The following is a 46,188-nucleotide window of genomic DNA, read 5'->3' on the forward strand; positions in this document are numbered from 1 at the left end:
TTGTGTTTTGTATTGTTGCTATAAGAGCAATTGCTTTGAGTTATAGAAGGATAATGGGCTGCCGCCCAAACCCCGCGTTCTTGCTTTCAGCTTTCTTTGTGTTTTGTATTGTTGCTATAAGAGCAATTGCTTTGAGTTATAGAAGGATAATGGGCTGCCGCCCAAACCCCGCGTAGGATTACATTTTTATTGGTTTGAATTCTTTTCTTTTTCCGGTCTTTTTGACCTTTTTGGCGTATTTTTTGTATTGTTCTTCAAAATATATCTGACTGCTTATTGCAATTTCTCCGGTAACTTGAGCTCTTGTGTAGGTTCCATCCATATTTAATATTCTTGCCTTCGCATTATCATTTAGGTATACATTAAGCTGTTCTTTTATCCTATTAACTAGTTTACTGCTTTCAACAGGAAATAATACTTCTACTCTTCTATCGAGATTTCTGTTCATCCAATCAGCACTAGACAGATATAAAGCTTCATTTTCATCGCTTCTAAAGTAAAAAACTCTACTATGCTCAAGAAATCTACCAACTATACTTCTAACTGTTATATTTTCACTTACTCCTTTTATTCCCGGTCTTAAACAGCATATTCCTCTGACAATAAGATTTATTTTAACTCCTGCCTCAGAAGCATCATACAGTTTTTCGATAATTTCTTTATCAACCAATGAATTTACCTTTGCAACAATAAGTGATTTTTTCCCATCTTTAGCATTTTCAATTTGCCTTTTAATTAATAACAAAAATTTTTTTCTTAAATTTATAGGAGCAATATAAAGCTTATTCATTTCGCTTATTTGAGAATATCCTGAAAGCATGTTAAATAACGAAGATGCATCTGATGCTATTAAATTATTTGAAGTAAACAATCCCAAATCCGTGTAAAAATTTGCCGTTACATCATTATAATTTCCTGTAGCAAGATGAACATACCTTTTGATTCCCTCCTTTTCATTACGCACTATAAGGAGAACCTTTCCATGTATCTTAAGACCTAAAAGTCCATATATCACATGACAGCCTGCTTTTTCAAGTTTTTTTGCCCATACTATGTTATTCTCCTCGTCAAATCTAGCCTTTAACTCAACGAGTACAGTAACCTGCTTTCCATTTTCTGCAGCCTCCATAAGTGCATTTACTATTGGAGAGTTGCCACTTACCCTATATAAAGTTTGTTTAATTGCAAGTACTCTTGGATCTTTAGCCGCTTTTTTTACTAAATCTACAACATACTCAAAAGATTGATATGGGTGAAATGCAAGTACATCCTGCTTTGAAACCACATCAAACATATCCTTATCCTTGCCATAAAATTCTGGTATAGGTTGAGGCTCAAATTTAGGATACCTAAGCCATTCATATCCCTGAAGAGAAGCTAATTTACTTAAAAAAGTTAAATCAATTGGTCCATCTATTTTATATATATCAGCTTCATCAGCTTCAACTTCTTCTTTTAATTTATTTATAAGTTTTAAATTCATCCCATTTTCTACTTCTATTCTTACTACTTCTCCCCATTTTCTTCTTTTAACTGACTGTTCAATAGTTTCAAGTAAATCCTCTGCTCCCTCTTCATCTATGGTGAGGTCTGCATTTCTCGTTATTCTATAATCTCCCATAGCAATTACCTTGTGTCCTTTAAATAAATCTTGAGCAAACATTTTGATTAAATCCTCAAGCAAAATACATGTTACTTCCTTACTGTTCGATGGGATTTTAACTATCCTCCCTATAACTGAAGGCACCTGAACAGTTCCAAACATTATAGAATCATCTTTTCCTTCTATAAATAAGGCTATATTAAGACTTCTGTTTAGTATAAGCGGAAACGGCCTGCTGCTGTCCATAACCATTGGAGTAAGAATAGGAAAGACAGTGTCATAATAGTACTCCGTTATATACTTTTTCTGATTTTCATTTAATTCTTGCGGTTTAATTATATATATCTTCTGCTCTCTAAGTTCCTCTGAAAGTTTTCTATAGCATACATATTGATCTTCAATCATTTTTCTAACTCTAAGTCTTATCTGAGTAAGCTGACCTTCTGGTGTAAAACCTGCTATATCAGGTATAGTAAATCCAGCATGAATTTGTTCTATTATAGATGCAACTCTTACCATAAAAAACTCATCTAAATTAGAACTTGTTATAGAACAAAATTTAAGCTTTTCAAAAAGTGGATTATTTTCATCTAATGCTTCTTCTAAGACTCTATTATTAAATTCTAACCAACTTAACTCTCTATTTATAAAATTATCACAACTCCATTTTCCCATGTTTACATCACCCTCTTATAATACTAATAGTAGGTTTTATTCCCATTATTTCTTCGAAGAACTCTTTGTTTTTATTAAAAGTCCACTTTTCCAGAGTACAATCATTTTCAGAATACGCCTTAAACCTAACACTTTCATCGCCTACTTCAATATCAAACTTTTTTATCTTTCCTTTTCCAGAAGCATCAAAAGATTCTGCAATTTTAAGTATTGCCGATAGCTTAGACACTATAATTTTGTCCTCATGGTTTAACTTAGCATAATTTTTATGATTTAAAGATGGAATAAGTTCTTCATGATACATAACGACATTAGCTATTATTTCCAAATCCCTATCTGAAAAACCTATAATTTGTTCTTCATGAATAATACTATAGCTATAAATAGAATGTTTATTTAAATTTACATAATGCCCTATATCATGAAGTATGGCCGCTATCTCCAGAAATAACTTTTCTCTTTCTGAAAGTAAATGAACACCTGCTAAGCTATTAAAAATTTTTATAGCTGCTGCTCTAACATTCCTAGCATGACTTAAATTTACTGCATACTTTTTTCCTATGAATAAAGCACAATTTACTATGTCCGCTCTAAACATATTTTTATAATTTTTATTGGATCTTTTGTGAATTATATCTACAATAATTCCATCTCTAAGGCATACATTAGAAGCATATATGTTTTTAGCCTTCGTAAGTTTTAAAAATTGATAAATTATAATCACATTAGGAAGAACCATTTTGGCTTGAGATAATGGAATCTCATATTTATCAGATATATTTTGAATAGATGCATTCTTTATATTATTGTAAAAGTCAGAAAGCCAGTTTCCAGCTATAAAATTCTGTGGTTTATTTTCATTTATCGAAACCATAAGCTTAATTTCTCCACCAATAACTATAAAACTACTTATTTTAAGATTTAACAGGTACCTTTTTAAACCTGCAATTTTACTATTCACATACTCCTCTAAAACATTTGCAAAGTTTAAGCTGTTACTTTGAAGCTCAGCAAAGGTTTCTACAATTCTTAGAACGCCTATATTTATATATGTAGTATATTTTAATTTTGCATTCTCAAAAATATAAAATTCTATGCCACCAGAGCCTATATTAAGAACTGCAGTTCCTCCATCAAATAAATTATTACTTCTTTCAATTTTATTTTTCACAGCTTTTAACATCAAAAATCTTTCTTCTGCGTTATTTATAATTTTTACTTTAAGACCTGTTTTAATCCTTATTTGCTCTATAACATATTCTTTATTTTCAGCATCCCTTATGCCACTTGTAGATACTGCTATGTAGGATTTTATAGAGTAATCCTTCATTATATAAAAAAATCCTTTTAATATGCTGCATATTTCTTTTACAGACTCAGGCTTTATTCTCTTAAAGTTAAAAGTATCCTTACCAATATTTGTATTTTTCTGAAGATTGTCTACTATCTCAACATCTCCGTTCTGCTTTATAACAGCTATAGTCATTCTGACAAAGTTTGCCCCTATATCTATAGCTGCAACATTTTCATTTGATTGCCCCATAATTTTCTCCCTCATATTTTTACATTTACTTGCCTATATTATAGCATAATTAACTTAGATACTCTTACATTTAACCTAAACTTTACATAAGCTAATATCTAATTATGTAAGACCCACTTTAACTAATAAATATGATATAATAATAAAATATTTTATATAAAGAAAAATTGGAAGGTGATAATTTGAAACATATTGGTGTAATAGATATAGGTTCTAACTCTGTAAGACTCCTCTTAACTGAAATAACAGACAAACATTCATTTAAAATTATCACAGAACTAAAGGAATACGTTCGTCTTGGTGAAGGATTCGATAATAATGGAAAACTTAAAGAAGAAAAAATACAAGAAACTATAAAAGTACTTAAACTTTATAAAAACTTTTGTGATGCTTTTCCAGAAACCATGATAATAACTACTGCTACAGAGGCTGTAAGAAAAACAAAAAATCAATCCTATTTAATAGGTAGAATAAAATCTGAAACTGGTTTAGATGTAGAGATTCTTTCTGGTGAAAAAGAAGCCTATTACGATTATTTTGCTTCCATAAATACACTCAATGTTAAAAATGCCCTTATATTAGATATAGGTGGTGCAAGTACAGAAATAATACTTGTAAATAATAGAAATTTAAAAGAGTGTATAAGTTTACCCTTTGGTGCTATAACTCTAACCCGAAAATTTAACCTTCAAGATTCAATATCAAGTGCAGAGGAAAAAAACCTTAAGAGCTTTCTTTTTGACAGTTTTTCAAGCATAACCTGGCTTAAGGATTTAAAAATAGATACCCTTATCGGCATAGGTGGCAGTATAAGAAATATAGCAAAGATAAGTAAAAAAAGAACAAATTATCCACTAAATTTAATACACAATTATACATTAGATAGTAATGAAGTTTTAGATATATATAATGAAGTAAAATCAAAATCTACTGAACAAAGGAAAAAAATTAAAGGTCTCTCCAAGGATAGGGCAGATATATTTGTTGGTGCAGTATGTGCAGTTAATACTTTAATAAATATGCTTAAAATAAAGCACCTAATAATAAGTAGAAATGGACTTCGTGAAGGTGTGCTTTTAGGTACACTTTTCAATAAAGAAAAAGTTGAAGATATTCTTGGTTTCTCTATAAATAATATTTTGGCAAATAATAATATAAATCCTAAACACAGCAGTCATGTTTATAAACTTACACTTGCTCTATTTAATGAATTAAAACCACTTCATAGATTAGATGATTACCTTATAAATGTAATTAGAACTTCAAGTATGCTTCATGATATTGGAAATAATATTTCCTATTATTATCACCACAAACATTCTACCTATATAATACTTAATTCTATTATATATGGCTTAACTCCAAGAGAACGTGTTATGAGCGCTTTTGCTGCTTCTTATCATAGAAGTGATAATATACCTGCAGATTTTGATAAATATAAATCTTTGCTTGATAAGGTAGATATATTCTCAATAAAAGTAATAGGGCTTTTAATTAGAATTGCTGAAAATCTGGATAAGGATTTATCTAATTCTATAATGGATGTAAAATGCACTATGCAAGATGATATGGTAATAATAAAAACTGTTTCAAATGCTCATTCTGATTTTCTTGTAAATCAAGCCCAAGCAGTTTCAGATTCATTTAAAGAACTTTTAGGAAAAAAACTATATGTAGTATGATAAAGTTAAACTTTAAAATACAAAGGTAGATTTACCTTTCGTTTCTCTCAGGTAAATCTTAGAACTTAATAGTGTTAGCTGCGCTGAGCACTGTGTTTTGTGCCACGCGCAGTCATTAAGTTTAAGATTTTTCGAGGCACAGCAAAGAAAAATCATCCTTCACTGTACTCCCTACTCCCTACTCTGCTTTTCAAATTCCAGTTTGTATGGATAAATGAGGTTTATCTATATATTATTCTCTAGAATCACATAAACCTGCACAGGGTTTGGGCTTCAGCCCATTATCCTTCTAGAACATAATTTTAGTCATTTATAAACTACGCCCAAACCCCAGATTTTAAACAGTGCCTTTATCATGTTCTAGAATCACATGGGCTGACGCCCAAACCCCAGTGGATTATATTCTAGTTCTTTGATGTTTGCGTAAAGTTTTTCATTTGTTTCTAAATCTTTAACTAAAATCTTACCATCCTGGTCTGTTCCAATTCCCTCCAAGTATACAGGTTTATTTCTATATTTTACTTCTATAAATCCTTTCGAATTAAGTATTGCTTTTACTTCTTCTTTTTCCATGATGTCGCCTCCAATCACTTTTATGATTATTATCTATACTTTTAAAAATTTTATGCCAACAAATTTAAAACAATAACCTCTATCATACACACTTCATATTATGAATTAAGTAATTATATTGTGGAGGTCATTCATGAAAAAAAAGCGCTTAAAAATATTATCTATTATAACTTCTGCTTTAGTCATAGCAACTTTATGCTCATCCTGTGGCAGCAAAAAAAGTTCAACTTCATTAACTAAGGTCAGACTAAATGAAGTCACTCGTTCTGTATTCTATGCACCAATGTATGCTGCTATAAGCAAAGGATATTTTAAAGACAATGGAATTAATCTTGAAATTTCTACAGGTCAAGGTGCAGATAAAACCATGCAGGAAGTTTTAAGCAAAAATGCTGATATAGGTTTTTGTGGTCCTGAGCAGGTAATATATATTTATGATCAACATAGACAAGATTATCCAATACTATTTGCACAACTTACGCAAAAAGATGGTTCTTTTCTTGTTGGTAGAAAAGAAGAGACAGATTTTAACTGGTCTTCCTTAAAGGGAAAAACGATAATTGGAGGTAGGCCTGGTGGAGTTCCAGAAATGGCATTAGAATATGTACTAAAAAATAAAAAACTTAAGATAAATAAAGACGTTAATGTAATAACAAATATAGATTTCAAAGCAGTCGGTGGTGCCTTTAAAGGTGGTACTGGTGATTATGCAACACTTTTTGAACCTACTGGAAGTTTGCTTAATCAAAGTAAATCTGGTTATATTGTTTCTTCTGTTGGTGCTGAAGCTGGAACGCTTCCATATACCTGCTTTTTCTCCACTAAATCATACATGAGCAAAAACAAAGCCGTAATTCAAAAATTCACAAATTCACTGTATAAAGGTCAATTATGGGTAAAAAACCATTCAGATAAAGAGGTTGCTTCAGTTATAAAATCATTTTTTCCTGGTACCAATGAAAGTTTAATTGAAAATTCAGTAAAAAATTATAGGAAAATAGGAGCATTTGCTGAAACCCCTGCTTTAAGTGAAAAAGATTTAACAAGGCTTATGGATATAATTCAAAGTTATAAAGCTTCTCTTATAAAAGAAAGACCTTCCTTTAATACTATAGTAAATAATAGTTTTGCAAAGGAGGCAGTTCAAAAAATTAAATAATTTAGAAGGTGATAATAAAATGGATAAAGTTAATGTTAAAAATATTTCTGTTAATTATCATTCCTTAAAAGCAGAAACAAAAGCACTAAAGAATATTTCCTTTTCAATAAAGGAGGGAGAATTTGTAAGTATAGTTGGACCTTCTGGATGCGGAAAATCTACTCTTTTAAATATAATTGCTGGGCTTTTAAAGCCTTCTAGCGGTGAAGTATATTTAGATGGAACATTAATAAAAGGTGTTTCCTCAAAAATAGGCTATATGTTTCAAAAGGATAATCTTTTTGAATGGCTTACAGTAAAAGATAATATATCTCTTGGCCTTAAAATACAAAAAAAATATACACATGAAGTTAAAGATAAAATAGATGATTTTTTAATTAAATATGATTTAAAAGATTTTAAAAATCATTATCCAAATGAACTATCTGGAGGTATGAGACAGAGAGTTGCTCTAATTAGAACTTTAATCTTAGATCCTGATGTACTACTTTTAGATGAACCTTTTTCAGCTTTGGATTATCAAACCAGGCTTAATGTTGGAAGTGAAATTTGCGGCATAATAAAGAAAGAAGGAAGAACCGCAATTATGGTAACACATGATATTGCAGAAGCAGTTTCAATATCTGAAAGAATACTAGTACTTTCTAAACGTCCTGCATATATAAAAAAGGATGTAACAATAGACTTAAAGGAAGAAACTCCAATCAAAAGACGTGAAGATGAAAACTTTAGGATTTACTTTGATATCATATGGAAGGAGATGGACAAAAGTGAATGAAACCTTAGAACAGCAAGAATATATATCAGGTTTAAAAAAAGAAAAAATTAAAATTAGAATCACTAGAATTTCCATACTTATAGCTATCTTTGCACTCTGGGAAATAGCTGGTGATTTAAATTGGGTAGACCCTTTTCTCATAAGTACTCCCTCCAGAATGATTAAAAGCCTTATAACAATATATAGTGAAGGAACTCTACTTACTCATATATGGGTGACCTGTTTTGAAACCATAATAGGCTTTATATCTGGAACAATTTTAGGAACCATTATTGCTGTACTCCTTTGGTGGTCCAAATTTGCATCAAAAGTATTAGATCCTTATTTAGTTGTGCTCAATGCACTTCCTAAGATAGCTTTAGCACCAATAATAATATTTTGGGTAGGAAATGGAATGAAAGCAATTATTATAGTAGCTCTTTTAATCTCAATTGTAACAACCATAATAAGTGTATTAAATGGTTTTAATGCAATTGATCAAGATAAAATAAAGCTTCTTCAAACACTTGGTGCAAATAAACTTCAAATACTTCTTCACCTAATAATTCCTGCTTCTATCCCAACTCTAATTTCCGCCTTAAAAATAAATGTAGGCCTATCCTGGGTTGGAGTTATAATGGGTGAATTCCTTGTTGCAAAGGAAGGTCTTGGCTTTTTAATTGTTTATGGAGGCCAGATTTCCCAACTTGATATGGTAATGATGAGTATCGTAATACTCTCCGCTCTAGCCTATATAATGTATCTAATTGTTGATTTACTTGAAAAAAGATTAAATGCCAAGTATTAGCTTTAATTCTAGTCTTCTTTATGATATTATCAATATTATTATAATATTGAAAGGTGGTAACTATTATAAAAAAGACTAAGCAAAAAGCTATTGAAACTAAAAATATAATCTTTGATTCTGCTTTGAAAGTATTTGAAAAAAAAGGATTTTCTTCAACTACCTTAGAGGATATTGCTAAAGAAGCCGGAATTTCTAGAGGTGCAATTTATTGGAATTTTAAAAACAAGCAAGATCTCTATGTATGTTTACTCAAAGAATACTTTAATGATAACTTTTATGAAAATTTAAAATATAATGATAAATCTAATAAAGATCCTGTAGCTGCCATTAGAGAATATATGTATAATTACTTCAAAATTTTAATTAATAATGAGGAAACAAGAAAATACATGGAAATTTTAAGATATAAAACAGAAGTTAAAACAGATATCGGCGAAGTACTAAGGGTAGAGCAAGAAATAGATTTAAAAATAAAGGAAGAACTTTCAAAGTTGATACGGCTTGGCATTGAAGCTGGTAAAATACGAAATGATATTGCTGAAGGTGTTATTTCAATGTCGGCTCTTAGTTATTTAAACGGCATTGAGGATAGTTGGCTTATAAACCCAGAAGCATTTGCTCTTGAAGCATATTTAGATAATTTAATTGATATATTTATTGATGGTATTGTAAAGAATAATAAACCATCTTCAAAACTAAAATGAAGCTGTTGCACTAAAAAATTAGTGTGACAGCTTTTTTGTTACTTTTATGTTTTTATAAACTAACGTCATATTGAAATATTAATATAGTGAAACACACTATTTTTTTATTTTAAATAGAAACTTTTAGCCCCCATGCTTTCTAACTTTACTGTCCATATTTTAATTTTATACATACATGAATGTCAAAAAAACTATTGATTATAACAAAAATAATAGTATAATACTATTATAATTGATAATTAGTTAATTATTTTTTCTTTTTAATATTTATTTATTAATTTTTAAAAACAAATTCTATTATAATGAGGTGTTTTTATGTTACCAAAAGAATTAGGCTTCAGAATGCCAGCAGAGTGGGAAAATAGAGCCAGGACATTTATGGAATGGCCTGTAAGAGAAGGCTTATGGCCAGATGGCTTTGAAGATGCAAGAAAAGGTTATTCACAAATTGCAAAAGCTATTGCAGAATTTGAAGATTTAATTATGCTTACAAGACCAGATCAAGTGCTGAATGCACAAAAAATGTGTGGAGAAAAAGTAAAGATATTTGCTATAGAACACGATGACTCATGGATGAGAGATAATGGTCCAACCTTTGTCATAAATAAGAACAAGGAACTTGCAGGTATTAATTGGAAATTTAATGCTTGGGGTGAAAAATACATACCATATGATAAAGATAATGAAGTAGCTAAAAAAGTTTTAAATAGCCTCAATATACCTAGTTTTGATGCTCCAATTGTTCTTGAAGGTGGTTCTATACATGTAGATGGTGAAGGTACTCTTTTAACTACAAAGCAATGTCTTTTAAATAAAAATAGAAATCCTGAGCTTTCAAAATCTGATATAGAGAATATCTTAAAAGATTATCTTGCAATTGAAAAAATTATATGGCTTAACAATGGCCTATATGGTGATGAAACTGATGGTCATGTTGACAACGTAGCTTGTTTTGCTAAACCAGGGGTAATCGTGATACAAACATGCACTGACAAAAATGATCCTAACTATGAATTAAATTTAGAAAATTTAAAAATACTAGAAAATGCTGTTGATGCAAAAGGAAGAAAAATACAAATAGTAAAAATTGAGCAACCTCCTGCAAGATATTTAAACGGTGAAAGACTTACTTTAAGTTATCTTAACTATTATCCTGTTAACGGCGGAATTATTGTACCAACCTTTGGAGAAGATGCAAAAGCTTCAGATAAAGCAGCTTTAGATACACTTCAAAAAATATATCCAGATAGAAAAATAGTTCCAGTAGATGGCATGCCAATAATAAAAGGTGGCGGGAATGTACACTGCATCACTCAACAAATGCCATTTGGAACACCTGCAAATTTTTAATAATGAAAGGATTGAAATATATGAGAAAAGTAACTGTAGCAGCAACTCAAATGAGCTGCACTTGGAACATAGATGATAACATAAAAAAAGCTGAAAAGTTAGTACGCGAAGCAGCTTCAAAAGGTGCTCAAATAATTCTTATTCAAGAATTATTTGAAACTCCATATTTTTGTCAAAAAGAAAAACCAGAGTTTTTTAATTATGCAACAGAAGTTGAAAACAATAAGGCTATAAATCACTTTAAAAAAATAGCAGCTGAACTAAATGTTGTACTACCTATAAGTTTTTTTGAGAAAAAAAATAAAGCAAAATATAATTCTATAGCAATCATCGATGCTGATGGAACATTGCTTGGTACATATAGAAAAACTCACATTCCTGACGGTCCAGGTTATGAAGAAAAGTATTATTTTAATCCTGGAGATACAGGTTTTAAGGTATGGAAAACAAAATATGCAACTATTGGCATAGGTATTTGTTGGGATCAATGGTATCCAGAAACTGCAAGATGCTTATCTTTAATGGGTGCAGAAATAATATTTTATCCTACTGCTATTGGCTCTGAACCACAAGATTCAAGTATAGATTCTAGAGATCATTGGCAAAGATGCATGCAAGGTCATTCTGCTGCAAATATGGTTCCAGTAGTAGCTTCTAATAGAATTGGTACAGAAATAATCGATGACTCAAAAATAACATTTTATGGTTCATCTTTTATTACTGATTGTACTGGAAAAAAGGTAAAAGAAGCCAATAGGACTGATGAATGCACTTTAACTTATGAATTTGATTTAGATGAAATTGAAAGTATACGTTCATCTTGGGGTATGTTTAGGGATAGACGACCAGAAAAATACAGTGCAATATTAACCTATGATGGTTACACAAGATTGAAATAATTTCACAAAGGATTAGGGGGCTATTAAATTGGATAATAACAAACCAATGAAAAACAAAAAAATAAAGCTGCTCGATATGATATTATTTAGCGTATGCAGCATAGTCGTACTTGATACTGTTGGCTCATCTTCAGCTATGGGCGTCCAAGGAATAAGTATTTGGATATTAGCATTAATTTTATTTTTTATTCCATATGGTCTTATATCAGCAGAACTAGGTTCAACATGGCCTGAAGCTGGTGGTATTTACATATGGACCAAACGAGCCTTTGGAGATTTTTGGGGGACCTTAGTTTCATGGCTATATTGGATTAATGTAGTTTACTGGATGCCTTCAGTTTATGTAACCTTTGCTGGCACTTTAACATCAATTTTTACACCTTCTATGTCTGCATGGGGTCAGTGTATAATTGCTATATCTTTAATTTGGATAACTGTAGGTCTCGGAATTTTCAACTTTAACTTTAGTGAAAAACTCGCAAATATAGGTGCAATTATAAAAGTTTCTGTACTTATATTCTTAGGCACAATTGGTATTATCTACACTATCCGTTTTGGCATAGCAAATAACTTTTCACCTTCAAGTTTTAAAATAAGTCTAAACAACACTTTAAGTTTTGCTCCAACCGTAATTTATAATTTATTAGGCTTTGAAGTAATAAGTTCTCTTGCAAACAAATTTGATAATCCTAAAAAAGACGTTCCTAAATCAATTATGCTTGCTGGAGTATTAATAGGTTTCGTATACATTTTCGGAATATTCGGTATACTTGCTGTTATACCTGCAAATAAAATAAATATAGTAACTGGATTATGCGATGCTTTAAAAATATTAGTTTTTAATGTTTTAGGCAAAAACTTTTCATACATATATTTCTTCCTTGCAATAGGCTTTCTTTTTACACTAGTTACAAATATGGTAGCATGGGCTCTAGGTTCAAATAATGTAATATCCGAGACAGGTCTTGACAAAAAAATGAAAGTACTAGGTCATAAGCATTCCAAATATAATACTCCAGACTATGCTTACTATATTATGGGGGTTGTAGGAAGTATAATTGTAGCTACCAATTATATAGGTGTGCAAAACGTGCAGCAAATTTATTGGACTATATTTGCTTTTTCATCTATCATCTTTTTAATACCTTATATTTTTATGTTTGCCGCTGTGATCAAATTAAGATATATAGAAAAAGACAAAGTTAGACCATACAAAATACCAGGTGGAAAACTTGTAACCTGGATATGTGTAATAGTTGGAGAAATACTACTTATAGGATCAACCATTTTCTTCTTTCTCCCTCCATCATCAACAAAGAATATATTTAGATATGAATTATTTCTTGTTACAGGTGTTCTAATAACTATTTTCATAGGTATTCTTATAGCTATGAAAGGTAAGAAAACAGAAAATACTGTATAAACTTATATGTTTATACAGTATTTTTTTTCAAGTTTTACCGGCTTATATGACATTTTTGCTTTTCTAAGACCTTCGATACCTAAATCCTGTTCCCTGTTAACATATGTTACTTCACTGCAATACCTTTCTACAAAGGTTTTATTAATAAACACATATATACCATTAACATCCTTCCTTCCTTTTTCAATATGAACTATTGCCATACTTTCATTGACAATTTCTCCAATTGTAAAGGCTGAAATTATATTGTTTATATATACTGCTATTCCTTTCAAATTTAATATATCTGCATATTTTAATATTTCCTTTATTCCTTCAAGTTCGTAAGCTAAATAAACATCTCCATTGCTATTTTCATCATACCATTTTTGAGCAGCCAAAACGCATTCCTCAATAACTCCATCTTCCGAAAAATCCTTAACTGTATAGTTATAATTCTTTACAAAGTTATTATAATGATTCTTTTTTGAATGCAGCTTTTTACCTGATAGATTTATTAATTTTTCGCTTAAATAAATATAATCAAAATTATCTACATCTTCTCCAATTTTAATATTGTCACCATAAATTTTTCTAAGTTCTTCTTTAAATGCATCTTCAACATCTTTAAATAAATAATCCATATTGTTTTCTTCTTTATACTTTTCAAGCTCTTGTATTATATTATTCAAACTTTCCCTAGAGTATCCTATTGGCTGCATAAAATGATACTTTCCATTAAAATCTTTTTTCTTTATTATAAGGGCCCCATCATATATACAGTACTTAATATCGCACCCTTTTCTCCATATAAGGAAACTGGTAAAAGAAAATTCAGAGGTTTTAAATTTATAATCTTTTAAATACTTATCAAATATGTCCTTATCTTCAATAGTAATTTCTTTGAACTCTAACATAAAAATCTCCTTACTATCATTATATTTTCTGTTGTTCGTTAATAATCGAACTTTTACCACAAAAAATATCTACCTATTTACTTCAAAAAGTTTCTTATAGCTTCTACAGCATCTAAATTTATTTTACACGTAAAACACTGACCATTACGAGTATATTCTATAAGCCCTGAATTTTGAAGTTCCTTAAAATGATGTGATATGGTTGAACGAGATAATTTCATACAACAGCATGCCCTAGTAAAACATTTTTCAACTCCTTCACCAAAACAATATTTTCCTCCTTCATCTTTGTTCATTTCATACCACTCATACAACATTTTAAAAAGCTTATACCTTTGCTCACATGATAATGCTTTAAATACTTTTATTAAATCGACTTTTTCCATAGTTCTATGGTAATAAAACAATAAAACTTTGTCAAGTGACTGTACAATAATAATTATTTAATATGTAATTTAAGAAGTGAAGGGTTTTACCTTTCTTCACTTCTTAAAATCATATTACTGTGGAGCTATAAATATTACGTTCCAAAATCCTCTATATAATCACCATTACATCATGATGGCCAAATTCCGTAAATGGAATTATATCTCCTTCTATTTTTTTTCCATCGAATTTTATTTCTTTGTTTGTACCTTTCATAACTTTTATATTATAAACAGAATTATAATGATTGTATTTTATGGAGTATTCTTTCCAATCCTCTGGAATACATGGTTTTATTGAGAATCCTTTTCCTTCTATAAGTTTTAATCCTAATATTCCATCTAACCCTATTCTGTACATCCATCCTGCTGTTCCTGTGTACCAGGTCCATCCTCCTCTGCCCACATAAGGCTGCTTTGCATATACATCCGCTGCCATTACATATGGCTCAACCTTATAGGTCTGACAATCATAGTAGGATTTTGTATGGTTTATAGGATTTATCATATTAAATAGTTTAACAGCTTTTTTTCCTTCTCCAAGCTTTGTCATAGCATATATTACCCAGGTTGCTGCATGGGTATACTGCCCTCCGTTTTCTCTTACACCTGGCACATATCCTTTTATGTAACCTGGTTCAAGCTTAGAGGAACTAAAAGGTGGCGTCAAAAGTAAAATAACACCTTTCTCCTCTTTCACAAGATATTTTTCAAGTGAAGTCATTGCACGTTTTGCCCTAGATGGTTCTGCTGCTCCAGATATAACTCCCCAAGACTGGGCTAAGGAATCAATCTGGCATTCTTCATTTTCCGAAGACCCAAGGGGCGTTCCATCATCAAAATATGCTCTTCTATACCAATCTCCATCCCAAGCATTTTTTTCAATGTTTTCCCTCAAAAATTCACTTAATTCGCTATACCTTTGTACTCTATACTCATCGTTTTTCATTTTAGCTATATCTTTAAAGTTTTTAAGAATAGAATACATAAACCATCCAAGCCAAACACTTTCACCTTTCCCCTTATTACCTACTGTATTCATGCCGTCATTCCAGTCACCGCTGCCCATCAAAGGTATGTTATGAACTCCAAATTTAAGTCCCTTTTCTATAGCCCTTACACAATGCTCATATACACTTTCAGTTTTTTCGGATACCTTTGCAATATTATATCTTTCATCCTCCCCTTCTTTTAAAGGTTCATCATCTATATAATTGACTTTTTCGTCAAGTACACTGTAATCTCCTGTATTTTTTATATAATCCAAGGTAACATATGGAAGCCATAGTAAATCATCAGAAAATCTAGTTCTTATACCACTATTAACTATAGGGTGCCACCAGTGCTGGACATCTCCCTCTAAAAACTGCCTTGATGAATTTATCAAAATCTGCCTTCTTGTAATTTCAGGCTTTATATAACTTAAAGACATAACATCTTGAAGCTGATCCCTAAATCCATAAGCTCCTCCAGATTGATAAAATGCTGTTCTTGCCCATACCCTGCAGGCTAAAGTTTGATACATAAGCCATCCATTCATAAGCAAATTCATGGTTTCATCAGGAGTCTTTACTGTTATAGTGTGAAGAAGTGAATTCCAATATTCCTTAGTATTATTTAACTCCTTATCTACTTCTTCAAAGGAAGAGTATTTTTGAGTTATATCCTTTGCCTTATCTAGTGAAGGAGCTTCTCCAAACATTATAATAATTTCTTTTTCTTCATTCGGTTTAAGCTGCAATTTTATATTTTCACAAACACATGGTTCTTCACCACTACCTACACTATCTGAAAGCTTTGCTTTTGCCATAAATTGAGGAGTTTCGGTGTTTCCTCCTCTACCTATGAACTCCCTTCTGCTGCCTGTAAAACTTTCTTCTTCTCCACCATACATCTTCAAATAAGCAAAAGCGTCTCCAAAATTTGTGCTATAAGGATTTTGTGCATATATTACTTTATCCTCTAAATATGTTGATACATAATTTGCTGTCTGCTCATAAGCAACTCCTAACACCAATTCTGCAAAATATGTAAGAGAAAGCCTTCTGCTTACTTCAGTATTGTTCTTTACATTTACCTTTAATAACTTAACACTTTCATTCATTGGAACAAACATAGTAACACTGCCTATTATACCTTCTCTATAGTGTTTAAAGGTAGAATATCCAAAACCATGTTCAACTATATAATCCTCCTTATCCCTAATAGGTCTAGGAGTTATGCCCCAAAACCTTCCAGTATCCTCATCACGGACATAAAGAGCTTCTCCTGGTGGATCGGATACCCAATCATTGTACCAAGGTGTTACCTTGTTTTCCCTACTATTCTCATACCAAGTATAAGCTGAACCACTTTCAGATACATGAAAACCGAACTTTTGATTTGAAATTACATTTATCCATGGAGCAGGAGTATTTTTCCCATCGTTTAAAATAATAGTATATTCACCATTTTTATTGAATCCACCATACTCATTAAAAAATTTAAGGTTTCCAACTTCAAATTTATGCGGCTTTATATCATATTTAATATCTCTTGTTTTTAAATCTTCAAGTTCTATATCTTTCTTTACTTCATTTTTAATCTGACTTATTAAAAGTCCATCCTTAGAATCAACTACAAATTTAGCTATGCCCATTAAAAAATTCATATCTTCTTCAGGCATTTCAGACTTACCATAAAGAAAAATTCTTCCCGAATTATTTCTCTTTGTACTTGAATTCCTTACTATAATGAGTTCTCTTATAGAATCCCTTAATATATGGACATATGAATTTTCCTGAAAATCCAAAATTACAAAATCATAATTAAAACCTTTAGTCTCTAGATATTCATGAGCAAGAATCATTTGCCTTGCTAAGTCTACATCATTTTCTTCTCTAACTATAAGAAGTACAATAGGCAAATCTCCTGAAATACCATAGCCCCACAAATCCGGCTGAGATTTTTTTATATTTTTAACGTAGTCTTCTCTAAGCTTTAGTGAGTTATTTACAAACAGTATTCTTGATGCCATCACTTGATATATATTTGCTTGATTTGATTTTATACCCATGTAACTCATTTCAACCTGAGTTTGTGTGCGTGCAAGCTCAAATACTCGTTTTATACTGTGATATTTACTGTACTTTTCTGCTGTATTTATAACCTCATCCTTCGATGTTGAAATAGAATTAATATAATATATATTACATGTTTTTCCAGGATGTATTTTTACCTTTTTTCTTATGCTTATTATTGGATCAAGTACATCACCTACCGTATTTTTAAGAGGATTGTTAATGCCTTCCGGATTATTCTTACTTTTTCCTCTTCCTATAAAATTAACTCTGCTAGTTTCATAGGAGGTGCTGGAAAGTTCAACACCTTCAATTATCATTTTCTGCATAATCCAATATTTTGTTTCCTTATCACTTCTTGGTCTTCTAGAGGCAATAATGCACTCTGGCTCACTTACAAATTCTGTACTTACAAAAAGGTTGCCAAAAGCTGGATGAGCCAAATCTGCATTATGTGATGCTATTGTTATTTCTGAATAACTTGTTACTTCAAATATTTTAGAAGATGATGTCTTATTAGTAATTGATATTTTTCTAACTTCAGCATCTTCCTCATTAGAAACAGCCACAACAGTATTGGTCATAATGTTTCCATCTTTTCTTCTGAATTCTACTCTATCGAGGGCGAAAACAGCTTCATAGGAATCTCCTTCACTTTCGCAAGGTTCATAGGTTGGGCTCCACCATTTACCAGTTGAAACATCCTTTATGTAAAAGAACATTCCGGCATCATCCTTCGTTGCATCCTGCCTCCATCTATAAATTTCTGTATCTAACCTTTTGCTATAGCCGCTTCCACTGTTTGATATCATAACAGAATATCTTCCATTTGATAAAAGTCCTATCTCTGGAATTGGTGTCTTAGCAGTTTTATAATTTCTAACCGTAATATTTTGCTTTACCCCCTTAAATTCTGGTACATCAAAAACTTTTTCTCTATCATAAACAATTCTCCTTGGAATTCTTTCCTGAAGCAATAGCTCTGTAGCCTTTACTCTTGGATTTGAGTGAAATCTCTTCTGCAGTACATTATTATAAATGACATTATCAAGTGCCATTAAACTCATTCCTTCATGGTGAACCATAAAACATTTTACAATTGATTTATTACTGCCTTTATTACTTCTTCCACTTGTATAGTCTAAAGCTTCATAAAATCCATATCTTCCTTCCATCCCCTCACTAGAAAGCTTTTTCATATTATCAAAACAGTCCTTAAAGTCCGCTTGAAGTGCCATTACAGTAGAGTAAGGTGATACAACAAGTTCATTTGCAAGCCCACGCTTTAATCCTATTCCAGGAACCCCAAAAGCTTTGTATTGATAATTATTGTCTACATCAAAACTATAATATGCAGATTCTGAAATACCAAAGCATGGAACTCTCCTGCTTTTGCAATATTTTTTTTGAGCTTCGATAACAGTTCTATAAGTTTCACTAAGTAAAGTATCTGGATAACTTTTCATTATTATAAGTGGCATAAAATATTCAAACATAGTTCCACTCCAAGATACAAGTCCTTTTCTGCCCGCAACAGAGGTCATAGCCCTTCCAAGCTTAAACCAATGAGTTTGCTCAACCTCACCTTTTGCTATTGCTATGAAACTTGCCTGCCTTGCCTCGGAGGCTAACAAATCATAATAACTCTTTCCAAGACTATCACTTTCTATATCATAGCCTATGGAAAACAACTTTCTCTTTTTATCAAACAGCATTGAAAAATCTGTTTCTTCAGATATTTTTCTCAATCTTTCCTTTAAGTTATTCATTCTTAAAATAAGACTTTTAGCTCTGTTTTTTTGCTTATCAAAATTATTTATTATCCTTATAACCAGCTCATTATCAGATTTCTTTAACCTAATCTTTTCAATTTCATAATCTATATCCTTTATTGGCGTATAAATTAGTATCCTATTTAAAAACTCCATACTTTCATAATCACTTTTGATTTTTTTATCTATCTCTGACATCGAAAATGAAAATTCCTCAAGCTCGCCTATGAATCTTATGCACATATCTTTAAGCTTCATATTCCAGTAAATTTTATCTTTATCGAAGTCTTCTTCTACCATATTAATTTTTTCTAATAGCTTGCTAAGTATTTCACACCACATACTTAAATTAAATTCATCTGTCTTTATTTCTTCTAGTATATCTTCGTAGTATCCATTTTTTACCTCCTCAGCTGCTAACTTTAAGGTATCCTCTATTCCTTTTTTGTATTCCTTTCGAACTATAGTATTATCTTCATACTCATCAATTGTTCCTATAAGTAACCACAAATATGCAACAAGATTACCGCTATCAACAGTGGAAACATAAAGAGGCCTTAGAGGTTCCTTAGTTTTTGTATCATACCAATTGTAAAAATGCCCTCTATACATTGGTAAACTTTCCATTTGTGAAAGTACTTTATCAATCCTATCTACAAACTCTTCAATACCGATAAATCCCAAATCATATGCCGCTATATTAGAAGTAAGTCCCATTCCCATATTTGTTGGGGAAGTTCTATATGCAACGCCCTTACTGTACTCTTCTTGATAATTGTCTGGTGCAAGAAAGTTTGATTCTTTGTTTACAAAGTCCTCAAAGTAAGCCCAGGTTTTTCTAGCTATTCTTCTTAAATAATAATTATTTTGAGGAGATATGCACTCATTTCCCCTTTCTTTTTCTCTACTTATATAATAAGCAATAACAGGGCTTATGAACCATATAATACAAGAAGGGAACATAATTATGCCATCTTCCCTTCCTCTAGAAAACGAAAAATAAGCTATAACAAGAGCAATAACACTTGCACTCCACATTGACTTAATAAAATCATAAGGTTTTCTACCCATTAGCCTTTCACTATCGGCCGCTGTCTGCCATTCAAGTAAGTTTTTTCTGCTTATAATAAGCCTGTAAAGTGTTCTCATTATTGCATCCAGCATAAGGTAGGCTTTATATGGTAAAAAAGCAAATATTAAAAATACTTGTTCTATAACTGTTTTACTGCTATTTATTTTCCCAGACAAGCTAAGTCCTCTTATAGGTGACGCTACAACTTCAGATACATCAAAAAGCCAAGGACATATTAATGCTAAAAAGGCTACGCTTAACCATCTATCCGGGTTATATGGAAGTACTGTAAATGCAAGTATAGCAAGTAATACAATAGCTGGAGATACGAGACTTCTCCTCAAGTTATCTGCAATTTTCCATCTTGAAAGTGCATTTATAGGTGACTTTCTAAATATCCAGGATATAATCTGCCAATCACCCCTAACCCATCTATGAAGTCTCTTGGAGCTTGAATTATAATACGCTGGATATCCATCTATAAGTTCAACATCTGTTACTAATGCCGTTCTTGTGTATGCCCCCTCAAGTAAATCATGGCTCAAAATAGCGTTTTCCGGCAGTTGATCCTTAAGCATTGTTTGAAATACATCAATATCATATATGCCCTTACCTGTATAAATTCCCTCTGCAAATAAATCCTCATAAACATCCGATACTGCTGTACTATAGGTATCTATTCCAGTTTCACCAGAAAATATCTTTGAATACATTGTTTTATTTGCACTTACTGTACTTATGCTCACTCTAGGCTGCATAATTCCGTATCCACGAACTACCTTATCATTTCTTATCTCTGGTCTATTTAAAACATGGGTTACAGCTCCTATGAGTTTTTTAGCTGCGTCCCTTGGAAGCTTTGTATCAACATCAAGAGTTATTACATATTTTACGTCACGAAGCTTTTCTATGTCTCCACTAATAACATTGTAACTTGTATTTTTATCTCCTTTTATTAGTGCATTAAATTCCATAAGCTTACCACGTTTTCTTTCCCAGCCAATCCACATATTTTGTTTTTTATTAAATTGTCTATATCTATTAAAAAAGAAAAAAATATCTTCACCCCTGCGGCTATACTTTTCATTTAATGCTTTTACTTTTTTTAAAGTGCTTCTGTTTATCTTTTCGTCACTAATTTCATTTTTTACATAACTATCTTTAAAATCACCAAGTATTGCAAAATATATATTTTTTTCTTTATTGGCAAGATAGTACACTTCCATATTTTCTATGAGTTCAGTTACTCTATCTTCGCTGCTTAAAATTGTAGGAATTACCACAATAGTCTTTGCATAATCTGGTATACCGCTACTAAGCTCCATTTTAGGTACAAATCTAGGGTTAGTTAAATGGTTTATACTCCAGTTAAGTATTGAGTTAATTATTTCAGAGCAGGGTATTAAAATGCTTAATCCACCGACAACATACTTCCATGGTTTTGCATAATTATCTGTAATATATATTATCCAAAGCATAAATAACGTAAGTAAAATTGTTCCAAGTATATTAGCCCATATATAAGTAGAAACTTTATGTTTGCTTATAAAACTTATTGTATTTCTTATACCCTTTTTATTAATCCCAATTCTATTTTTTAATTCCTCGATACCATTATCCATAAGATAATATCCTACATGCCTTTTTAACTCACTTTTTGTTTTAGCTTCATCAGCACATTTAACTGCTGCCCTTGCAATATAGGATTCTGGTAATTTCATTTGCTTTGAAATCACCTCTACTCTATGCCTGTAATAATCTCTTGAGGCATAATCCATATTTATATATATATCTGCTGGATCCTTTTTTAATATTTCATGAGTTATGCTGAGTTTTTCAAAACATTCCTTCCAGTTTAATGCTTCAACTTCTCTTATTCCACTTATACAATTCCTCATTGAAACTTGAAATTTTGCTTGTTTTTGATGTTCAATAATAACCATTCTATTACTGTCCATTTCTTGAACTTCCATGATATTGTATATGTACTTATAAATTTTTTCGTTTTCCACTCCATTATCCCTAAGCACCTTTAAAAGTCTTTCCATAAAATGCGTAGAAAAACCCATATTACCTTTTACTATTTTCTTAATTTCACCTTCTGTTAGTTCTTTATCTGAAAGTTTTATTATTTTATCCGCGAGCTTATCTGCTTTTCCCTTTTCCCTTTGAGCAAAAACTATTCCCGAAACAACCCTACTTATATTTTGAATAATAGCTATTCTAAGCATAGTTGGAAGTGCCCAAAGCTCAGAACTTGCGAGTACATTTCTTTCTTCATAGGCATTAATAAATGAAAGGATTATATTTTCATCTACCCTTCCGTCAGTATGTGATATCAATTCATTACTTAGATGATATATTCTTGGAAGACCCTTTAAAGAGCCTTTGTTTATTATAGGAAGTTCTTTATAAAAACTCTCTGACATATTGTGTCGTATATCCTTATATTCCTTTTCTATAAGATACAAATTATCAAGAAGCCATTCAGCTGCTGGAACAATCTCTCTATTATTCCTAATATCCCTATCTATGTATTCATATCCTCTCAAAATACTTTCATAGCTTAAATCAAGTCTTCTTATGATATTTTTTTTGCTGCTTCTCTTTCTTATTGTTTTATGATATTTAGACAACTCTACAGCATGATTTTCTAACTTTTCATTTTCAACATCATCAATATATGGAACATCATCAAAAGAATAATTAGAATTATTTTTTAATGAAATTATAATCACATATAATAAGATTAAAGCTACTAATATTGCTAATAAATATACGTAAGGCATAACAATTCATCCTTTCAGCAACTATATTTTAGTTTTCCTATATATCCTAACTTGAATTATTATTCCCTAATTTATAAAAAAAAATGCAAAATAACAATGCTTCATCACATTAAAAAAATTCTATAAATCTAAGGCAAAAAAATCGAAAAATCCTAAGATATTTCAATAACTCCCTATCGGTCAAACAATTGAAATATCTAAGTATTTTCCGATTTTTTTACCAAGATTTATTAGAATTTTTTTAAACTGTTCTTTCAGCATTGTTATTTTGCTTTCACGGTGGTACAAGGAAAAAATTCCTCCGTACCTACGGAATTTTAGCTGTAAAATTGTGTACCACTTAAAGATAAACAACTTGGAATATTAAAATTAGCCGAATTCTATTTTTGAACATATTGGCTATGTCAACATGTATTGGTTGACAATTGACAGAGGACAGTTAAGGTTAACTTTCTTCCGTTTCACTATAGATAGTCTTAAACTTAATGCTGGCGCCAATTTTTTTAAATTACCTGCTTTTCTCGCTTAGCAAAGCTAAGCATCGTTAGCTATAATTAAAGATTTATCTGAGAGAAGCGAAAGATAAATCATCCTTCACTGTACTCTGGGTTAAATTCCAGTTTAATATGGCAAACTTGGAACTTGCAATTTCAACTTTTCAACTTGTCTATCTATAAATTATTATAATTAATTATCTAAAAATAGCACCACATTAATTTTATAGAATTGAAAACTCATTTCTTATGACATCTTCGTAACTTTCTCTTTTGCATATTAATTTTGAAGTACCATTCTTAACTAAAACAACTGCAGGCTTAGGTATTTTATTATAATTATTAGACATAGAATATCCATAAGCACCTGTGGTTGGTACAGCAAGTAAATCTCCACTTTTAGCTTCCGGCAATTCAACATCTGTTAACAGTATATCGCCAGATTCACAACACTTACCTGATATAGTTACTTTTTCCCTTGATGCATCAAATCTATTTGCAATTGAACATTCATATTCAGCATTATAAAGAGAAGGTCTTATATTATCAGTCATTCCGCCGTCTACAGATATATATTTTCTTATATTAGGTATATTTTTTATAGAACCTATTGTATATAAAGTCGTTCCAGCATTGCCTATAATTGATCTTCCTGGTTCTATAATAAGCTTTGGAAGCTTAATTCCAAGTTCTGCACTTTTTTTGTCCGCTTCATTAAGTATAGCCTTACAGAATTCTTCAGTAGTTCTTGGCTTATCTTCTTTTGTATAATAAATTCCAAAGCCCCCACCTAAATCAAGTTCCTCAATATTATATCCTATTTCTTCTCTTATTTGTTTTATAAAAGTAAGCATTGCATCAACTTCTTCTAAATAAGGATTTATTTCAAATATCTGAGAACCAATATGTGCATGAAGGCCTACAAGTTCAATATTCTTAAATTTAATAGCCTCTCTTACAGCTTCAAGAGCATCTCCATTAGAAAGTGTAAATCCAAACTTTGAATCAATTTGACCTGTTTTTATATATTCATGAGTATGAGCTTCTATTCCTGGAGTTATTCTCAAAAATATTTTTTGAACTATATTTTCTCCTGCAGCTATTTCATTTATCTTCTCAATTTCGTAAAAATTATCAACAACGAATCTTCCTACTCCAAGGTTTACTCCCATTTTAATCTCATCTATTGTTTTATTATTTCCGTGAAAAAATATTTTTTCCATGGGGAATTTTGCTTTATAGGCCGTATACAATTCTCCACCAGAAACTACATCTAGGTTAAGCCCTTCCTCATTTATAATTTGACACATTGCAACAGGTAAAAATGCCTTTCCTGCATAAGCAACCGTATTATTCTCACCAAAGCTTTTACGATAACTTTTGCAATTACTTCTCAAAAGTTCTTCGTCTATAACATAAAGTGGAGTTCCATATTCTTTAGCAAGATTACTTGAGCTTACACCACCTATATATAATTCATTATCTCTTACTGACATGCTTCCAAATAATTTCAATCTTCACACCTCTTTAATCAATTTATGCATAAAAAAATATTTATTGTTATAATTATGCAAAAGTATATAAAATAATACGGCAAAGTTCAACTCTGCCGTATAATAAACAACTTTGTGAACCTTGTAGCTCTCCACTTAAAAACTAAGCGACAGCCTTATACATATTGTGCATAAAGCCAGATAAATAACCTGCCAGCTTATTCATCTTCGGCTAAAAGTTCCTTTCACTGCTTATAATTGCCTGCCAGCTAAAACAGCTACTCTTAACTTAAAGCGCCTCTACATTAGTAGTTTCACTAATATCAATTTTTTTTATTGTAGCATAATACTCATAAATATACAACTTATTTTTAAATATTATAAAATTCTTCGAAGGATTTTTCAACATATAAATGATCCTTAACACCGCATAATTCCCTTACAGAATGCATTGCAAGTAATGGTGTGCCTATATCAACCGACCTTAAAGCCAAATGAGTTGAACTTATAGGTCCAATTGTGGATCCTCCTGTTTCATCTGATCTATTTACAAATTTCTGAAATGGAATTCCAGCACTTTTACATATTTGAGTATACACTGCTATAGAGTTACTCTCGGATGTGTACTTTTGATTTGCATTTATTTTAATTACAGGTCCTTCATTTATATGTGGTCTATTAGTTGGGTCTGCTTTTTCACCCTTATTTGGATGAACAGCATGTGCCGCATCTGATGATATAATAAAAGATCTGCTAAGCGCTCTAAAGAAATCCTCTCTATCGCCTCCAAAAGATATAACAATTCTTTCAAGTATATCAGATAAAAACTGCGAATCAGCTCCTTGCTTAGTAGAACTTCCTACCTCTTCATTATCAAAGCACACAAGAACATTAGTCATTTCCGATACGTTTGACTTTACTAAAGCACTTACTCCCGCATGAACCATTTCTAAATCATCTAATCTGCTGCTGGAAACAAATTCATTATTCGCTCCCATTATACAACCCTTACCATATTCATAAAGTACAAGATCGAAGTCAATTATCTCCTCCTGATCAACATTCAATTCACTGGCAAGGAGTTTAACAAGATAGTTATCTTTTTCAAAATTATCATTAATAAGACCAAGCACAGGAAGCATATCAACCTGCTTATTTAACTCTATACCCTTGTTTATATTTCTATTCATATGTATTGCCAGGTTAGGTATTATAAGTATAGGTCTATTAATGTTTATGAGTTTAATCTTAGGACATAAAGCAGTCTTTCCCTTTAAAGCCACTCTCCCAGCTAAAGCTAAAGGTCTATCAAGCCAAGTATTTAGGATAGGTCCTCCATACACTTCTGTATTTAACTTTAAATACGCTCCTTCTGAAACAATTTCAGGATTTGGCTTTATTCTAAAGGTAGGGGAATCTGTATGAGCTCCTATTATTTTAAACCCATTTTTAGCAATAACTCCACTTCCAACAACAAACGCAACTAAGGCTGAATTGTTTCTTGTAATAAAGTATTTTCCATTCTTTTGAACTTCCCATCTGTCTTCCTCATTTAATTCCATAAATCCATTATCTCTAAGCATATCGCTTATTGTATCTACTGCATGAAAAGGTGTTGGACTTTTATATATAAAGTCAATCAATTCTTCAGCATATTCTAATTCTCTTTCCATTTGTTTAACCTCCATATAGATCAGTTCACATTTTGCAATATAAGAAAGATAAATGATCCTTTATGCATTGTAAACTGCAATTTATTTTAAATAATTTAAATGTTATAAAAAATTTTCACTAATTCTAAGTTTTGGGTTATACATCTATAAGTATACAAAATACATTTATTTTTTTCCAGCATATTTACGAAGTATGTTATAATTGATGGTAATATATTAACACACATACTAAGCTTTAAAGTTTTCAATCGATTATTATATTAAGGAAGTGATTTTATGTTTTCAAACTTAGTTATTTCAAAATTCATAAAAAATTATGACGATATTTCAAACAAAAAAGTTCGTGAAAATTATGGAATATTGAGCAGCATAATGGGGCTCATTGTTAATTTTATTTTATTTTTAATTGAGCTTTCTATAGGAGTTGTATTAAACAGCATTGCCGTAATTGCAGATGCTTTTCATAATCTTGCTGATGTCAGTTCATCTTTAGTAACCCTTATTGGCTTTAAGCTTTCAAACAAGCCTGCTGATAAAAATCACCCTTTTGGCCATGGCAGAGTTGAATATCTTTCCTCTCTATTAGTATCAGCTATAATACTAATGGTGGGTTTTGAGTTTATAAAAAGTTCCTTCTCAAGAATTTTACATCCCGAAGAAACTAAATTTAATTTAATTTCTTTTATTATAATTATAATTGCTATTCCTCTAAAACTCTGGCTAAGTCATTTTAACAAATATATTGGACAAAAAATAAAATCCTCTGCACTTTCAGCTGTTGGTGCAGATGCACTAAATGATGTTTTTATACTTTCTGGAGTAATAATTTCACTGTTAGTATGGAGATTTTTTCACATCTCTGTCGATGGATATGTAGGAGTTATAGTTGCCATTTTCATAATGCTTTCTGGTTTTTCTATAATGAAAAGCACTATAAATCCACTTCTAGGTCAGGCACCAGACCCTACACTTGTAAAAAACATAAAGCAACTTGCAATAAAATATGATTTAATTATAGGCGTCCATGACCTTATAATTCATAATTATGGTCCTACAAGGTCAATGGCATCCTTTCATGCAGAGGTTCCTTATAATGTGCCAATAATGAAAATTCATGACGAAATAGATATGGCCGAAAAAGAAATATCCGAAAAACTAAATATGCTTATAGTTATACACATGGACCCTGTTTTAACAGATTCCAAAGAAGTTACTGAAGCTAAAAAAGAAGTTGCCCGCATACTAAAAAACTTTCCAGAAGTAAATTCTTTTCATGATTTTAGAATAGTTGGAACTGGTGAGCACAAAAAACTTTTATTTGATATTGTAATAACCTTTGATGTTAAAATTTCAAAAGCATCCGAAGATAAACTTATAAAAAATATAGATAACGAAATAAGAAGAATGCATCCTAGATATGAAACAATAATAACAATTGATAGAGACTATACTGAAACGCTGTAATGTAGAGATGTATACTGATAAACTGGAATTTGAAAGAAAGAGTAGAGAGCAGAGTGAAGCGCTTAAAATATAGTGCCAGCGCAGCTGGCACTATTAAGTTCTAAGATTTACCTGAGAGAAGCGAAAGGCAAATCCACATTCACTCTACTCTCTACTCTTCTTCAAATTGTTTAACTTAGCTACTGCTTCTTTTATTTTATCCTGAAGTTTTCTAGTCTCATCAATTATTTTATTTAAATCTTCATTTATTAATTTCCTATCCTTCATTACTACTTTACCATTTACCATTGTCATACTTACATTATGAGGATAAGCAGAATATACTATTGCTGAATAATAATCATATATTGGCTGCATATTAGGACAATCTGTGTCAATTATTATAACGTCTGCCTTCTTGCCAATTTCTATAGATCCTATAACATTGCCCATTTCTATTGCCTTTGCACAACTTATAGTTCCAAGCTCTACAGCTTCTAAGGAAGTTCTTCCATTTCTAGCACCTGTAGCTATTTTCTGAATTTTAGTATATTGATCGAGTAAATTAATTATATCAAGGTGATTTCCACTCATAGGTCCATCTGTTCCAAGTCCTACTTTTATGCCTCTTTCTATCATGTTAGGCACTGGTGCTACTGGCCTTGCTGCCTTTGCATTAGCTGCCACATTGTGTATAACTCCAACATCATGCTTAAGCATAATTTCCATATCATCCTCAGTTGCATAAACAAGATGAGCTCCAATAACCTTGCTGCTTAAAAAATTTATATCCTCCAAAAACTTTACAGGAGTACAATTATACTTTTCTTTAAATTCTTCCATTTCAAAATCCATTTCAGATATATGCATTAATATTGGCACTTTATGTTTTTGTGAAATTTCCTTTATTTTTCTTAGATGTTCTTCATCAACAGAATAAGTTGCATGAGGGGCAAGCGCTGGCGTTACTAGTTCATCATTTTTCCACTTCTCAATAAATTTCTCCGCATATTCCATGGAACCATAGGGTTTATTTGAATCAGGTGATGGCTTATTAATTATAGTTTCTCCTGCAATTGCCCTAATTCCCATTTCCTTTGCTGCCTTAGCAACCTCATCCTCAAAATAATACATATCAGCAAAAGTAGTTACACCGCCCAAAAGCATTTCTGCAATACTGAGTTTTGCACCTACTCTTACTAATTCTGCATCCACAATACTATCCTCTAATGGAAACATATATCTTCTAAGTCTATCAGGTATGTCTTCACCTAAGCTTCTAAATACAGACATAGAAACATGAGTATGTCCATTAATAAACCCTGGCATCACAATTCCATTTTTAGCATCTATTTTTTCCTCATAATCATATTTACTAAGCAATTTGCTGTCACCTATATCAAATATTTCAGAGTCTTTAATTACTAATACTCCATTTTCTATTATATCTCTATTTAAATTCATAGTTACTATAACCGCATTATATATACATTTATATGACACTATTACATCTCCCTTATATTAATTCGCTAAATAAAAATATTGCAAACCAAATACAGAGTAGAGAGTAAGGAGTAGAGAGTAGAGTGAAGGATGATTTTTCTCCGCTGAGCTTAGAAAAATCTAAAACTTATTGGGCGCAAAGCGCTTAAAATATAGTGTTCAGCGCAGCTGAAACTATTAAGTTCTAATATTTACCTAAGAGTAGCGAAAGGTAAATCCACATCCACTCTACTCTTTACTCTCTACTCTCTACTCTGGGTTTTGCTTCGCATTATTTATAAACTAAACTGTTAGAAAAAAACAGTCTCTTTATTAATTTATGCTTTTTTGTTTTCTTGCTTTTTCCTTCTTGTCGTGTACAATAGATAATACAATAAAACCTATTATTGTAATTATATATGGGGTCATTTGAACAAGCTCTACAGGAACCTTCAATTTTTGAAAATAATTAGCAAGGGTGTCCGAGGCACCAAAAAGCAGTGAAGCAAAAAGTGAGCCTACACCAGTATTTCCTGCTATTTCTCTAGCTGCTAAAGCTATATATCCTCTTCCTGAGGTCATATCTGTAGAAAACCATGAAACATACCCCATTGACAAGTATGCACCACCAATAGCTGATAGTATGCAGCTTAACATTAGAGCAATAAATTTAATCTTAATAACCGGAATTCCAACAGATTCAGCCGCCTCTGGTGCTTCACCGACAGCTTTTATTCTAAGTCCCAAAGAAGTTTTGTTAAATAATATTTCAATCAATATTACGCATATAATGCCAATATATACAACAATGTTTTGTCCAGATATTATTTTTCCAATTACAGGTATTGAATTAATTATAGGTATATCAATATTAGGCAAAACCTTGCTATGTAAAGATGTAGATATACCCTTATCACCTGTTAGCGTAGAAAGTAAAAAGGTAGTACCACCACTGGATATTATATTTATAGCTATACCTGTAAGAATTATATTAGTTTTAAGCTTAAATACAAAATACCACATTACTATGCTAATAATCATTCCAGAAGCAATAGCTGCAAGAATTCCTATCCAAACACTACCAGTATACGCACTAAAAATTACGCCCATTAGTGCACTTGTAAGCATGGTGCCTTCAATGCCTATATTTATTGCACCTGCTTTACTTGCTATTACAGCTCCCAAAGTAGCAAAAAGAATAGGCGTAGAATCTCTTATAACTGCAGTCACAAATGAAACTTTAAAAATCATGCTAAGTAATGAATGCATATTAAACTACCTCCTTTTTGCTGCTTAGATATTTTTCCTTGGCTAATTTATTTTCCTTCTTTTCCTTTAAATATGATAAAAATCTTTCAGCTGCAATTAAAAGTATCATAATGCCCTGTATTATAGATATAATTTGACTGCTAACATCTGATCTTCTTGACATGATATCAGCTCCAACTCTAATATATGACAAGAAAAACGCAGCTAAAGGAACATTTTTAGGGTTATCTTTGGCAAGCAAGGCTATTATAACTCCATCCCACACATAGGAAGGGTCTGTATCCCATGAAAAGCTTGTATACATTCCTGACATTTCTACAGCTCCACCAATTCCTGCAATGGCTCCCGCTATAAATTGAGATACTAGTATAACCTTAATAGTATTTATTCCTACATATTTTGCAAATTTTTGATTATCTCCAACAGCTCTAACCTCATAGCCCCATTTAGTCTTATAAATATATACATAACATAAAATTACAGCTATAATTGCAATTATAAAACCTAAATGAAGTCTAGTTCCTTGAATTAATATAGGAAAAGAAAAAGTGCTGTTAAATGTATATGATGAAAATTGACCTGCTTTTGGATCTCTTAAATAATAACTAATTAAATATAAGCCAAAAAAATAGAAAACATAGTTTAGCATTAAAGAAGATACAAGCTCATGTGCTTTCCATTTTATTTTAAGAATTGCTGGTATGATTCCAATTATACCTCCAACAACTCCTGCAATAATTAGAGCAAACAAAGGATGAACTATAGATGGAAGTGCCAATCTAACAGCTATAAATGAAGCAACTACAGCTCCCATATAAAAACATCCATCAGCACCAAAACTAAAATAACGTGCTTGATAAGTTATGCATAAAGATAAGCCTGTAAATACCAATGGAATCATCATCTCAAGAATATTAGAAAAATATCTAAGCTTTTCTAGTGGCCCAAAAATCAAACTTCCAATAGCTGCAGCGGGCATCTTACTAGTAGCAAAAATTATTATAGTTGAAACTAGCAATGCTATTAAAATTGCCATTATCGTTCTAAACTTATCAAATAAATTAAGTTCAATTTTTGATTTTTCTTTAATCATTAATAGCCCTCCTTATTTCATCTTCTGATTGTTTTTTAACTCCAAGCATGTAGAGACCAAGCTCCTTTTCTGTAACTTCTTTAGCATTAGAAAAATACCCTACTATTTCCCCATTATTCATAATGATAAGAGAATCACTTAAAGACATAACTTCATTCAGATCAGCTGAAATAAGAAGTATACCATTGCCCTTGTCCCTCATTTTGATTATATTTTTTCTTATAAATTCAATGGCTCCAACATCTATTCCTCTTGTTGGTTGGTTTACTATAAGCAAATTAGCGTTATTACTAAATTCCCTTGCTACAACTACCTTTTGAATATTACCACCAGACAAACCTTTTACTTTGGTTTTTTCACTATCTGTCTTTATTATAAAATCATCAATGAGTTTTTTAGCAACTTCCTTAATTTTTTTGTAGTTAAGCAAAAATAATCCTTTATTAAACTCTCTACTTTTATATCTATCTGAAATTAAATTTTCTTCCACACTTAAATTAGGTGCAATACCAGTACTCATTCTATCTTCTGGAACATGAGCAACTCCAATATCCCTAATTTCCTTTATGCTCATTGCTTTAATATCTTTATTTTTTATGTAAACACTTCCAGTAGCAGCTTTGGTTAAACCTGTTATTATTTCTACCATTTCAGTTTGTCCATTTCCTTCAATTCCAGCTACTCCTACTATTTCGCCTTTTCTAACAGAAAATGAAACATCATTTACAACTAATTTTCCAAATTCATTTACATATGAAATATTATCAACCTTTAATAAGGCTTCCTTAGGTTTACATTCAGACTTTTCCATATCAAGCTTAACATCTCTTCCTACCATTAGTCTTGATATATCATCCTCTGATACTTCGTCCACATTATATACTCCCACTGATGTTCCATCTCGCATTATAGTAAGCCTGTCGCATATTTCTTTTATTTCCTGAAGCTTATGAGATATAAAAATTATTGTATGTCCTTCTTTTTTTAATATCATAAGCTGTTTAAAAAGTTCTTCTATTTCTTGAGGCGTTAACACTGCTGTTGGTTCGTCCAATATTAATATTTTTGCTCCTCTATACAAGGCCTTAAGAATTTCCACCTTTTGCTTCTGTGATACAGATATATCCCTAACTTTGCTTTTAGGGTCAACTATTAAGTTATATTTTTTAGATAATTCCTCAGTCATTTCTATTGCCTTTGCTTTATCAAGAAAGATGCCTTTTTTAACCTCTTTACCAAGCACTATATTTTCTGCTACTGTTAAACTTGGAACTAACATAAAATGTTGATGAACCATGCCTATACCAAGTTCAATAGCATCATCCGAAGAATTCATTTCTACTTTTTTCCCTTTTAAATATATACCACCCTCAGTTGGTTTTTTCATTCCAAAAAGCATTTTCATAAGCGTTGATTTTCCTGCTCCATTTTCACCAACTAAAGCATGTATTTCTCCTTCATTTAATGAAAAATTAACCTTATAGTTAGCAACAACGCCATCTTCATATATTTTTGTAACATTGTCCATTCTCAAAATTTCTGCCATTCAATTTCACCTCTTTATAAAAATATTTAGTTATAAAGCCAGCATATAGCTGGCTTTATAATTATTATTTTGCAGATTGTCTTACTTTCGCTAATTGATCGCTACTCATACCATATGCACTATCTATTTTTATTTGACCTGAAGCAACCTTCTTTTGTACTTCATCCATTTTAGTTCTTATATCCTGTGGTACCAATTTTTCATAATAAGAATTATCAGCAAGTCCTAATGCTTTTTCTTTCAAGCCAAGATTTTCTGTTTTTCCTTTAGGAAGCTTTCCAGCCATGTACATATCAACAGCTCTTAAAAGTGTGTTATCAACTCTCTTTAAAGCTGAAGTTAAAATCTTGTTAGCTTTATCTGGAGTACTTGAAAATAATTCAGCTTGATCCGAATCAACTCCTATAACATATTTGTTTGCTGACTGTGCTGCATCTATTTGACCAAGTCCTGCTCTTCCAGCAACATTAAAACCTATGTCAACACCATCATTTTGATATTGAACTAAAGCCAGCTCTTTACCCTTTGCTGCATCAGTGAAGGATTGTGTAAATGAGTAATCAACCTTTATAGCTTTATCAATATAATGTGCTCCCTCAATATATCCAACTAAATAATCATTAATAAGTGGATTATCCATAGCACCAACAAATCCTATTTTTTTATCTGGATTTATATTTTTCATATCAGTTTTAGTTGTAACTTGTGCTGCTAAAGCTCCAGCAAGAAAAGCAACTTCATTTTGCTTATATGTAATTGTGTAAACATTGCTCAAACCTTTTATTTTGTTATAATCAACAGAAGTATCAAAAACTATGTAGGTTTGTTTAGGGTATTTAGGTGCAACCTGCTCTATAGGTTGTTTCATATTAAATGTACCTGTTATTATAACATCATATCCATCCTCTGATGCATCCTCAAGTCCAGGAACAAACTTAGTTTTATCAGAACCTAATTCAATAGTTTTTACTTGAACCTTGCTTCCATATTTTTTCTTTATAAGATTCATTCCTTCTTGAGATGAATCCTGGAAAGACTTATCTCCTAAATTTCCTGCAACCAGTAATAGAATTTTTGTTACCTTTTTATTGCCATTATCATCTTTTGTTGTTTTTTGTCCAGCATTGTCACACGCTGAAAAGGCAAATAAAAATATTAGTAGCAATATTGTCGAAATTATTCTTTTGTTTAACTTTTTCACAAAACGTCCCCCTCTAATTTCAAATTTATTTAATACTCATTAAAAATATTATCACATTTTTATTTGCATGTAAACATTATGTGGAATTTTGTGCATTATATTCGTAAAAATCTAATTATTATATGGATTTTCATTATTATTCCGCACTAATATTCGTATTAATCTTTATACCATTAAGAATTTAGCATTATATAACTTTTTTATTATTTATGGTATTATTATCTTATTAAATTTTAAAGTAAAAAAATTAGAAGGTGATTAAAATTAAAGATTTATTATGTGAAATATTGGATGGCATAAAAGATGATATTTTTAATATTGGTGACAATATTTTTAAGCATCCAGAACTAGGCTTTAAAGAATATAAAACTTCAAAATTAGCATGTGAATATTTAAAAGGTGCTGGTATAAATGTTAAAGAAAACTTATCAATAACCGGCTTTAAAGCCTCCTTAGGTTCTAAAAAAAATATAAACATAGGCTTAATTGCAGAATTAGATGCTGTTCCTACATATGGTCATAAATATTCCTCTGATGACATGAATGCTGCTCACTCTTGTGGACATTCTAATCAAACTGCAATAATGCTTGGAGTAATGAGAGCCTTAAAAGAAAGTAAAATTTTAGATGAATTGGGAGGAAAGGTAACACTGATAGGAACTCCTGCAGAAGAATTTACAGATTTTGATTATAGAAAAAATCTGATAAAGGAAAATAAAATTAGCTATATGTCCGGTAAACAAGATATGATTAAAAATGGAGTTTTTGATGACATAGATATTATTATATCCTGCCATACCATGGGTGGTATAGAAACTCCAATGGCAGATGTAAATTCATCACTTAATGGCTTTATATTAAAAAACATTACTTATTTGGGAAAGGCTGCTCATGCTGGTGCCGCACCGCACCTTGGTATAAATGCTTTAAATGCTGCTGTAATAGGCCTCTCTGCTGTTAATGCACAAAGAGAAACTTTTATTGATGAAGACAATATTCGAGTTCATGGAATAATTAAAGAAGGAGGGCAAACTATAAACTCTGTACCTGAAAAAGTAGTAATAGAAGCCTACGTTCGTGGTAACTCATGGAACTCTATCGTTGATGCTAATAGCAAGGTTGATAGAGCCTTTAAGGCTGGAGCATACGCTGTAGGTGGCAAATGCATTATAGAAAATACTATAGGATACCTTCCTTTTGAGCAGTGCTCTCCTTTATCCAGCGTTCTAAAAAATAATATGGCAAGCTTAATTGGAATAGAAAATATAATTGATGGTAAAAAATCCATGGCATCTGGAGACATTGGCGATTTAGCCACTATAAAACCTACAATTCAATTTGGTTTCAGCGGCTTCACCGGAAATGTTCATGGTTCTGATTTTGATATAGTAAATAATGAACTTGCTTATTTAATTCCTGCTAAAGCAATTGCAATGACTATATATGATTTATTGAAAAATAATGGCGAAGAAGCAAGCAAAATTATAAAAGAAAGTAAAACAAAATTCACAAAAGAAGAATATATTAAAAGCTGGCTCGAAAATAAAGAAATTTAATTAAGCTTATACAATTTAAACTTTTTAATAATATAAGTTGTTCCTACTGTTACCCATAATATTATAAAAAAGTATCTTATACCTGCAAACACTTTTAAATTGGGCAAAACAGCTTTTAAGCCTAATTCTAAAATTACATATCCTATTACTGCAATTAAGATTTTTATCATATTTTGTGTAACAGAGGCCTTCTCATTAAATTTTATAAAATTTTTTTCTATTAGGTATCCTATAAAAAATCCAACTATAGAGCCAAATTGTTTATATAAATCTAAGTCCCCATAGGCTATTGTTACAATAAGTGATACTGCTATCAATATTAACAATCCACAAATTCTAGTTTTAATTTCTTTACAGTCAAAAATTCCATTTACTATAAACATACACAACACTCCAAATACAAATCCAAAAAACACATCAACTGGTCTATGCACACCTAAATAAAGTCTTGATAATGCTACACTAATTATCATTATAAAACCTAAAATGTATATCCACCTTTTTTTTATATTTTTCATAAGATTTGTCCAAAGCACAGAAGCATTTTGAGTATGTCCACTTGGAAACGAATATCCTCCAGCAGTCTCTAATCTTAAGGATCTTACTCCACTTGTACCTATTGGTCTTGGAACTTTAAATATGTTTTTCACAATGCTATTAATAGAATTACTAAAAAGACTTGCAAACCCCAGCCTATATCCCAAATTTTTGTTTATACATAGATAAATAACAAGTATTGCTCCAATAGAAAAATACTGCTCTCCCGTCATAGTTATGGATTCTGCTAGTTTATCCAAAAATGGATTAGAAAATTGCTGTAAAAATTTTATTATCGTTATGTTAAAATCCGCTGTTAAAATATTTGCTATCAAGTATTAGTCCTCCTAATTTTATAACTAATACTATATATAATACCTTAATGATTTCACAATGTACAGAACTTACTATATCTATGTATAAAATAAACACACAACTGTTGATAATAAATATAAAAGGATAAATATAAACATAAATATTTATCCTTTTATATATTTATTATCTTTTAACAAGTTCTCTTATCGCCATTTTATCAACTAGATTATCAATTTCTTTAAATGCCTTCTCTAAGGCTTCATGTTTTCCAACTGATGGCATGTCAACACCTTCAACCAAAAGTTTTTCAAATTTATCTATGCCTACAAATTTAAATATATCGTGAAGATAATTAGCTCCATGATCTATTTTCCATGAAAATATTCTAGGATACGTTCCACCAGAAGATTGAATGTAAAGCATTTTCCTTTCTTTATCATCTAATAAACCTCTAACTTCTTCCGGGGTAACTTTAATAGCTTTATTATTCTGTATTACACAATCAATATACATTTTTAATCTTGGTGGAAAAAGTGAACTCCACATAGGTGCTGCAATAACATAAACATCTGCACTTATAAATTGATTGCAAAGCTCGTTTATTCTGTCTACTGCTTTCTTATCCTCCTCAGAAAGAGCCTCGTAATCACTTCCAGAAACAATATCACCTCTTCCTTTAAAATACCTATGGTTAAGTTCTGGTATGTATTCATTACATATATCCAATTCTTCAACCTCATATTCTGGATATTTCTTAATAAAGCTTTTTATAAATTGCCTCCCTACAAATTTACTTGTTGACATCTCTTCCGGCTTTGTATTTACAGGAATATATAATAATTTCTTCATAAAAAACACCTCCTTAAAAGATATCTTTTCTTAATAAATCTAAAATTATTCTAAAAATTTGAGTATACCACACTGATATGGATAGACAACATGAAAGATTAAAATTAGCACTGACAAATTGATCCTCATAAACTAAAATTTAATTGGTTACAAAAATTCACGCTTAAAATTCCGTAGGAACGGAGGAATTTTTTCCTTGCACTACCGTGGAAACTAAAGAACAATGCTGAAGGAACAGTTTAAAAGAATTCTAATAAATCTTGATAAAAAAACCTAAAATCCTTAGATGTTTCAATCTGTTTGAGCCAAAGGCGAGTTATTGAAATATCTTAGAATTTTAGGTTTTTTTCATCTTAGATTTATAGAATTATTTTAATGCGACGAAGCATTGTTACTTTGCTCTTTTTTTATTTTTGCACATAAGCTTTGGTGAAATACAAGACATCCATTGGAGTTCTGTAGGTGCCTTTAACATAATTCTTCATAGCTGAAACAATGTTGTATTCGTATAGAGGTACAATTGGCATATCTCTCATTAAAATATCTTCTGCTTGATGCATTTCAGAAAATCTCTTTGTAGTATTTGTTTCACTTTTAGCAGCTGCAATAAGCCTATCATATTCTGCATTGCTGTATCCAACAACATTATTTCCACTAGTACTTACCCACATATCTAGAAAAGTCATTGGATCGGCATAATCTGCAGACCAACCATTTCTTGCTATGCCAGTGTATGTGCGTTTAGTTGTTTCATCAAGTTGAACTTTTCTTTCAACACCTCTAAGCGTTATATTAATATTCAAATTTTTCTTAAGCATCGCTTGAACAGCTTCAGCAATATCCTTATGGTTAGAACCAGTATTGTAGATTAATTCTATAGTAGGAAAACCACTGCCATTTGGATAACCAGCCTGTGATAATAAACTTTTAGCCTGTGATATATCTCCTTTTGATGGATAATAATCTTTTTGTTTAAAATCCTTTCCGTTATTTTCAACCATACCTCTAGGAACAAAGCTTGTTGCTGGATACTGTCCTGCCTTTGTTACATTCTTAACCAAAGCATCTCTATCAATAGCTAGTGAAATTGCTTTTCTAACCCTAACATCATTCATGGCCTTAGCCACTGCTGGGTTAAGCTTTGCCTTTGGATCTAAGTTAAAGCTATAATAGTAATTTCCTATGTTAACATAAGTTTTTGCTTTTCCCTGCTTTAAAAGTGAAGGGATTTGCTCTGCTGGAGGTGTATCGATTATATCAATCTGCCCCGATTGATATGCTGACATATAACTCGTTGGATCATCTAAAACTGTATAAGTAAGATTATCAAGTTTAACTTGAGATTTATTCCAATAATACGGATTCTTTACAAACTCAAGTTTATCCTTTTGTTTCCAACTTTTCATTTTAAAAGCTCCATTAGAAACATAAGTTGAACCGTTTAATGCCCAATCTTTTGGATGTGCAGTTATAACATCCTTTCTTAATGGCATATATGTTTGAAATGCCAACAAGGATAAGAAATATGGTGTTGAATTTTCAAGATCCACATTAAGAGTATAATCATCTACTGCCTTTACTCCAACTTGATCTGCTGTAGCTGCTGCAACACCAGGAGTCTTTTGAGCTGCTGGAAGCCCACTTTCATTGTATCCCTGACCATTTTTCAAATAATAAAGCTGATAAGCATAATCAGATGCTGTTTCTGGAGCTAAGGCTCTCTTCCAGGCATACTCAAAATCTTTTGCAGTTACAGCTTTACCATCTGACCATTTTGCATCTTTTCTTAAATGAAATACATAGTGCTTACCATCAGCTGATATGTCCCAGCTCTTTGCCACACCTGGATATGCCTTATTATTTACATCAACATCTGTAAGACCTTCAAAAGCATTGGCTATTACAGTTCCTCCTTCAACAGAACTATTTAATCCTGGATCTATTGTTTTAGGATTAGCACCTAAATTATACCTTATAATTTGCTCTGCAGTTTTGGGATTAACCTTACCTGTACTCGTGCAACCACTTAAAAATGAAGCTGCCATAAAAGCCGACATAGCAATAGCCCCAACTTTTGATATTTTAGTTCTTAACATTACTTTACCTCCTCATATTTTAATGTAATAGAGCCCACAATATACTTAATTATTTAAAACTTTTAAATTTCTATATTTATTGTTTCCAAATCTGCCTTTAATTTATGCATGCTTGGCATATATTGAAGGTATTATTTTAAAATATGTATTGAATGCAAAAATAAATGCACAGTTCACAGTTGCCAAGGAATTGTGAATTGCGCATTTTAAAGATAAACCACCTTGAAACTTGAAATGGCTAACACCAAATTTATACTACAAAGCCAACATTTTACTCAGAGTACAGAGTACAACTTTCAGAGTACAGTGAAGGATGATTTTTCTCCGCTACGCTTTGAAAAATCTTAAACTTAATGCGCCCAAAACGCTTAAAATATAGTGTTTAGCACAGCTGAAACTATTAAGTTCTAAGATTTACCTGAGCGTAGCAAAAGGTAAATCCACCTTCACTGTACTCTGTCAGTTGTACTCTGAGTCAACTTCCAGTTTGTAGGGATAAATTTGGTATTGGTAATTTAAATCTTTCATGTTGTCTATCTATAATATAGATTACATGCAACCATGTGGCCGCCACCAGCATCCTTAAGTTCAAAATTTCCTTCTCTACATTCAGGCTTAGCATATTTACATCTACTACTGAACCTACAGCCTTTTGGTGGATTTATAGGTGACGGTATTTCTCCTTCAAGTACTATTCTTTTATTTTGTGCTGCCATGTTTGGATCTGGAACCGGTATAGCTGAAAGAAGCGCTTTCGTATATGGATGCAGTGGATTCTTATAAAGCTCGCTGCTATCTGCTAATTCAACCAATTTTCCTAAATACATAACACCTATTTTATTTGATATATGCTTAACCATAGACAAATCATGAGCTATAAACAAGTAAGTAAGTCCTAAATCTTCCTGCAAATCCTCAAGCATATTTACAACCTGTGCCTGTATTGACACATCAAGTGCTGAAATTGGCTCATCACATACAATAAATTCTGGTTCAACTGCAAGTGCCCTTGCTATACCAATTCTCTGTCTTTGTCCACCAGAAAACTCATGTGGATATCTATTAGCATGATCTGGATTTAATCCAACTCTATTTAATAAATACTGAACCTTTTCATACTTTTCACTTTTGCTCATTAATTTGTGAATTTCTATTGGCTCTCCTATTATATCTCCAACCGTCATTCTTGAATTTAAGGATGCATATGGATCTTGAAATATCATTTGCATTTTTCTTCTATAGGAAAGCATATCTTTATTTTTAAGTTTAGCTATATCCTTACCATCATAGATAATTTCACCACTCGTTGGTTCATAAAGCTTCAAGATAGTTCTCCCAGTAGTTGTTTTGCCGCACCCAGATTCTCCAACAAGACCTAAAGTTTCACCTTTTTTTATACTAAAAGAAACATCATCTACTGCTTTTACGTAATTTTTTTTAGTTGAAAGAATGCCTTTATTAATATTAAAAAACTTAGTAAGATTTTTCACCTCAATAAGCTTATTATTTTTCTCCATCAGCTTCACCTCTTTCAATATTGCGTTTAACTTTTGGTGCATTAGGATGGTTAAGCCAGCAGCTAGAATAATGTCCCTCGTTAATTTTATATTGTTCAGGCTTATTCTCGAAACATATTTTCATAGCATATTCACATCTTGCTGCAAAGGGGCATCCTTTTGGAGGAGCTAATAAATCTGGAGGCGTTCCTTCAATTGGCTTAAGCCTTTCCTTTATATCAAGTTTAGGATTTGGAATACTTCTTAAAAGTCCCCAGGTGTAAGGATGGTTTGCATTATAGAAAATATCCTTAGAACTTCCACTTTCAACTACAACCCCACCATACATAACATTTATTCTGCTGCATACATCTGCTACAACTCCTAAATCGTGAGTTATAAGTATAATTGACATATTTAGCTTTTCTTTAAGTTCTTTCATAAGCTCTAATATTTGAGCTTGAATTGTAACATCAAGTGCTGTGGTCGGTTCATCCGCAATTAATAATTTAGGTCCACAAATAAGTGCCATTGCTATCATTACTCTTTGTCTCATTCCACCAGAAAACTCATGTGGATATTGTTTAATTCTTTTTTCCGGACTAGGTATACCAACTAAACCAAGCATCTCTATAACCTTTTTCTTTGCTTCGCTTTTGCTCATCCTTTTATGCTTAATTAAAGGTTCACTTAACTGATCTCCAACTGTGAGTACTGGATTTAGGGAAGTCATAGGATCTTGAAATATCATTCCTATTGAATTTCCTCTTATTTTTTCCATATCTTTTTCAGAGAGCTTAGTTAGATCCTTTCCTTCAAACAAGACTTCACCAGTTTTTATTTCACCGTTGTTATCTAAAAGACGCATAACCGTCATCATTGTTATGCTTTTTCCACTTCCAGACTCACCAACAATTCCTATTGCTTCGCCTTTATATAAATCTATAGTAACTCCTCTTACAGACTGTACTTCACCCATATGTGTATGAAAGGATGTGTGTATATTATTAATTTGAAGTAGTTTTTCCATATTCTCCTCCTACTTTCTCATTTTTGGATCTAATGCATAGGTTAGTCCATCTCCAAGCAAATTAAATGCAAGCATTGTGAGACATATTGCTAAGGCTGGAAAGAACAATTGATATGGATATAATTGATAGCCTCCTAAAGCATCAGATGCTAAACTACCCCAGGATGCAAGTGGTGGTGCTATTCCAAGACCAATAAAGCTTAAAAAGGCTTCTTGAAATATTGCATCTGGTATTGAAAGTGTCAATGTTACGATAATTTGTCCTAAACAATTTGGGATAAGATGCTTGAGAATTATCCTCATATCAGAAGCACCTATGGTCTTTGCTGCTAAAACAAACTCTTGTTGTTTTAACGACATAATTTGTCCCCTAACAATTCTTGCCATAGTAACCCAAAAAGAAATTGTTAGTGCTACTATTATACTTTTCAAACCAGGTTTTAAAACAACCATTATAAGTATTACGTATATCGTCATTGGTATAGCATATATTGCTTCAACAATTCTCATCATGATGTTGTCGACAATTCCGCCAAAATATCCTGATATGCCACCATATATTACTCCAATAAAAATACTAAGTAAGCTGGCTACAAGGCCTATAATAAGCGATACTCTAGCACCTTCAAGCACTCTTACAAATAAATCTCTTCCAAATTTATCTGTACCAAAAAAGTGAGATAAACTTGGTCCAAGATCCGCTGAATTTAAATCTTGAGCTGTATAATTATATCTTGATAACATCGGTCCAAATATTGCCGCCAAGGTTATTAGTATTATAAAGCTTAAACCAAGCATTGCCATTTTATCTTTTTTAAGTCTCCTAACTACATCCTGCCAGTAGCTCAAACTTGGTCTTTCAATCTTCTCTAAACTTTTTTCTTCTTTAGGCACAACTTCAAACATATCTTTAGAAAATTCCATTTGTGCTCCTCCTAATCCTGTAATTTGATTCTTGGATCGATAACAACATATAATAAATCCACTATTAAATTTGCAACTATTAAAAATGCACAGAAAAATACAGTTACGCCTAGAGTTGTCGTGTAATCTCTATTAGATATACTTTGTACAAACTCTCTTCCAATTCCAGGAATTCCAAATACACTTTCTATTACAAAACTTCCAGTAAGCAAGCCTGCTGTAATTGGTCCAAGATACGTTACTAAAGGAATTAATGAATTTCTAAGCACATGCTTTAAAACAATTTTACTTTTTGCGAGTCCTTTAGCTCTTGCAACTCTTACATAATCTGTTCTTATAACTTCAACCAAGCTAGAACGTACTAGTCGTGCAATAAATGCCATATAATATAATCCAAGAGCTATTGACGGCATTATGTAATTTGAAGGTTTGTCCAATCCTACTGCTGGTAATATTCCAAATTTCACGGCAAAAAGATATATCAAAACTGGTGCTAATATCATACTTGGAACAGCAACCCCCACAGTAGATATCATCATACAAATATTATCTAAAAGTTTACCTTGCCTAAGTGCTGCAACTATTCCAAGAATTAATCCCATTGTAAGCGCAAATAAAACCGCACAGGCTCCAACTTTTAAAGATGCTGGAAATGAATTTCCTATAACCTGATTAACTGTAAGTCCTTCTGTAGTCATAGAAGGTCCTAAATCTCCATGTACTAAATCCACAAGATATTTTTCATATTGAACTCCTAAAGGTTTATCTAGTCCATATTTTATATTTAGATTTTGTTCCACAGCTGGTGGCAATTTTCTATCTCCAGTAAACGGACCTCCAGGAATAGCATGCATTAAGAAAAATGTTACTGTTATTACGAAGAAAATTGTAATAACACTTGAAATCACTCTCTTTAAAATATACTTAAGCATTTTGTCCCTCCAATTTTTTATTCTTTTGTGCTATTTTGTAATTATAAAGTTATATTTGCTATACACAGAAATTTTATTCAAACTTCCTACTTTCAAGCTAAAATTATTGCTCATATACTTATTTTTAAATAAATAATATTTTTAACAATTTGTCATTAATTTGTTAAAAACAATTCTAAATATGCAATTATTTATTAGGTACGTTTATATCCTACTATTATTTTATAATTTTCTCAATATGGTTCTATTTCCAACGTGTTAACCATTTTCACATGCTAGATTTATTTTCCAAATATGACTTTTTTATGGATAGACAAGATGAAATATTGAAACTGCTAATACGAAATTCATCCTGACAAATGGAAAATTGATTCAGGGTACAGTGATGGTAAACAAAGATATATTTGCAAATCTTGTAAGAAAGCTTTTACTGACTTCACTAATTCTGCAACCTATAAAAGTAAGAAAACATTGGATAAGTGGCTTAAATATGCTAAGTGCATGATTAATGGTTACTCTATTAGAAAAAGTGCTAAAATCGTAGAAATTAACATAGCAACAAGTTTCTTTTGGATACATAAAATTCTCAATTGTATAATCACATTTTTAGGTAAAGGGTATGCTGATGGTGTAGTTGAAGCAGATGAAGTATTCTTTGCTAAAAGTTTTAAGGGTACAAAGCCATCTAACATGCCAAGGCACTCTCACAAAAGAGACAAACATAAAGAGGGATTATATCATATTCAACAAATTAATGCTCTTCATAGCAATTTAAAGAGATGGATGAATAGATTTAATGGTGTTGCAACAAAATATAATATATAATTAACTGGAAAATAAATTGTAATTTACAGGAGGAAATATGATGAATTATAGAAAAGCAGATATTAAAGACATACCTTTACTTGTGAGTATTAGAAAGAAGCAACTCATTGATGAAGGTATAGAGCCCAATATTGATATTGATAAGGAATTGATGAGATATTTTAATAACAAACTGGCTAATAATTCATTAGTTGAATGGATTGCAGAAGAAAATAACCAAATTATAGCTACAGCTGCTATTGCATTTATTGATTTTCCACCAACATATACTAATAAAACTGGAAGAAAAGGTTATATAACTAATATGTATACAGAACTGACTTCTCGTGGTAAGGGTATAGCTACAGGAATGTTAGATAGGTTAGTAAATGAAGCAAAGGAACGAAACATTCATAAGATTTGTTTAGTAGCATCAAAACTTGGAAGACCTGTCTATAAAAGATATGGATTTCAAGATACAGATGAATGGTTGGAATTGAATTTATAAGTGTAAATTCCAATTTATCGTTCAGGTAATTCATAACATTCTTTTATTGAGTCTTATAGGTGGACAATCCCACCTATAATTTTTTTAGGCTATATTCAACGTTATATTAAAGCATAGCCTTATAAATAAAAAAATAGCCGTTCAGATACAAAACGACTATTTTTTATTTGGTTTTTGAATTATTCTTGAGAAATCTAGTTTATTGTTCTCAAATCACATGGGCTGACGCCCAAACCCCCAGCCTAATTTGACTAATTT

31 protein-coding genes, 1 pseudogene and 1 riboswitch are annotated in these 46,188 nt (G+C 31.4%); of the genes and pseudogenes, 12 read left to right on the forward strand and 20 right to left on the reverse strand.

All coding sequences use genetic code 11. The features are described from left to right. Positions 1-178: 178 nt before the first annotated feature. On the reverse strand, positions 179-2,278 hold the full coding sequence (locus ACJDT4_RS00610; protein WP_406785586.1) for an RNA degradosome polyphosphate kinase: 2,100 nt from the start codon (positions 2,276-2,278) through the stop codon (positions 179-181). Between the two features lie 7 nt (positions 2,279-2,285). Then, positions 2,286-3,821 carry a Ppx/GppA phosphatase family protein gene (locus tag ACJDT4_RS00615; RefSeq protein WP_406785587.1) on the reverse strand — a complete coding sequence of 512 codons (1,536 nt, stop codon included), beginning with the start codon at positions 3,819-3,821 and terminating at the stop codon, positions 2,286-2,288. Between the two features lie 182 nt (positions 3,822-4,003). Between ACJDT4_RS00615 and ppx the strand changes: the two genes are divergently transcribed. Beyond that, a complete protein-coding gene (gene ppx, locus ACJDT4_RS00620) occupies positions 4,004-5,503 on the forward strand; it encodes an exopolyphosphatase (RefSeq protein ID WP_406785588.1) in 1,500 nt (499 codons plus the stop codon). Between the two features lie 366 nt (positions 5,504-5,869). Here the strand turns inward: ppx and ACJDT4_RS00625 are convergent, their stop codons facing one another. Then, positions 5,870-6,076, reverse strand: a complete 207-nt coding sequence (locus ACJDT4_RS00625; protein ID WP_406785589.1) for a small, acid-soluble spore protein, H family — start codon at positions 6,074-6,076, stop codon at positions 5,870-5,872. 133 nt (positions 6,077-6,209) lie between these two features. Here ACJDT4_RS00625 and ACJDT4_RS00630 point away from each other — a divergent pair, with 133 nt between their 5' ends. From ACJDT4_RS00630 to ACJDT4_RS00660, 7 genes are all read left to right on the forward strand, one after another. After that, positions 6,210-7,235: an ABC transporter substrate-binding protein gene (locus ACJDT4_RS00630; RefSeq protein WP_406785590.1), complete on the forward strand. Its 1,026-nt coding sequence runs from the start codon at positions 6,210-6,212 to the stop codon at positions 7,233-7,235. Between the two features lie 19 nt (positions 7,236-7,254). Next, positions 7,255-8,013 carry an ABC transporter ATP-binding protein gene (locus ACJDT4_RS00635; protein ID WP_406785591.1) on the forward strand — a complete coding sequence of 253 codons (759 nt, stop codon included), beginning with the start codon at positions 7,255-7,257 and terminating at the stop codon, positions 8,011-8,013. Then, complete coding sequence (locus ACJDT4_RS00640) at positions 7,955-8,800, forward strand: ABC transporter permease (protein ID WP_406785592.1); 846 nt, start codon at positions 7,955-7,957, stop codon at positions 8,798-8,800. The genes ACJDT4_RS00635 and ACJDT4_RS00640 overlap by 59 nt, the downstream gene beginning before the upstream one ends. 53 nt (positions 8,801-8,853) lie before the next feature. Then, entirely contained in the window at positions 8,854-9,504 is a 651-nt protein-coding gene (locus ACJDT4_RS00645) for a TetR family transcriptional regulator (protein ID WP_406785593.1), read from the forward strand. Positions 9,505-9,819: 315 nt separating this feature from the next. Then, positions 9,820-10,854 (forward strand): agmatine deiminase, encoded by a 1,035-nt coding sequence (aguA, locus tag ACJDT4_RS00650; RefSeq protein ID WP_406785594.1) that lies wholly within the window; start codon positions 9,820-9,822, stop codon positions 10,852-10,854. A gap of 20 nt (positions 10,855-10,874) precedes the next feature. Further along, positions 10,875-11,753 (forward strand): N-carbamoylputrescine amidase, encoded by an 879-nt coding sequence (gene aguB, locus ACJDT4_RS00655; RefSeq protein ID WP_406785595.1) that lies wholly within the window; start codon positions 10,875-10,877, stop codon positions 11,751-11,753. Between the two features lie 28 nt (positions 11,754-11,781). Further along, complete coding sequence (locus ACJDT4_RS00660; protein ID WP_406785596.1) at positions 11,782-13,176, forward strand: APC family permease; 1,395 nt, start codon at positions 11,782-11,784, stop codon at positions 13,174-13,176. A gap of 2 nt (positions 13,177-13,178) precedes the next feature. Here ACJDT4_RS00660 and ACJDT4_RS00665 read toward each other — a convergent pair whose 3' ends face one another. The 5 genes from ACJDT4_RS00665 to ACJDT4_RS00685 all read right to left on the reverse strand — a co-directional run bounded on the left by ACJDT4_RS00665 (position 13,179) and on the right by ACJDT4_RS00685 (position 26,849). Further along, positions 13,179-14,072, reverse strand: coding sequence for a DUF2156 domain-containing protein (locus ACJDT4_RS00665; protein WP_406785597.1), 894 nt, complete (start codon positions 14,070-14,072; stop codon positions 13,179-13,181). 77 nt (positions 14,073-14,149) lie between these two features. Next, positions 14,150-14,368 (reverse strand): ArsR/SmtB family transcription factor, encoded by a 219-nt coding sequence (locus tag ACJDT4_RS00670; RefSeq protein WP_406785598.1) that lies wholly within the window; start codon positions 14,366-14,368, stop codon positions 14,150-14,152. A gap of 241 nt (positions 14,369-14,609) precedes the next feature. Beyond that, positions 14,610-23,189 carry a glycoside hydrolase family 94 protein gene (locus tag ACJDT4_RS00675; protein ID WP_406785599.1) on the reverse strand — a complete coding sequence of 2,860 codons (8,580 nt, stop codon included), beginning with the start codon at positions 23,187-23,189 and terminating at the stop codon, positions 14,610-14,612. A gap of 718 nt (positions 23,190-23,907) precedes the next feature. Next, on the reverse strand, positions 23,908-25,197 hold the full coding sequence (lysA, locus tag ACJDT4_RS00680) for a diaminopimelate decarboxylase (protein ID WP_406785600.1): 1,290 nt from the start codon (positions 25,195-25,197) through the stop codon (positions 23,908-23,910). Positions 25,198-25,313: 116 nt separating this feature from the next. Next, positions 25,314-25,487, reverse strand: a riboswitch (Lysine riboswitch). 60 nt (positions 25,488-25,547) lie between these two features. Then, a complete protein-coding gene (locus ACJDT4_RS00685; RefSeq protein ID WP_406785601.1) occupies positions 25,548-26,849 on the reverse strand; it encodes a M18 family aminopeptidase in 1,302 nt (433 codons plus the stop codon). Between the two features lie 276 nt (positions 26,850-27,125). On the opposite strand from ACJDT4_RS00685, the gene ACJDT4_RS00690 reads away from it, so the two are divergent. Continuing rightward, positions 27,126-28,313, forward strand: coding sequence for a cation diffusion facilitator family transporter (locus ACJDT4_RS00690; protein WP_406785602.1), 1,188 nt, complete (start codon positions 27,126-27,128; stop codon positions 28,311-28,313). A 144-nt stretch (positions 28,314-28,457) separates the two neighbouring features. Here ACJDT4_RS00690 and ACJDT4_RS00695 read toward each other — a convergent pair whose 3' ends face one another. The 5 genes from ACJDT4_RS00695 to ACJDT4_RS00715 form a co-directional block, all read right to left on the reverse strand. Then, positions 28,458-29,795, reverse strand: a complete 1,338-nt coding sequence (locus tag ACJDT4_RS00695) for an amidohydrolase (RefSeq protein WP_406785603.1) — start codon at positions 29,793-29,795, stop codon at positions 28,458-28,460. A gap of 312 nt (positions 29,796-30,107) precedes the next feature. Continuing rightward, positions 30,108-31,043 carry an ABC transporter permease gene (locus tag ACJDT4_RS00700; protein WP_406785604.1) on the reverse strand — a complete coding sequence of 312 codons (936 nt, stop codon included), beginning with the start codon at positions 31,041-31,043 and terminating at the stop codon, positions 30,108-30,110. A gap of 1 nt (position 31,044) precedes the next feature. Continuing rightward, on the reverse strand, positions 31,045-32,136 hold the full coding sequence (locus ACJDT4_RS00705) for an ABC transporter permease (protein ID WP_406785605.1): 1,092 nt from the start codon (positions 32,134-32,136) through the stop codon (positions 31,045-31,047). Beyond that, positions 32,129-33,682 carry an ABC transporter ATP-binding protein gene (locus ACJDT4_RS00710; protein WP_406785606.1) on the reverse strand — a complete coding sequence of 518 codons (1,554 nt, stop codon included), beginning with the start codon at positions 33,680-33,682 and terminating at the stop codon, positions 32,129-32,131. Before ACJDT4_RS00710 ends, ACJDT4_RS00705 begins: the two co-directional genes overlap by 8 nt. Before the next feature lie 64 nt (positions 33,683-33,746). Then, positions 33,747-34,883, reverse strand: a complete 1,137-nt coding sequence (locus tag ACJDT4_RS00715; protein WP_406785607.1) for a BMP family ABC transporter substrate-binding protein — start codon at positions 34,881-34,883, stop codon at positions 33,747-33,749. 254 nt (positions 34,884-35,137) lie between these two features. Here ACJDT4_RS00715 and ACJDT4_RS00720 point away from each other — a divergent pair, with 254 nt between their 5' ends. Beyond that, positions 35,138-36,439: an amidohydrolase gene (locus ACJDT4_RS00720; RefSeq protein ID WP_406785608.1), complete on the forward strand. Its 1,302-nt coding sequence runs from the start codon at positions 35,138-35,140 to the stop codon at positions 36,437-36,439. Here ACJDT4_RS00720 and ACJDT4_RS00725 read toward each other — a convergent pair. The 7 genes from ACJDT4_RS00725 to ACJDT4_RS00755 form a co-directional block, all read right to left on the reverse strand. Beyond that, complete coding sequence (locus ACJDT4_RS00725) at positions 36,436-37,311, reverse strand: phosphatase PAP2 family protein (RefSeq protein ID WP_406785609.1); 876 nt, start codon at positions 37,309-37,311, stop codon at positions 36,436-36,438. The two genes, ACJDT4_RS00720 and ACJDT4_RS00725, sit on opposite strands and share 4 nt — an antisense overlap. A 163-nt stretch (positions 37,312-37,474) precedes the next feature. After that, positions 37,475-38,140, reverse strand: coding sequence for an FMN-dependent NADH-azoreductase (locus ACJDT4_RS00730; protein WP_406785610.1), 666 nt, complete (start codon positions 38,138-38,140; stop codon positions 37,475-37,477). 407 nt (positions 38,141-38,547) lie between these two features. Further along, positions 38,548-40,236 carry a peptide ABC transporter substrate-binding protein gene (locus ACJDT4_RS00735; RefSeq protein ID WP_406785611.1) on the reverse strand — a complete coding sequence of 563 codons (1,689 nt, stop codon included), beginning with the start codon at positions 40,234-40,236 and terminating at the stop codon, positions 38,548-38,550. A 533-nt stretch (positions 40,237-40,769) separates the two neighbouring features. Next, a complete protein-coding gene (locus tag ACJDT4_RS00740; RefSeq protein ID WP_406785612.1) occupies positions 40,770-41,753 on the reverse strand; it encodes an ABC transporter ATP-binding protein in 984 nt (327 codons plus the stop codon). Further along, the gene (locus ACJDT4_RS00745) at positions 41,740-42,762 is read right to left on the reverse strand and encodes an ABC transporter ATP-binding protein (protein WP_406785613.1); all 1,023 of its coding nucleotides are present in this window, start codon (positions 42,760-42,762) and stop codon (positions 41,740-41,742) included. The genes ACJDT4_RS00740 and ACJDT4_RS00745 overlap by 14 nt, the downstream gene beginning before the upstream one ends. A gap of 9 nt (positions 42,763-42,771) precedes the next feature. Next, positions 42,772-43,686, reverse strand: coding sequence for an ABC transporter permease (locus tag ACJDT4_RS00750; RefSeq protein WP_406785614.1), 915 nt, complete (start codon positions 43,684-43,686; stop codon positions 42,772-42,774). An 11-nt stretch (positions 43,687-43,697) separates the two neighbouring features. Then, positions 43,698-44,618 (reverse strand): ABC transporter permease, encoded by a 921-nt coding sequence (locus tag ACJDT4_RS00755; RefSeq protein ID WP_406785615.1) that lies wholly within the window; start codon positions 44,616-44,618, stop codon positions 43,698-43,700. A gap of 384 nt (positions 44,619-45,002) precedes the next feature. Here ACJDT4_RS00755 and ACJDT4_RS00760 point away from each other — a divergent pair. Beyond that, positions 45,003-45,434 (forward strand): annotated as a pseudogene (locus ACJDT4_RS00760) (IS1595 family transposase); the annotation flags it as partial. Between the two features lie 49 nt (positions 45,435-45,483). Further along, positions 45,484-45,930: a GNAT family N-acetyltransferase gene (locus ACJDT4_RS00765; RefSeq protein WP_406785616.1), complete on the forward strand. Its 447-nt coding sequence runs from the start codon at positions 45,484-45,486 to the stop codon at positions 45,928-45,930. Positions 45,931-46,188 lie beyond the last annotated feature (258 nt).

Source organism: Clostridium neuense (assembly GCF_045310695.1).
GTDB lineage: Bacteria > Bacillota > Clostridia > Clostridiales > Clostridiaceae > Clostridium_S > Clostridium_S neuense.

Excerpts from the sequence above, each read along its gene's own strand:
- ACJDT4_RS00730 (WP_406785610.1), bottom strand. The coding sequence starts at position 38,140 with ATGAAGAAATTATTATATATTCCTGTAAATACAAAGCCGGAAGAGATG.
- ACJDT4_RS00735 (WP_406785611.1), bottom strand. The coding sequence starts at position 40,236 with ATGTTAAGAACTAAAATATCAAAAGTTGGGGCTATTGCTATGTCGGCT.
- aguB (WP_406785595.1), top strand. The coding sequence starts at position 10,875 with ATGAGAAAAGTAACTGTAGCAGCAACTCAAATGAGCTGCACTTGGAAC.
- ACJDT4_RS00690 (WP_406785602.1), top strand. The coding sequence starts at position 27,126 with ATGTTTTCAAACTTAGTTATTTCAAAATTCATAAAAAATTATGACGAT.
- ACJDT4_RS00700 (WP_406785604.1), bottom strand. The coding sequence starts at position 31,043 with ATGCATTCATTACTTAGCATGATTTTTAAAGTTTCATTTGTGACTGCA.
- ACJDT4_RS00710 (WP_406785606.1), bottom strand. The coding sequence starts at position 33,682 with ATGGCAGAAATTTTGAGAATGGACAATGTTACAAAAATATATGAAGAT.
- ACJDT4_RS00625 (WP_406785589.1), bottom strand. The coding sequence starts at position 6,076 with ATGGAAAAAGAAGAAGTAAAAGCAATACTTAATTCGAAAGGATTTATA.
- ACJDT4_RS00705 (WP_406785605.1), bottom strand. The coding sequence starts at position 32,136 with ATGATTAAAGAAAAATCAAAAATTGAACTTAATTTATTTGATAAGTTT.
- ACJDT4_RS00640 (WP_406785592.1), top strand. The coding sequence starts at position 7,955 with ATGAAAACTTTAGGATTTACTTTGATATCATATGGAAGGAGATGGACA.
- ACJDT4_RS00665 (WP_406785597.1), bottom strand. The coding sequence starts at position 14,072 with ATGTTAGAGTTCAAAGAAATTACTATTGAAGATAAGGACATATTTGAT.
- ACJDT4_RS00755 (WP_406785615.1), bottom strand. The coding sequence starts at position 44,618 with ATGCTTAAGTATATTTTAAAGAGAGTGATTTCAAGTGTTATTACAATT.
- ACJDT4_RS00610 (WP_406785586.1), bottom strand. The coding sequence starts at position 2,278 with ATGGGAAAATGGAGTTGTGATAATTTTATAAATAGAGAGTTAAGTTGG.
- ACJDT4_RS00670 (WP_406785598.1), bottom strand. The coding sequence starts at position 14,368 with ATGAACAAAGATGAAGGAGGAAAATATTGTTTTGGTGAAGGAGTTGAA.
- ACJDT4_RS00745 (WP_406785613.1), bottom strand. The coding sequence starts at position 42,762 with ATGGAAAAACTACTTCAAATTAATAATATACACACATCCTTTCATACA.
- ACJDT4_RS00765 (WP_406785616.1), top strand. The coding sequence starts at position 45,484 with ATGAATTATAGAAAAGCAGATATTAAAGACATACCTTTACTTGTGAGT.
- ACJDT4_RS00615 (WP_406785587.1), bottom strand. The coding sequence starts at position 3,821 with ATGGGGCAATCAAATGAAAATGTTGCAGCTATAGATATAGGGGCAAAC.
- ACJDT4_RS00750 (WP_406785614.1), bottom strand. The coding sequence starts at position 43,686 with ATGGAATTTTCTAAAGATATGTTTGAAGTTGTGCCTAAAGAAGAAAAA.
- aguA (WP_406785594.1), top strand. The coding sequence starts at position 9,820 with ATGTTACCAAAAGAATTAGGCTTCAGAATGCCAGCAGAGTGGGAAAAT.
- ACJDT4_RS00685 (WP_406785601.1), bottom strand. The coding sequence starts at position 26,849 with ATGGAAAGAGAATTAGAATATGCTGAAGAATTGATTGACTTTATATAT.
- ACJDT4_RS00635 (WP_406785591.1), top strand. The coding sequence starts at position 7,255 with ATGGATAAAGTTAATGTTAAAAATATTTCTGTTAATTATCATTCCTTA.
- ACJDT4_RS00675 (WP_406785599.1), bottom strand. The coding sequence starts at position 23,189 with ATGCCTTACGTATATTTATTAGCAATATTAGTAGCTTTAATCTTATTA.
- ACJDT4_RS00630 (WP_406785590.1), top strand. The coding sequence starts at position 6,210 with ATGAAAAAAAAGCGCTTAAAAATATTATCTATTATAACTTCTGCTTTA.
- ACJDT4_RS00740 (WP_406785612.1), bottom strand. The coding sequence starts at position 41,753 with ATGGAGAAAAATAATAAGCTTATTGAGGTGAAAAATCTTACTAAGTTT.